The sequence below is a fragment of the Streptomyces sp. NPDC005485 genome (assembly GCF_040606085.1).
Classification (GTDB): Bacteria; Actinomycetota; Actinomycetes; order Streptomycetales; family Streptomycetaceae; genus Streptomyces.
Genome location: NZ_JBEXDZ010000039.1, coordinates 1 through 56268, shown reverse-complemented (window position 1 = coordinate 56268; position 56268 = coordinate 1). Strand labels below are relative to the sequence as shown.

Below are 56268 nucleotides of genomic sequence, written 5' to 3'. Positions count from 1 at the left end.
TCAGGCCGGTACGGGCCGCCAGCCTGGCGAGGCGTGCCTGTTCGACCTCGGCGGTCTCCGACATCGAACGGAAGTGGCGCAGCAGGAACGGCCCGACGCCGTGGACGCGGATCTCCGGGGCGGCGGCGGGCTCCGTGAGCAGCTGGCCGATGAGACGTCCGGCCCGGGCGTGCTGCACCCAGGCGTGGAAGGACTCGTAGCGGCGCCGGGCGATCGTCAGGGCGCTCCACGCGCTCGGCAGCGTCATCATCACCAGGAGCGGCAGCAGCGCGGGGTGCAGCACGGTCAGGACACCCGCCGCGGCGATCAGCGAGATCATCGCGTTCACCACCTGCGTGGCGATCGAGATCATGCGCCGGGCGGACGCGGCGCCGTACTGCGCGGAGTCCAGCAGCTTGTGGAAGGCGTCGTCCTCGATCGCGGACAGCTCGACGGCCGCCGCCCGCTCCAGATACAGCTCGGTCGCCACTCGCTCCACCTTCGGCTCCAGGCGTCCGGTGGCGTACGTCGACGCGGCCCGCAGCAGCGCGGCCAGCAGCATCACGGCGGCGACCGTGACCAGGGCCGGAACCGCGTCGCGCAGCCGGTCCTCGACCGTGCCGCCCGCCATCACCCGGCCCAACACGCTGTTGACCGCGAGCAGGCTCACCGCCTGGGCCGCGCCACGGGTCACCTCGGCGGCCAGCACGATACGGGCGGCGCGGCGGTCCGCCTTCCAGGCGAGCCGGAAGCTGGACGCGAGCAGGGACGGCAGCCTCGTCACCATGGCCCGGAAGCTCAGCTCCAGGAACGCGTCCGAATGCCGGTTCCAGCCCATGTCGTAACGGAGTGGACCGCCGAAGAGCAGTAACTCCGAGTCGGACGGCCCGGGTTGGGACCCGTCCCGCTTCTTCTGTCCCCTCTTGTGTCCCATCCTCGGCCTCCCCCGATCGTGCACGAACGGTGCATCCCCACGTACCGAGCTCTCCATCCGTCCCGGCAACGGGTTTTCCCCGGGCCCGTGTTGCTCGGACACTCCCGTCGGCACGGACGTCTCATGGCATGGTGGCAGTGATCGTCACGGGGAGAACCGGCGAGAACAGGGGAGAACTGCCATGAGCAGCAACGCAAGCAGCAAGCACGAGGGGTTCACGGCCGAGGAGCGGGCCGCGATGAAGGACCACGCCCAGGAGCTGAAGGCGGCAGCGCGCCGCAGCTCGGCCGCGGACAAGGCGGCACAGGCGGAGAAGGAGGTGCTCGCGAAGATCGCCGAAATGCAGGACTCGGACCGGATCATGGCCGAGCGCGTCCATGCCGTCGTCACGGCCAATGCCCCGGTCCTCGCGCCGAAGCTCTGGTACGGGATGCCCGCCTACGCGCTGGATGGCAAGGTCGTCTGCTTCTTCCAGAGCGCGGAGAAGTTCAAGGCGCGCTACGCGACCCTCGGGTTCAGCGATCTGGCGAAGCTGGACGAGGGCACGATGTGGGCGGCCGGGTTCGCCCTGACCGAGGTGACGGCCGAGGTGGAGGCGCGCATCGGTGCGCTCGTGAAGCAGGCGGTGAGCTGAGCCGCGGACGCGCCTGAGCGGTCGGGGGCCCTGCGTGCCTGTGCGTGCTCAACACACAGGCACGCGCTTCACGCACTGATCGGACGCGACCAGACGGGTGTCGTGTCCGTCACCCGGCACAGTGCCAGGTAGAGGGGGATCGGCGGGGTGTACGGAACGGTGCCGTTCGGTGTGTGGATGAGCGCGGGAACGCCGGGGCTGTCCGGGAGGAGTGCCCCCGTGGCGTAGTGCGTGGATTCCGGCCACTCCAGGGCGACGTCGGAGTCGGCGGGCACGATCCACCACCAGCGCGACCCGTCGGCGTAGACACAGCCGACGCGCGGCAGCCGGGCCAGCACGATCGGTCCGAGGTGCGCGGGCGTGGCCACCGCGTCGCAGCCGAGCGGCACCGTCATACCGTCGGGCAGGACGAGTCGTCTGAGCGCTCCGGACGACCGCTGCCCGCGCTTGAGGCGCACCAGCGTGTCCAGGGACAGGACCTGGGCAGTCGCGGACCCGGCCACGGATCTGGACCCCGATCGCGACCTTGACCCCGACCCTGACGCGCGCACCGACGTTTCCCTCACGCCCTTCCTCAATCCTCGCTCGGCTCGATCGGGGGGACCCCTGTGCTCCCCGTTCCCGAGGACGTTCCCGTTCCGTCGCCTCGGCCGTCGGCCGGCGGCTTCTTCGCGCTCCACCCCAGGTCGGAACGGGCGTCGGTGTTCTGGTTCCGGCCCTGAACGGACCGCTTTGCCTCGTCCTGCGAAGCCACCCGGGACCTGTCGCCGGAACACGACAGGTCCCGGGCGGGCGGCACCGCCCCGCCGACCGGTTCCCCGGAGGGAACGCGGTCCGCTGCGCGCGGCAGTTCCGCCCAGACCAGCAGTCCCGGCCCGGTGTCCTGGGCCCCCCATGCCCTGCACAGGGCCGAGACGAGGAGCAATCCCCTCCCGTGCTCCTCCTCGGGACGCTCCGGCGAGGGGTGCGGCTCGCCCGGAGCGCATCCCTCGTCCTGTACGGCGATCCGTACCAGGTCGTCCCCGTCGTGCAGCTCGCAGACGACATGCTCGCCGGCGCTGTGCACGATCGCGTTGGTGACCAGCTCGGAGACGACGAGGGCCGCCGTTTCGACGGTGTCGTCGCACACCGCCCACCCGGCCAGTCCGGAGCGCGTCAGCTGCCGGGCCCGGGCGACGGAGCCCGGATGGGCGGCCAGCTCGAAGCGGAACCGGCGCTCGGCGGCCGCGACGGGGCTGGGCCCTGAGGCGGCGCGGAGACCGGAGCGGTCTTCGGCGGCGGCTGTTCCTAACGGCGCGGACGGAGTCACGCTTGCCACTATCGCCCCGCCGTGAACACTTGGCAAGTGTCACTATGAAAAATGCAGAGTGCCATGTGACGCCGAGAGGACGCGTGGCACACTGCTCGCAACAACCCGTCGAGCGGCGCCAGTTGGGATCTGCGAAGAAGCAGGAAAAAGCATCCGAACGGCGCCGCCCGGGCTGTCCGGACACAGGGGAGGTGGGGCGTGAGCGAACCGCGGTCAGCGCCGACGGTCGGTCAGGTCGTCCTCGGCCGGCGCCTGCTGGACCTGCGGGAACGCGCGGGTCTCAAGCGGGAGGAGGCCGCCCGAATCCTGCGTGTCGCGCCCGCCACGGTCCGCCGCATGGAGATGGCCGAGGTCTCCCTCAAAATTCCGTACCTACAGCTCCTGCTGAGGTCGTACGGCATCTCCGACGACGAGGCCGAGGCCTTCGTCCAACTGGCCGAGGAGGCCAACAGGCCGGGCTGGTGGCAGCGGTTTCACGACATCCTGCCGGGCTGGTTCTCGATGCACGTCAGCCTGGAGGGTGCGGCCGCCCTCATCCGCTCGTACGAACCCCACTTCGTGCCAGGGCTGTTGCAGACCGAGGACTACGCGCTCGGTGTCCTGAAGTCGGGTGCCATCGGCCAGACCAGACCCGAGGACATCGAACGTCATGTGGCGCTGCGCATGCAACGCCAGGATCTGCTCACTCGGGAGGGCGCACCCCGGTTCTGGGTCGTCATGGACGAGACGGCCCTGCGCCGCCCCGTCGGCGGCCCGGCGGTGATGCGCGCCCAGATCGACAAACTGCTCGAAACCGCGAAGCTGCCCAACGTGACCCTGCAGGTCGCCCCGTTCGCCGCGGGGCCGCACCCGGGTACGTACGGGCCCTTCGTGCTGTTCCGCTTTGCCATGCCGGAACTCCCGGACATGGTCTACAGCGAGTACCTGACCGGCGCGGTCTATCTGGACTCGCGCTCAGAGGTGGCGACCCACCTCGAGGTCATGGACCGCATGGCGGCGCAGGCCGCCACGGCACATCGCACGAAGGAGATCCTGCTGGATCTCCGCAAGGAGCTGTGAATGGAACGCATCAAGGCGCGGATACGCAACGGGCGCACCGGAGCCGGCGGAGTCAACGGACTCGACGGACGCAACGGACGCGACGTGCGGATCTACAACGGGATGCCTGCCCGTGAGCTGGGCAGCGAGGGCTGGCACAAGCCGTGGAGCGGTGGCAACGGAGGCAACTGCCTGGAGGCGATGAAGCTCGCCGACGGACGCATCGCGGTCCGGCAGTCCGCGGACCCCGACGGCCCGGCACTGATCTACACACCGGGCGAGATGACCGCGTTCATCCAGGGGGCGAAGGCCGGAGAAGCGGACTTCCTGCTGTCCTGAACCACACCCTTGCGAGCCGCTGCTCTCTCCATGATCCGTTCAAACTTGTTCAAGTTGCCTAATCTTGCTGTGAGTTGATCGCCTTCTTGAAGTTCATGGGTTTCCCGAACCCATGAACTTCACGAGCCTACGGAGACTGTCATGACCGGGCAGGCGCCCATCGAGATCGATACGAGCAAGCCCCATCCCGCGCGGATGTACGACTGGTTCCTGGGCGGCAAGGACAACTACCCCGTCGACGAGGAGATGGGCAGACAACTGGTCGCCCTCGAACCGCGCATCCCGGCGATGGCGCAGATCAACCGCGCGTTCATGCACCGCGCCACCCGCTGGCTGGCCATGAACGGCGTACGGCAGTTCCTGGACATCGGCACCGGCATCCCGACCGAGCCCAACCTCCACCAGATCGCCCAGGAGATCGCGCCGGACGCCCGCGTCGTGTACTGCGACAACGACCCGATCGTGCTGGCCCACGCGGAGGCCCTGCTGCGCAGCACGGGCGAGGGCCTCACCGAGTACCTGCAGGCCGACGTGCGGGAACCCGGCACCATCATCGAACAGGCCAAGAAGGTCCTGGACTTCACCGAGCCCGTCGCGCTCTCGCTCGTCGCGCTGCTGCACTTCATCGCGGACGAGGACGGCGCGTACGAACTCGTGGAGAAGCTGCTGGCCGAACTGCCCTCCGGCAGCTACCTGATGCTCTCGCACGCCTCGGACGAGACCGACCCCGAGAAGGGGGCGGAGGCGACCGAGATCTACCGCAAGCGCGGCATGACCCTGGCGCTGCGTGACGGCGAGCGGATAGGCCGCTTCTTCAAGGGCCTTGAACTCGTCGACCCCGGCGTCGTGTTGGCCGTCGACTGGAAGCCGGAGCTCGGCGAGATCGTCGAGTACGGGGGAGAGGGGCCCGTACCGGGGTACGGGGCGGTGGGACGCAAGCCCTGAACCGGGCAGGCCCGGCCCGCCGCGGGCCGGGCCCTCACCCGGGCGGCAACACCCCGCACAGCGCCTCCAGCGCAGCCCCGTACGCATGCTCTGCAGGCGTCGCATAGCCCACGACCAGCCCGTCCGGTGCGGACGTCACCGCCTCCGGGTGCCGGAACTCGGCGAGCCCGTCGAGCGCGATCCCCTGCCAGGTCGCCGCCTTGACCGTGGACTGCTCGGTCCCCGGAGGCAGCCGCAGCACCGCGTGCAGCCCGGCCGCGATACCCGTCACCTCGATGTGCGGCGCGTGCGCGGCGAGGGCGGCGACAAGACGGTCACGACGGCCCCGGTACCGCTGCCGCATACGCCGCACATGACGGTCGTACGCCCCGGAGGTGATGAAGTCCGCGAACGCCAGCTGATCGAGGGCGCTCGCCCACGCCTCCCGTTCCCCCTTGGCCTCCAGAACCCCGTCGACGTACCGCTCCGGAAGGACCATCCAGCCGAGCCGCAGCGCGGGTGACAGGCTCTTGCTGACCGACCCGACGTGGATGACGTGCTCCGGGTCCAGCCCCTGCAACGCCCCGACGGGCTTGCGGTCGTAGCGGAACTCCCCGTCGTAGTCGTCCTCGACGATCACGCCGCCACGCGCGCGTGCCCAGTCGATCACGGCGGCGCGTCGTGCGGAGTGCAGGGGGCCGCCGGTGGGGAACTGGTGCGCCGGTGTGAGCAGTACGGCCCGCTCCCGGCCCAACGCACACACCTGGGCGCCGTCTTCGTCGAGCGGCAGCGCAACGGTCGTCACGGCCGCGGCGGCCAGCAGCGCCCGGTGGAAGTCGAGGCCGTACGACTCGACGGCCAGCGGGCCGCGCAACACCCCGCCGGGGCTGGTGAACAGCAGGCGCAGGGCGTGCGCGAAGCCCGAGCAGATCACGATCCGCTCCGGGCTCGTGCGCACGCCGCGCACGCGTGCCAGGTAGGCGGCCAGTGCATGACGCAGCTCCGCGCGGCCGGCTGGATCGCCGGGCCCGAAGGCCTCGTTGGGCGCCTGCTGAAGCGCCCGCCGGTACGACGCCGCCCAGGCGGCACGCGGGAACGACCCCGCGTCCGGGGTGCCCTGTCGCAGGTCGTGCCGAGGGCCACGCGCGCGTGGAGGTGCTTTGGGGCGTACGCGCGCGGCGGCGCCCGGCGGCTCCGCCCGCTCCGCGACCCGGGTACCCGAACCCTGCCGGGCGTTCAGCCACCCCTCGGCGACCAGCTCGGCGTACGCGTCGGCGACCGTGTTGCGGGCGACGCCGAGGTCGGCGGCGAGCGAGCGGTAGGGCGGGAGACGGGTGCCCGGCGCGAGCCGCCCCGAGCGCACGGCTTCGCGCAGCGCGCGGATCAGCGCGGCCCGCCGACCGCCCGCCCCGGACGTCTCCATCTCCAAGTGCAGATCGGCACCGATCCGCTCCGCGGAATTGACCCATGACTCAGCCATGGAAATGAACCATACAGGTGGTCTTTGTGGCCCGTAGATTCATGGTCATGACGACGAACACGACGACCACGACGACCACTGCGCAGGCAACGACCACGCACACGGCGCACGCGACGCACTCGGCGCACAGGATCGACGAGAGCCGGCCGCGTCTCGACTTCGCGAAGTCCGCCCCGAAGGCCTTCCGGGCCCTCATCGGCTTCGACGCCGCGGCCCGCCAGGGTCTGGACCCGGCCCTCGTCGAACTGATCCAGATCCGCGCCTCGCACCTCAACCACTGCGCGTACTGCCTTCACATGCACACCAACGACGCGCGCAAGGCGGGCGAGAGCGAGGACCGGCTGCACATGATCGCGGTGTGGCGCGAGGCCCGCCACTTCTTCACGGAGAAGGAGTGCGCCGCGCTCGCCCTCACCGAGGCGGTCACCCTGGTCGCGGACGGCGGTGTCCCGGACGACGTCTACGCGCAGGCCGCCGCCCACTTCGACGACGAGGAACTGGCCCAGGTGCTGGCCCTCGTGTTCGCGATCAACACCTGGAACCGGATCGCCCTGTCGACGGCGAAGGTCGCGGGCACGGATCAGCGCAGGTGACCGCCGGCCCAGGGGCTGAGTTCCATGGGGCCTTCGGTCCGGCTACGCCGTCATCGGCCCGTCGTACGGTCCGATCGGCGCCGGCAGCCGGGCGTCACCCGTGAGACGGCGGTCCACCGCTGCCGCCACCGCGCGGCCCTCGGCGATGGCCCAGACGACGAGGGACGCGCCGCGGGCCGCGTCCCCGGCGACGTACACGCCGGGGACGTTGGTCGCGAAGTCCGCGTCGCGGGCGATCATGCCGCGAGCGTCGAGGGTGAGGCCGAGCTGGTCGATCAGGCCGTCGTGGCGGTCGGGTCCGGAGAAGCCGAGGGCGAGCAGCACCAGGTCGGCCGGGAGCGTCCGCTCCGAGCCGGGCAGCGCGCTGCGCCGGTCGTCCACCTCGACGAGGTGCAGTGCGTTCACACGGCCTGTCCCGTCCCCGGTGAAACGGAGCGTGGACGCCGCGAAGAGCCGCGCGTCCGCGTCAGCCGCGGGGGCCGTCTCCAGATCGCGGGCCTCCTCGTGCGCGGCGGAGAGCCGGTAGACCTTCGGGTACGTCGGCCACGGCTCGGTGTCCTCGTCGCGCTCAGCCGCCGGGAGCGGATAGATGTCCAGCTGCGTCACCGACTTGGCGCCCTCGCGCACCGCCGTGCCCAGACAGTCCGCCCCGGTGTCGCCGCCGCCGACGATGACGACGTGCTTTCCTGCGGCCGAGAGCGGGGATTCCGCAAGATCCCCCTGACACACCCGGTCGGCGAGCGGCAGATACTCCATCGCCTGGTGAATGCCCGTCAGTTCCCGTCCCTCCAGCGGGAGTTCACGCCAGGCGGTGGCTCCCACGGCGAGCACGACAGCGTCGTAACGTGCTCGGAGCTCTCCGGCCCCGATGTCCCGGCCGACCGCCGTCGACGTCCTGAACTTCGTGCCCTCCGCCCGCATCTGCTCAAGTCGCCGGTCGAGGTGCCGTTTCTCCATCTTGAACGCGGGGATGCCGTAGCGCAGCAGCCCGCCGATCCGGTCGGCCCGCTCGTACACGGCGACGGTGTGCCCGGCCCGGGTCAACTGCTGCGCCGCGGCAAGGCCGGTGGGGCCCGATCCGATCACGGCGACGGTCCGCCCGGTGAGCCGGTCCGGCGGGCGGGGCGGGGTGAACCCGTCCGCCCAGGCGCGGTCGGCGATGGCCACCTCGACGTTCTTGATGGTGACCGCGGGCTGGTTGATCGCGAGCACACAGCCCGCCTCGCACGGCGCGGGACACAACCGACCCGTGAACTCGGGGAAGTTGTTGGTGGCGTGCAGCCGGTCGCTCGCCGCCCGCCAGTCCTCCCGCGAGACGAGGTCGTTCCACTCGGGGATCAGATTGCCCAGCGGGCAGGCATCGTGGCAGAACGGGATCCCGCAGTCCATGCAGCGATCGGCCTGCTTGCTGATGATCGGCAGCAGCGCCCCGGGGACGTACACCTCGTTCCAGTCCCGCACCCGTTCCTCGACGGGCCGACGCGGGTGCTCCTCGCGCGGTGTGGTGAGAAAACCCTTGGGATCGGCCATCGCCGTCTCCCTTGCGAACATGCGCGTGCGGGCCGCACCACCGGGGGACGGCATCGGCCCACGGCCTTTTCTGCGGCACTCCTTTCACGCCACGATACGACGCCCCCGCGCGCCCCGCCGCTCAGGTGAGGGCGGGCATGCCGCTCAGGTGAGGGCGAGCAGGTAGGACAGTGCCGCGGCGGCCGCCGCGATCGTGCGGATGTGGTTCCACATCGTCCACTCGCGCACGTACGAGCGCCAGTACGTGGCGGCTTCCGGGGTGCCCGGATCCAACTTGAGCAGCGCGTCGTTGCGCGGGACGTTCGCGACGACGGTCACCCCGAACGACCCGACCAGGTACAGCACACTGCCCAGCAGCAGTTCCACCGTCCCCTCGTCCGGCAGCAGCACGAACGTGACCACGCCGAGAACCGCGCACAGCCCGGCGGACCCGACGAACACGAGCATGAAAGCCGGACGTACGGCGGCGGTGTTGATCGAGTTCATGGCGGCGACGCCCTGCGCGGGCGGCAGGTCCGCGAGTCCTCTCATCACGAACGTCGAGAACCCGCAGAAGACCCCGGCCACCACCCCGCAGCCGAGCACCCCCAACACCGTCAGCACGAAGTACGGTCCACCGATCATGTCCACTCCCGCTTCGATCCCCCGAAGTCAAAGATCCTGCACGGCACACACCGTCACCACAAGTGAAATCCCGTACGAGGACAGTGACCATGGCCGAGATGCGCTGGGGCATACGCGAGCGTCTGCCGCCGTCACGCGAGCGCCGTGATCCCGTCGCCCCACCGGTACCCCTCTCCCCACTCCCGCAGCCGGTCCTCCACCATGGCCGCGATCCGGCGCCGGGCCTCGTATCGCGGCACACCGCTCATCAGCAGCTGGTCGTACGGCGTGTCCGTGTGCCGTACGGATGCCCGCACCGCCGAGGTCACCGCCGAAGCGGACAGGGCGCGGCCGGCGGCACTGCGCCCGACACGTCCGCTGCCGCGCAGCGAGGCATGAGTGGCGATCACCTGCGCGCGGTCGGCCGGACAGCCGGGAAACAGCCGCCGGATCTCCCGCGCGAACGCGTCCGTGAACCGCACGTCCTCATCGGCCCGCCGCCGCGCGTCCCGCGCCCGCCGTCGGCGCCGCGCCTCCGCGTCCGCCAGGCACCGCTCCTCGGCCCGGGCGAGCGCCGCCTCCTCGACGAGCACGCCCTGCCGCTCGTACCGACTCCGCCGCCGGTTGAACCGCACCACCACCGCCGACAGCGCACTGCCCTCCCGTGACCTCCGCGTCAGGGCGGTGTCGCCCCGCGGCAGGAACACCAGATGCCCGAGGTCGGCACAGTCGAGGCAGCGCGGCGACCCGCTCTCCAGCACCAGCAGTGCCAGCGGCCCACCACGGCACTCCAGACAGTGCCGCCGCTTGAGGGGCTGGAAGACGAGAAGCCCGCTGATGGGCGGGGGAGTTGGAAGTCGTGCCATGACAGGTTCATTCCCCGGTCCGCCCCTGGGTCCACGTCGACGCCCGGCGTGACGCCACTCGCCTCCTTCAGGACGCCTGGAGCGCCCCGCACCTCTCGCCGCTCCTCGCCAGGCTCAAGGGAACGCGTACTGATCGCGGCATCATGGGTCCTGTGCGACTCGAAGCGATCACCTGGGAACGGCTCGGCGACCAGCTCGCCGACCGGCTGCTCGACCTGAAGCCGGACGACGGCAGCCCCTGGCCGCGCGTCGCCTTCGACGGCGCCCCGGCCGCCCGCCCCGGCGACCTCGCGCACCGGGTGTCCGAGGCGCTGCGCATACGCGGCCGGTCCTCGCTCGTCGTCGGCGCGGAGGGCTTCCTGCGCCCCGCTTCGCTGCGGTTCGAGTACGGACACCGGGACGTGGAGGCGTATTACGACGGTTGGCTCGACACCGGTGCCCTCTGGCGCGAGGTCTTCGGCCCGCTCGAACCGGGCGGTGACGGCCGCGTCCTGCCCGACCTGTGGGACCCGGCCACCGACCGCGCCACCCGCAGTCCCTACGCTCAACTCCCGCCCAGCGGTGTCCTGTTGATGCACGGCCCCCTCCTCCTGCGTCACTGGTTTCCCTTCGATCTGAGCGTCCACCTCCTCCTCTCCCCGGGCGCCCTTCGCCGCCGCACCCCCGAGGCCGAGCACTGGACCCTCCCCGCCTTCGAGCGCTACGAGACGGAGGTGGACCCGGCCGCCACGGCCGACGTCCTGGTGCGGGCCGACGACCCCCGCCATCCCGCGTGGAAGCCCCTCTTCACCTGAACCCCTTTTATATGCACGCGCATATAGTTATGCTGCGAGGCATGACCATCTCCTTTGACGAATCGGTCCGTTCCCTCCTCGATGCCAAGAACTTCGCCAGCGTCGCCACTCTCGGCCCCACCGGCTCTCCCCAGAACTCGGTGGTCTGGATCAAACGCGAGGGCGACACCGTCCTCTTCTCCTCGACCGCCGGCCGTCAAAAAGTGCGCAACCTCCAGCGCGACCCCCGCATCAGCGTCTCCGTCTTCGACCTCGCCAACCCCTACACCTCGGTGGAGATCCGTGGCACCGCCGAGATCCTCCCCGACGACGCCAAGCGTCTGCCCCACGAGCTCTCGCACAAGTACCTCGGTATCGACCCCCCGGCGGAGAACGACGACGAGGTCCGCGTGATCATCCGCGTGGTCCCGCAGAAGATCGTCGGTTTCGCGGTCTGAGCCCTGCGGTGCGGGGTGTCCGCGCTCGGGTGGTGCCGGGTGCCCGGGCCCGGGCAGCGCCCGGCCTTCGGGCGCGGAAGGTGCTGGGCAATCGTCCGAAACCGTCGACTTCCGGGTGCGCATCCCCGGGTGCGCGCCGAGAATGTAGGGCGCCGGGACTAGCGGAGCGTTCCGCACCGCGCCGGCCGTCCGGCATCGGGAGGTACTTCATGACCACCGCCGGAGACATCATGCACCGCGGCGCCCAGTGGATCCCCGCCAGCGAGACCCTGGACCGCGCAGCGCAGCTGATGCGCGAGCTGAACGTGGGCGCCCTGCCCATCAGTGACGAGAACGAACGGCTCTGCGGCATCCTCACGGACCGCGACATCGTCGTCGGCTGCGTGGCCATGGGCCATGACCCGGCGCGTATCACCGCCGGCGAGATGGCTCAGGGCACACCGCGCTGGATCGAGTCGAACGCCGATGTCGGCGAGGTGCTTCAGGAGATGAAGGGGCACCAGATCCGCCGGCTTCCGGTGATCGAGAACAAGCGTCTGGTCGGCATGATCAGCGAGGCCGACCTGGCCCAGCACCTGACGGACGACCAGCTCGCCGCCTGGGTCGAGAGCGTCTACGCGAAGAGCGCGACACGCTGACCCGGACCCCGACAGCAGACCGCGGGCCCTCGCCCTGCCGGCATCACCGACCGTGCCGGGCGAGGGGTTGCGTCGTACCCCTCACAGCCAGCCGTTGCGCCGGAACCCCCGGTACAGGACGAGACAGGCGATGCTGATCACGCCGATGACTATGGGGTAGCCGAACCGCCAGTGCAGTTCCGGCATGTTGTCGAAGTTCATGCCGTACACCCCGCAGACCATCGTCGGTACGGCGATGACGGCGGCCCATGCCGTGATCTTCCGCATGTCCTCGTTCTGCGACACCGTCACCTGCGCGAGGTGCGCCTGCAGGATCGAGTTGAGCAGTTCGTCGAAGGCGGCGATCTGCTCGGTGACCCGCAGCAGGTGGTCGGAGACGTCCCGGAAGTACGCCTGTATCTCCGGGTCGACCACCCGGATCGGCCGGGTGGCGAGATCCAGGACCGGGCGGCCGAGCGGGACCACGGCCCGCTTGAGTTCCAGGAGTTCACGCTTGAGCTGGTAGATCCGGCCCGGGTCGGCGCGTGCGCCGTTCTCCGCGAACACATCGGTCTCGACCTGGTCGATGTCCTCCTGCACCGCGTCCGTGACGGTCAGGTAGTCGTCGACGACATGGTCCGCGATCGCGTGCAGCACCGCGGCCGGCCCCTTGGCGAGCTGGTTGGCGTCGGCTTCCAGCTCCTCGCGCAGCGGCCCCAGCGAACCGTGCATTCCGTGCCGCACCGTGATGACGAAGTCGCGGCCGACGAAGACCATGATCTCGCCGGTGTTGACCACCTCGCTGGTCGCCGTCAGTTCCTTGTGCTCTACGTAGCAGACCGTTTTGAACACCGCGAACAGCGTGTCGCCGTACCGCTCCACCTTCGGGCGCTGATGGGCGTCCACGGAGTCCTCGACGGCGAGCGGATGCAGATCGAAGAGCTCGGCGATACCGGCGAACTCCTTCTGCGTCGGTTCGTGCAGCCCGAGCCAGACGAACCCCTCATCGTGCTTGCGGATCCGCTCCACGGTGTCCACGAGATCGCGGCCGCCGGGGACTCTGGCCCCGTCCTGGTACGCCACGCAGTTGACCACCGCGGAGCCCAGCGGGGAGCGGGCGGGGTGGCTGAGGTCCACGCGGTCGCGCCGCCGGGTCAGCCGTGCCACCTTGCGCAGGCCACCGACCCTCCCGAGACCGGTGACCTTCCGCAGATTCCCTGCCATGGACATCTGGATCTCCTCGCGTGGATCTCCTTGCGCCGCACGTTGCGCCTTGGCGAGCCAGTCTGCCAGTCCGAAACGATCCCCGGAAAAGCCTGTGGGAACGGAGCGTTCCGGTCCGGTTCGTGGTTGTCGTTTCCTTCCGTCCGCGGGAGCGGGCCACCCGGCGGGTTGTGAGGGGAGCCACGGAGCGTCGACGATTCGCGACAAGGCGGTCAACTGGGATGATCTCGGCATGACGCGAAGCGACGGGTATCTCCTCGACAACCGACAGACCGAGGCGGGAAGGCGTTTCGACGCCTTCGCCACTCTCTTCGACCCCACGACGTTCCGTCACCTGGAGCGCTTCGGTATCGGGTCCGGCTGGCGCTGCTGGGAGGTCGGCGCGGGCGGGACGTCCGTGGTGTCCTGGCTCGCCAAGAAGGTCGGCCCGACCGGACGGGTCATCGCCACCGACATCGACACCTCGTGGGCGGCCTCCGCGGCGCGGCCACCGGTCGAGGTGCGCGTCCACGACGTGGGCGCCGAGGAACCGCCGGGGGAGGGCTTCGACCTCGTCCATGCCCGGCTCGTCCTGGTGCACGTCCCGGACCGGGAGCGGGCGTTGCGGTCGATGGTCAAGGCCCTGCGGCCCGGCGGACGACTGCTCGTCGAGGACGCCGACCCCGCCCTGCAACCGCTGCTCTGCCCCGACGAGTACGGTCCCGAGCAACAGCTCGCGAACCGGCTGCGCCAGGGCTTCCGCAGCCTGCTCGCGGAGCGCGGCGCCGACCTCTCCTACGGGCGCAAACTCCCGCGTCTGCTGCGTGAGGCCGGTCTGAGCGGAGTGGAGGCCGACGCGTACTTCCCCGTCGCCTCGCCCGCCTGCACCGCCCTGGAATCCGCGACGATCCGTCAGATCCGCGACCAGCTCGTCAGCGCGGGCCTCGCCACGGACCAGGACATCGACCGCCACCTGGCCAACGTGGCCTCCGGCTCCATGGACCTGGCCACCGCCCCGATGATCTCGGTGTGGGGTCGCAAGAGGTAAGCGTGGGGCCTGTGAAGGGGCCGAGGGAGAGGGTCAGCCCGCCCCGGGCCGGTCACGCGCCGGAGGCCGCCCGCCCACCTTCTCCACCGCCCGCGCCCCGGCCCGGCACCCCTCCGCGGCCGCCCGTTCCGGCTCCGCGCCTGCGAGGAGGGCCGCGAGGAACGCTCCGGTGAAGGCGTCGCCGGCGCCGGTGGTGTCGTGCGGTGTCGCGGGCGCCGCCGGGACGTGGGCCCGCACGGACCCGCCGCGTGCCACCAGGGCTCCCTCGCCGCCCAGCTTGGTGACGACCAGCGGGACCTGGCGGCTCAACTTGGCCGCCGCGTCCGCCGGGTCGGGCAGCCCGGTCAGCAGGATGGCCTCGTCGCAGCTGGGCAGCAGGACGTCGACGCCCTCCGCGAGCTCCAGGAAACGGTCCACGCCCAGCTCGGCGAGGAACCCCGCGGACGCCGGATCCAGACTCACCGGGATGCCACGCGTGCGTGCCGCCTCCAGAGCCACCGTCACCAGCGCCCTGCCCGGATCGGAGAAGAACAGGTAGCCCGACAGATGCAGCCGCGCCACGCCGTCGAGCAGCGTCGGCGACCAGTCACCGGGGTCCAGCCGAAGCGACGCGCCCCTGTCCGTGAGGAACGTGCGCTCGGCAAAGGCGCCCGTGTCCACCAGACAGATCACCGTCCCCGTCGGCGCCTCGGGATCGACGACGAGGATCGGACGTACACCGCAGTCCGTCAGCTCCCGCTCGTGCCAGGCGACCGCGTCCGCGCCCACCCGCCCGAGCATCCGCACGTCCGCGCAGCCCCCGTACGCCGCCCAGCACGCGACGTTGGCGCCCGCCCCGCCCGGCAGGGTCCGGACAGCGGCAACCGTGTCGGTGCCCGTTGCGAGCGGGCCGCGGTGCCGGGCGACGATGTCCGTGACCACGTCACCGACGACGAGCAGTGCCCCGCCGGGCGCGCTCGCACCAGGGACCGCGGTCCCGGGATCCGGCCCGGTCACGCCCCGGCCCAGGCCGCCGCGATCCGCCCCGCCAGCCGTACGTTGCCGCGTACGGCCGCCAGATTGGCGCTCAGTGAGGCCCCGTCGGTGTGCCGCACCAGGTAGTCGAGCAGGAACGGCGTCACGGCCTGCCCGGTCACCCCCTCCGCCTCGCACGCCTGCAGCGCGTCGGCGAGCACGCGCGCGTGGAGATCGGGGTCGAGCTGTTCCTCCTCGGGCACGGGGTTGGCGACGATGAGCGCCGACTCCGGTCCGCCCAGTGCGTCCTGGGCGCGCATGACCTCCGCCACCTGCCCGGGGGAGTCCAGCGTCCAGTCCACGGGATGGCCCGAGTCGGACAGATAGAAGCCGGGGAAGCGCCCCGTGCCGTATCCGGCGACCGCCACGCCCAGCGTCTCCAGGCGCTGCAGGGTCGCGGGCACGTCCAGGATCGACTTGACGCCCGCGCACACCACCGTGATCCGGGTGCGTGCGAGCAGGCCCAGGTCGGCCGACTCGTCCTGGGTCGCCGTCCACTCCCGGTGCACCCCGCCGAGCCCGCCCGTCGCGAACACGCGTACGCCCGCGTGGGCTGCCAGCAGTGCCGTCGCGGACACGGTCGTCGCCCCGCTCGCGCCCGCCGCCACCGCGAGAGGCAGATCGCGATGCCCGAGCTTGCGGATCCCGTCCTCGTTCGCGACCCTCTCCAACTGCTCCTTGTCCAGCCCGACATGGGGGTGCCCGTCGAGCACGGCGATCGTCGCCGGTACGGCGCCCTCCTGCCGTACGGCATCCTCCAGCTCCAGCGCGACCTGGAGATTGCGCGGGCGCGGCAGGCCGTGCGCGATGATCGTCGACTCCAGGGCCACCACGGGTCGACGCGCGTCGAGCGCCTGCCGCACCTCTTCGGACACCACGAACACGCGCCTGCCTCCTGTCGTCGGGTCTTCCCTCATCTCTGGCGGGCGGCGCGCCCCGTCAAACCCTTGCGGCCCGCGACGTACGACACCAGCCTGGGGACATGACGGACAACAGCGCACGTCTCGACCACGTCGTCCTCTGGGTGCGCGACCCGGTCGCCGCAGCCGACTTCTATGAGAAGGCGGTCGGCCTGGAGCCCATGCGGGTGACCGAATTCGCCGCGGGGAAGGCGTCGTTCCCTTCCGTGCGCCTCAACGAGGAGACCATCTTCGACCTCGCGCCCCTCCCGATGGCGGAGCGCATGACCATGGTTCCAGGGGCCGCCGACAGCGCGGGCCACCCGGTCAACCACGTGTGCCTCTCCTTGCGGGAAGACGACTTTGACGCCCTGCGCGCCCGCCTGGAGGAACGGGACATCCCCGTCTCGGACTTCAGCCACGACTCCTTCGGCGCCCGCGGAAAGGCCAAGCGCAGCTTTTACTTCCGAGACCCGGACGGGAACGTCTTCGAAGCCCGGCACTATGAATGACTCTTCGGTGTGAGAAAAGGGTGTCCCGCGCGCGGGACACCCTTTTCCCTCCTCCTCAGGCCGTCAGACCCGGCCGTACGCCGTTCAGTGCCCCGTGCGGGTCGAGGACGTACTCGCGGCCGGCGACTTGGTCGAACTCGGCGTGGCTCCGTGATGCGGATGCCAGTGACTGTGCGCAGGGCGGAGTCTGCTGCCGCCCGTGTTTTCCGGCCACCCTCCGCGCGAGGACGCGTTGCCGGCGCCGCTGCCCCCGCTGCCGGGCAGGCCCCGACGCCCCGGCCCCGGCAGGCTGCCCACGTCCGGCTAGGGTGACCGCCCATGACGACGAACGCCCAGGCCACCCCGTCCTTCGCCGTGCACATCCCCGATGCCGAGCTGGAACCGGAGCCGCTGGACCCGGCCCAGATCGTCTCCGGCGACCCGGTCGTGACGGGCAAGGTGCTGTGGGAGTCCGCCGACGGAAAGCAGCTGCGCGGCATCTGGCAGATCACGCCGGGCGTGGTGACCGACACGGAGGCCAACGAGCTCTTCGTGGTCGTCAGCGGGCGCGCCACGGTCGACGTCGTGGACGGTGACACGCTGGAGCTGGGCCCCGGCGACGTGGCGATCCTGCGTGAGGGCGACCGTACGACCTGGACCGTGCACGAGACGCTCCGCAAGGCGTACCACATCAGCCTCTGAGGACCTGGCAGCCTCTGAGGACTCGTCGCCTTCTTGGGTCTTGTCGGCTTCTTGGGTCTTGCCGGTCTCTGCGGCTGCTCAAGTCTTCGTGAGCCGAGTGAACAGCGCCAGGCCGCCCAGCGGCACCAGCAGGCACGCGGCGACGAGGTTCAGCCAGCCGTAGCTTGCCTGCGCGACGACGAGACCGGCGGTCGCTCCACCGAGACCGGCCGCCGTGTTCATCGTCAGGTCGGCCAGCCCTTGCGCGGCGGCCCGCGCGGGCCGGGGCACGGAGTCCGTGAGCAGCGCGGAGCCCGACACCAGCCCGGACGACCAGCCCAGGCCGAGGACGAAGAGCCCCGCAGCCGTCTGCCCGTGGCTGCCCTGCGCCGTGCCGGCGAGCAGCGCGGCGCAGGCCAGCAGCCCCACCGCGAGGCCGATCCCGGAAAGCCGGCCGAGCCGGTCCGAGAGGCGGCCCATGAGCGGCGAGAACGCGTACATGCCCGCGATGTGCACGCTGATGACCAGTCCGATCAGGTCGATGCTCGCCCCGTGGTGCCCGAGATCGACCGGCGTCATCGACATGATCGAGACCATGGCCGTGTGCGAGACGGCCACCGTCACCAGAGCCAGCCGGGCCCGCGGCGAGGCGGCGACGGCGGCGAAACCGGCCCGGATGGAGCGCGCCTCGGCGGACTGCTCCTCGGCCGGCGCGAGGGCGCGGGCGGTCAGCAGGGGATCGGGGCGCAGCAGTACGGCGACCAGGAGCGCCGAGAGGAGAAACACCCCGGCCGCCCACAGGAACGGGCCCGCCGCCTCGGGTATGCCGAGGCCGGAGACGCTGCGCCCCGCGGGCGCGGCGATGTTGGGTCCCAGCACCGCCCCGATGGTGGTGGCCCACACCACGTTCGAGATGGCCCGGGCCCGCCGCTCCGGCTCGGCCAGATCGGCGGCCGCGAAGCGCGACTGCAGGTTCGCCGAGGAGGCCGCGCCGAATCCGGCCAGGCCGAGCAGCATCAGCGGAAAGTTCCCGATGCTCGCGGCGAGCACGACGACACCCGCCCCCGCCGCGCCGATGAGATACGCCAGCACGAGCCCGGGCCGACGGCCCCGCGCCGTCATCAGCGCGGCCAGCGGTACCGAGAGCACCGCCGTACCGGTGACGGTCGCCGTGGGCGCGAGCCCGGACAGCGACTCGGTGCCGCTGACCTGCTTGGCCAGGACGGTGGCGAGCGCGATCCCGGTGGCGACACCGAGCCCGCCAAGGATCTGGCCGGCGATCAGCACGGCGGTGATACGGCGGCGCAGCGCGGGTATCCCCTCCGCGTCGACAGGCATGCCGGTCTGCCGCTCGACGGCGGTCACACCGAGGACCCGGGAACGCACGGAGCTGGACACTCGGGCACGAGCCAACAGTCAGGCACAGGCGCTCCCCGCAGAGGCGACGCGAACAGAACAGGATCGGATCACCCGCGGGCCTCGATCAACCCGCTACGACCGCAGGACTCCGGAACAAGCCGGAACAAGCCAGAACAAGACGGAAAAGGGCCGCAGGAGCTCAGAACAACGGCTCCGGAAGCACCCCTTCCAGAGCGAGCAGCTTCCGTTTGGTCTCCAGTCCGCCCCCGAACCCGCCGATGCCACCGTCGCTCTCGACGACCCGGTGGCACGGCACAACGACCGGCAGCGGGTTCGAGCCCATGGCCACGCCCACCGCCTGCGCCGCACCCGGCTGGCCCACCCGCCCGGCCAGCTCCCCGTAGCCCACGACCGCGCCGAACGGGACGCCGGCGGCCAGCTCACGCAGCACCTGGCGGTTGAACCCGGAGATCAGCGACCAGTCAAGCGGCAGTTCGAAGCCGCGCCGCTCGCCGGCGAAGTACGCCGTGACCTGCCGTATCGCCTCGGCCAGCAGTGGAGAGCCGGGGGCCTCGACGGGCTCGGTGCCGAGGCGGGAGGCGAGCCGGTCCAGTGCCTTGTCGCGCACGGAGTCGGTGGCGTGGAACACGACGTTCACCAGGCCCTCGTGCGTCGCCGCAAGCAGGAGTGGACCGATGTCCGTGCCGACGACGGCCCACACGACCTGCTGCTCGTTCTGCGCATGGCTGCTCATGCGAACCACGGTACGGCGCGCCACTGACAACGCCTGGGGCGCACGCCGCACCCCGTGCGCGCCACGGCCGTTGCACGAGCTCCACGCCGTAGGCGCGGCCCGGCGCCTCTTCACCGGCCTCGCAGCGCCTCGCGGACCACGTCGGGCTTGTTCGTGATGACACCGTCGACGCCGTAGTGGGCGACGCGCCGCGCGCTGTCAGCGTCGTTCACCGTCCATGTGAAGATCTCCAGCGGCTTGCCGTGCGGGCCGTCGAAGGCCTGGAGCGCGGCGACGTAGCCGGCCGAGATGGTGGTGTAGGACGAGTTGATCTGGTCGGTGAACTGTGCGTACTCGGGCAGCTGTGCCATTGGGGGTGTGCCCAGGAAGGCCGTCTTGATGCCGGGGCGCAGGTCGTGGACCGTCCGTACGCTGTCCGCGCTGAAGCTCTGGACGACCAGCCTCTTCTTGAGGTGCGGGGGGTCGAGCCAGCCGTCATTGTTCAGCAGCTTCAGGGTCTGGCGCTCGATGCCCGGATACAGCTCGGGGTTCTTGATCTCCAGGACGAGCTTCTGGTGGTTGTGCGACACCCGGTTCATGTACTGCTCCAGTGTCGGCACGCGCGTGCCCGCGTACCGGGAGGCGAACCAGCTCCCCGCGTCCAGCCGTGCGATCTCCGCGGACGTGAAGTCCTTGACGTTCCAGGGGGCCCGGCCGGGATAGACCTGCTCGACGTCGGTCGTGCGCGCCAGCGTGGCGTCGTGCAGGACGACGAGCTTGCCGTCCTTGGTGCGCTGGACGTCGTTCTCGACCCAGCTGAACCCCATGGCCGCCGCCTTGTCGATGGCGGCCAGCGTGTTCTCGGGCGCGTACGCGGAGGCACCCCGGTGGGAGACGATCACCGGGGTGCCGCCCTCGGTCTTGGCCCGGGCGCCGGAGGCGGGGAGGACCAGGAGAGTCCCGCCAAGAAGCGCGGCGGTGGTAGCGGCGGCAACGCGCGCGTGCATAGGTACTCCTCACGTCGAGCTCACGTCGAGAGATCACCGACAGCACCAGAGTGACAGCAGGGAGTCGACGAAGGAGGGGTGCAGAATGGCCACGGATTGCATGGACTTGCCCAAGTCCGCTCACGGGTAGCGCACAACTGCGGCGAGGCCGTGATTCTTTGCCGGAAAATCGTTCGACCATTCCGGTGCGGGTCATACTCTCTGCCTCAACCCTGGGCGCTCACGCGGCCCTGAGGGTGGGGGACATTTCAGGGATTTCCAGGAGTAACAGGGCGGGAAGGGCAGCCGCGCATGCAGGGCACGGTCGACGGATTCAGTTACGGACTCGTCACGCCGCTTGTGGCGTACCTCATGGCCTGCCTGGGCGGAGCGCTGGGCCTGCGCTGCACCACCAGATCGATGCTCGTGGCCCGCTCCTGGCGGGCCGGCTGGCTGGCTCTGGGCTCGGCGGCGATCGGCTCCGGCATATGGACCATGCACTTCATCGCGATGATGGGGTTCACGGTCCAGGAGACGCCGGTCCACTACGACAAACCGACGACGTTCGCGAGTCTGGGCGTGGCGATCGTGATGGTCGGCATCGGGATCTTCATCGTCGGCTACCGGGGCGCCACGGGAACAGCGCTCTTCACCGGGGGCACCATCACCGGTCTGGGCGTTGCCTCCATGCACTACCTGGGCATGGCGGGCATGCGTCTCAACGGGAAGCTCGAATACAACACCTTCACCGTCTCCGCCTCCGTGGTGATAGCCGTGGTCGCCGCCACCGCCGCGCTGTGGGCCGCGGGTCAGGTACGCGGGTTCCTGTGGAGCGTGGGCGCCAGTCTTGTCATGGGGCTCGCGGTCACCGGCATGCACTACACGGGCATGGCCGCGCTCAGCGTCCATCTGCACGGCTCCGGCACCACCCCGTCCGGCGACTCGCCCGCCGCCCTGCTCGCGCCCATGATGATCGGCCCGCTGGCCTTCCTGTGCCTGGCGGGCGTCGTCGTGATGTTCGACCCGCTGATGGTCATGGGCAAGCCCGACTGGACCCCCTCGGAGATCAGGCCCGGTATCCCGGCCCACTCCACCGCCCACCGCCCCGGCCGCCGTCCCCTTCCGGGGGCCGGCCGGCGCACTGGACACCGCAGTTCCCGCACTCCCCAGAGCCGGTGATCCGACCCCGTTGTCAGTGCGGGGTCGTACGGTGGATTCCATGCGGCCCGTATCCAAGATCGAACGTTCGGTGGCGCCTTTCGAGGTCGTCAGCCCCTACCAGCCGAGCGGTGACCAGCCGGCGGCCATCGCTGACCTGGAGAAGCGCATCCGCGCAGGTGAGAGGGATGTCGTCCTGCTGGGCGCGACCGGCACCGGCAAGTCCGCCACCACGGCGTGGATGATCGAGAAGCTCCAGCGTCCCACCCTCGTGATGGCACCGAACAAGACCCTGGCCGCCCAGCTGGCCAACGAGTTCCGCGAGCTGCTGCCGAACAACGCCGTCGAGTACTTCGTCTCGTACTACGACTACTACCAGCCCGAGGCATACGTCCCGCAGTCGGACACCTACATCGAGAAGGACTCCTCGATCAACGAGGAGGTCGAGCGGCTGCGCCACTCCGCGACCAACTCGCTGCTCACCCGCCGCGACGTCGTCGTGGTCGCCTCGGTCTCCTGCATCTACGGCCTCGGTACGCCGCAGGAGTACGTGGACCGGATGGTCGCGCTGAAGGTCGGCGACGAGATCGACCGCGACGATCTGCTGCGCCGCTTCGTCGACATCCAGTACACGCGCAACGACGTGGCCTTCGCACGTGGCACCTTCCGGGTGCGCGGCGACACCATCGAGATCTTCCCGGTCTACGAGGAGCTGGCCGTCCGCATCGAGATGTTCGGCGACGAGATCGAGGCCCTCTCCACGCTCCACCCGCTCACCGGTGAGGTCATCAGCGACGACCAGCAGGTCTATGTGTTCCCGGCCTCCCACTACGTGGCGGGCCCCGAGCGCATGGAGCGGGCGGTCAACGACATCGAGAAGGAGCTCGGCGAGCGCCTCGCCGAGCTGGAGAAGCAGAGCAAACTGCTGGAGGCCCAGCGGTTGCGGATGCGCACGACGTACGACATCGAGATGCTCCGCCAGATCGGCTCCTGCTCCGGCGTGGAGAACTACTCGATGCACTTCGACGGCCGCGAGCCCGGCTCCCCGCCGAACACGCTGATCGACTACTTCCCGGACGACTTCCTGCTCGTCATCGACGAGTCGCACAACACGGTCCCGCAGATCGGCGCCATGTACGAGGGTGACGCCTCCCGCAAGCGCACCCTGGTGGACCACGGCTTCCGCCTGCCCTCCGCGCTGGACAACCGCCCCCTGAAGTGGGAGGAGTTCCAAAAGCGCATCGGCCAGACCGTCTATCTGTCGGCGACCCCGGGCAAGTACGAACTCTCCCGCGCGGACGGCTTCGTCGAGCAGATCATCCGCCCCACCGGCCTCATCGACCCCGAGGTCGTCGTCAAGCCCACCGAGGGGCAGATCGACGACCTGGTGCACGAGATCCGTAAGCGCACCGAGAAGGACGAGCGCGTCCTTGTCACCACGCTCACCAAGAAGATGGCCGAGGACCTCACCGACTACTTCCTGGAACTCGGCATCCAGGTGCGCTACCTCCACAGCGACGTCGACACGCTGCGCCGAGTCGAGCTGCTGCGCGAGCTGCGTGCGGGCGAGTTCGACGTCCTGGTCGGCATCAACCTCCTCCGGGAGGGCCTCGACCTGCCCGAGGTCTCCCTGGTGTCGATCCTCGACGCCGACAAGGAGGGCTTCCTGCGCTCGGGCACCTCCCTGATCCAGACCATCGGCCGCGCGGCGCGCAACGTGTCCGGCCAGGTCCACATGTACGCCGACAGGATCACCCCGGCGATGGAGAAGGCCATCGAGGAGACGAACCGCCGCCGGGAGAAGCAGGTCGCGTACAACACGGAACGGGGCATCGATCCGCAGCCCCTCCGCAAGAAGATCAACGACATCGTGGCGCAGATCGCCCGCGAGGACGTGGACACGGAGCAGCTGCTCGGCTCGGGCTACCGCAGGACCAAGGACGGCAAGGGTGCCAAAGCCCCGGTCCCCGCGCTGGGCGGCAAGGCGGCCAAGTCCGCCAAGGGCAAGGGCAAGCAGACGGTGCCGACCGACCGTCCCGCCGCCGAACTCGCCGAGCAGATCGAGGAGCTGACCGAGCGGATGCGCGCCGCTGCCGCGGACCTGCAGTTCGAGATCGCCGCCCGGCTGCGCGACGAGGTCTCCGAGATGAAGAAGGAACTTCGTCAGATGAAGGAGGCGGGACAGGCCTGACCTGCCCCCGGGATTCGGTCGTGCGCCGAATCCCCGGCGTCTGCGCGCTGTGTTGCAAGACCGACACAAAGTACGGCCCGGGGTTCGGCACTGTCAGTGCCGCTGCGTAGGGTTCTCGTCATCCGCGGATTCCGCGGCAACAGGGGACAGTTCGAGAGGGGAACAGCGCGTGACGGTCAACATGACCAAGGGTCAGGCCATCAGTCTGCAGAAGAACGACGGGGGCACCCTGACCGCGGTGCGGATGGGGCTCGGCTGGCAGGCGGCCCCCCGGCGAGGGCTGTTCGGCTCGCGCACCCGGGAGATCGACCTCGACGCCTCCGCCGTGCTCTTCGCGGACAAGCAGCCCATCGACGTCGTGTTCTTCCGCCACCTCGTCAGCGACGACGGCTCGGTGCGGCACACCGGTGACAACCTCGTCGGCGGGGTCGGCCAGGGCGGCGACGACGAGGCGATCCTCGTCGACCTGCAGCGCATTCCGGTCCACATCGACCAGATCGTCTTCACCGTGAACTCCTTCACGGGGCAGACGTTCCAGGAGGTGCAGAACGCGTTCTGCCGCCTGGTCGACGAGACCAACGGCCAGGAACTCGCCCGCTACACGCTGGCGGGTGGCGGCCAGTACACGGCACAGATCATGGCGAAGGTCCACCGGGCGGGCACGGGCTGGCAGATGACGGCCCTCGGCACCCCGGCCAACGGCCGCACCTTCCAGGACCTGATGCCGGCGATCCTGCCGCACCTGTAGGCAGCGGGCACGCAGCACACGAAGCGACGTAGGGGGACAAGGCGATGACGGCCGAGCTGGTCCGGGGGCAGAACCATCCGCTCTCCCAGGCCCGACTTGAGGTCCGCGTGTCGGCGGGGAAGCCGATCGTGGCCGGGGCCACGCTCAGCGACGAGCAGGGCAAGGTCCGCGGCGTCGAATGGGTCGCCCATCCGGGCGCGCCCACGCTGCCCGGACTGGAGGTGTCCAAGCAGGCGGCGGCCGACCATCGCCTCGCCTTCGACCTGGACGCCATGCCCGCGAGCGTGCACCGCGTCACGGTGCTGCTCGCACTGCCGTCCGGCGTCGGCGGCCCGGTCCGGTTCGGTGCCGTCGCCGCCCCCTTCGTCGCGGTCACCGGCCTCGACGGTTCCGAGGTCGCCAGTTACACCATCACCGGGCTGGACGCCGAGTCGGCGGTCGTCGCCCTGGAGCTCTACCGCCGCCAGGGCGCCTGGAAGGTCCGCGCGGTCGGCCAGGGATACGCGGGCGGCCTCGCCGAACTCCTCACCGACCAGGGCCTGCCCGAGGCCCGCCGGCTCGCGGGCACCATCAACGAAGCCGTGGCCCAGGGCCTGGCGCGCAGCGTCGCGGCGCCCCCGCCCCGCACGTCCGACGGGGACCGCTCACGCACGGCGGCCGCCTCCGCCGCGGGCCCGGACCAGCCGTACGCCGCTCCCCAGAACACCGCCGGGAACGGCACGCCCGCGCAGCCGAGCCACTCCGGCGGGCACCCGCAACCGGACCCGTCCGCGGTCACCCAGCCGTCCGCGCCGACCGCCGGCGGCCCCGTCAACTACAGCCACCCCCGCCGACAGAACGTGGCGCCGCCTCCGCCCCCGCCGACGGCACCCCCGGCGCAGCCCGGGCAGCCCGCACAGCCCGTCGCGGGCGACGCGACCGGCTGGTCCATGGAGGAGCGGCTCTACAACCAGGTGTGGGGCATGTTCGAGGACCTGGCCCGCGCCACCGCCGCGTACCGCAGCGCCGTGGACTTCGCCGACTCGCGCCTGGAGCAGGAGCTCGACAGGGTGCTGTCCGACCCGCGCAGCCGTATCGGCGGACAGGGGGACGCCGCGCGCGAGGCGGCCCGGGCCAAGCACGCCGACCTGGTCGACCAGGCCAGGGCTGCCCTCGACCGGGACCTCGCCCAGCTCACCGCCGAGTCCGAGGTGGTCGAGCCCGCGCTGCCCGCGGCGTACGCGGGCTGGGACAACCCGGTCTGGCAGGGCTATCGGGTGCCGATGGAGGTCCCCATGGCCGTGCGCCTCGGCGGCCTCAGCCTGCCCGAGAGCGAACGGCTGAGCATCCCGATGCTGGTCCGGCTCCCGCTGGAGCGCGGCCTGTGGATCGACAGCGGCCGCACCTCCCGCGACGATTCGCTCGCCGACTCCGACCAGTTGCGCCGCCTGGCCATGGACACGGCGGTGGCGCAGGCCGCGCGGCTGCTCGCCGTCTATCCGGCCGGCGACTTCACGGTGCATGTGATCGACCCGGCCGGTTCCGGAGCGTCCTCCCTCGCGCCGCTGGTGCACTCCGGTGTGCTTGCCGGTCCGCCGGCCGCCGGTGCCGCGGGTGTGGCCGACGTCCTTGCCCGGCTCACCCAGCGCGTCGACCTGGTGCAGATGGCGGTGCGCGGCGGCGCGGCCGACTCGCTGCCGCCCGGCTTCGACACCGCCGAGCAACTGCTGATCGTCAACGACTTCCCGCACGGCTTCGACGACCGGGCGGTGACCCAGCTGCGCTACCTCGCGGACGAGGGACCGGCCGTCGGCGTCCACCTGATGATGGTCGCCGACCGGGAGGACACCGCTGCCTACGGGCCGCTGCTCGACCCGCTGTGGCGTGCGCTGATGCGCCTCACGCCGGTGCCCGACGACCACCTGGCCGACCCGTGGGTCGGGCACGCGTGGACGTACGAGCCCTCCCTCGTCCCGCCCGGCAGCCAGGTGCTCCAGCACGTGCTCACCCAGGTGTCGGCAGCCCGTCGTTCATGGGGCCGCTGACGCCAAGCCAGCCTGCGTCAAGGATCGGCAAAGCGCCCTGACCAGGCACTTTGGTTGTTCATTTACTTTTCACTTTACCTTTCCTTGGTAATTCAGGTACTCTTTTCCACACGGAGGGGAGTACTCCCTATCTACTGCGGCGTACCCGTCAATACGGATCAGGCCAGATCCCGGGGCGTCGGCCCGCAGGCACCGGACGCATCACGCGCCCCGGCGCCTCGGGTGGAAGAGACCTCCGGCAGCGACGACGCTGACATCTGCCGTTACGTACTGCCGGAGGCGCAGTGAATGTTTCCGTGACCCTGTGGGTCCTGACCATCGTGGGCCTTGCCGCCCTCATCGCGGTCGACTTCTTCATCGGCCGCAAACCCCATGACGTATCCATCAAGGAAGCCGGAATCTGGACGGTCGTCTGGATCGCCCTGGCCGCACTGTTCGGGCTCGGCCTGCTCATCTTCTCCGGGGGAGAGCCTGCCGGGGAGTTCTTCGCCGGCTTCATCACCGAGAAGTCGCTGAGCGTCGACAACCTCTTCGTCTTCGTCCTGATCATGGCGAAGTTCTCGGTGCCCTCGCAGTACCAGCAGCGAGTGCTCCTCGTCGGCGTCCTCATAGCGCTCGTCCTGCGCGCGATCTTCATCGCCGCGGGCGCCGCCATCCTCGCGAGCTTCGCCTGGGTCTTCTACATCTTCGGCGCGTTCCTCATCTACACCGCCTGGAAGCTCATCCAGGAAGCCCGGGCCGACGAGGAGGACGAGGAGTTCGAGGAGAACCGGCTGCTCAAGGCCGCCGAGCGACGCTTCGGTGTGGCCGACCGCTACCACGGCACCAAGCTGTGGATCCAGCAGAACGGCAAGCGCGTCATGACGCCCATGCTGGTCGTGATGCTCGCGATCGGCACCACGGACGTCCTGTTCGCACTCGACTCCATCCCCGCGATCTTCGGTCTGACCCAGGACCCGTACATCGTCTTCACGGCCAACGCGTTCGCGCTGATGGGGCTGCGCCAGCTGTACTTCCTCATCGGCGGCCTGCTCAGGAAGCTGGTCCACCTCAGCTACGGCCTGTCGGTCATCCTCGGCTTCATCGGCGTCAAGCTCGTGCTGCACGCGCTGCACGAGTCCGGCGTCCACGTTCCCGAGATCTCCATCCCGGTCTCGCTCGGCGTGATCTGCGCGGTCCTGGTGGTCACCACGATCACCAGCCTGATGGCCTCCAAGAAGGAGGCGGCGCGCGAGGCGGCCAAGAGCGCCCCGAAGGACAGCATCGACGTCTGACCACGTCAGACGTAGGAACAACCACCCCCGGGAGCGGTGCGCGGCGAATTGCCGGGTCCCGCTCCCGGTGCTTGCTTGGTCTTGAGCGTTCTTCGGCCGGAGAACGCCGACCGAGCGGAGGCAGCCATGAAGTTCGTACAGATCATCGACTTCGAGACCGAGCGCATCGACGAGATGCGGCAGCTCGTCGAGGAGGCGGACCAGCGCTCCGCGGGTGGCAGCGGCGGCCCCACCCACCGCATGGTCCTGCACGACCGCGGCAACCCCAACCACTACGTGGTGGTGATCGAGTTCCCGTCGTACGAGGACGCCATGCGCAACAGCAACGACCCCGAGACGAGCAAGATGGCGCAGCAGATCGCCGCACTGTGCACCAGGCCGCCGTCCTTCACCGACTGCGACCTCCAGGAGATGACGGAGATGAAGTAGTGCCACGAATCGGCGACGGGCCCCGCGACACCGCAGTGCGGGGCCCGAGCGTGCCTGGGACGATCACTGCATGATCGTCAGGATCCGATCGCTCATGGCCCGGTGGACGACCGTCGTGCCCGCAGCCGCGGTGGTCCTGCTGGCCTTCACCTGGGGCCGCGAGCTGCCCGGCGCGGCCGTCGCCCTGGTGACCCTGGTCCTCGCCGGCGCCGTGCTGGCCGCCGTCCACCACGCCGAGGTCGTCGCGCACCGCGTCGGCGAACCGTTCGGCTCACTCGTCCTCGCCGTCGCCGTCACGATCATCGAGGTCGCGCTCATCGTCACCCTGATGGCGGACGGCGGCGACAAGAGCTCGACCCTGGCCCGTGACACGGTGTTCGCAGCCGTGATGATCACCTGCAACGGAATCGTCGGGATCTGTCTGCTCGTCGCCTCGCTGCGGCACGGACTCGCGGTCTTCAACGCGGAGGGCACCGGAGCCGCTCTCGCGACCGTCGCGACGCTGGCCACGCTCAGCCTGGTCTTTCCGACCTTCACCACCAGTAAGCCGGGCCCCGAGTTCTCCACCGCCCAGCTCACCTTCGCCGCACTCGCCTCGCTGGTCCTGTACGGGCTGTTCGTGGCGACCCAGACCGTTCGCCACCGTGACTACTTCCTGCCGATCACCCGACAGGGCAAGGTGATCGACGTCGACGAGCATGCCGACGCCCCCTCCGGCCGCACCGCCGGGGTCAGCCTGGGACTGCTCGGCCTGGCCCTCGTCGGCGTCGTCGGCCTCGCCAAAGGCGTGTCGCCCACCATCGAGTCCGGCGTCGAGGCGGCCGGTATGCCGCACTCCGTGGTCGGCGTGATCATCGCCTTGCTCGTGCTGCTCCCCGAGACCATCGCCGCGCTGCGCTCGGCCCGCCGTGACCGGGTGCAGACCAGCCTCAACCTTGCTCTCGGCTCCGCCATGGCCAGCATCGGCCTGACGATCCCCGCAGTCGCCCTCGCCACGATCTGGCTCTCCGGACCGCTCGTCCTCGGTCTGAGCTCCACCCACATGGTGCTGCTCGTGCTGACCGTGGTGGTGAGTTCGCTGACCGTGGTCCCCGGACGGGCCACGCCACTGCAGGGCGGCGTCCATCTGGTCGTCTTCGCCGCATACCTGGAGCTGGCGATCAACCCCTAGCGCGCGCAAGGGCGCAGTCCGCGCTGCCGTCCCGAACGCGATGCCTCGCGCGCACCGACGGCCACGGCGGTCAGTCCGCAGCCGGTGCCACCGCCAGCCGCCGCATGGGAAGCGTCTCCGGCAGCAGCGCGAAGCATCCCAGACTGAGCAGCGCGATCCCCGTCAGATACGCCGCCACACCCCAGGGGACCCGTTCCCCGTTCGCCACCGCCGTCGCCACGATCGGCGTGAGCGCGCCCCCGAGCACCCCGCCCAGGTTGTAGCCCACCGCGGCACCGGTGCAGCGCACCCGGGGCTCGTACAACTCCGGCAGATAGGCGGCGATCACGGCGAACATCGTGACGAACGCGATCAGTGCCACCACGAAGCCGAGGAACATCAGCAGCGGCTCCCCGGTCGACAGCAGCGCGATCATCGGGAACATCCACAGCGCGGTGGCCGCGCAGCCCGCCAGACACAGCGGCCGCCGCCCGTAGCGGTCGCCGAGGACCGCCACCAGCGGTGTCAGGGACCCCTTCACCACGACCGCGGACATGATGCAGGCCAGCATCACGGTACGGCTCACACCGAGTTGCTCGACGCCGTAGGCGAGCGCCCAGGTCGTCACGGCGTAGAACACCGCGTACCCGACGGCGAGTCCACCGGCCGTCAGCAGCACCAGCCGCCAGTGGTCGCGCACCACCTCGGCGAGCGGCACGCGCGCGTGCTCCCGCATTTCGAGAAACCGCGGACTCTCCACGAGCGAACTGCGCAGCCACAGCCCCGCCGCGGCGAGCACCCCCGCCGCCCAGAACGGCACCCGCCACCCCCACGCCGCGAACTGCGCGTCGGACAGCCCCGCGGACAGCGCCAGCATCACGCCGTTGGCCAGCACGAACCCCAGCGACGGCCCGATCTGCGGAAAGCTCGACCACAGCCCTCGCCGCCCGGCGGGCGCGTGCTCCGCCGTCAGCAGCACCGCGCCGCCCCACTCCCCGCCGAGCCCGAGCCCCTGCAGAAAACGCAGCACAAGAAGGAGTACGGGAGCGGCCGTACCGATCGTGTCGTACGTCGGCACGCAGCCGACCGCGACCGTCGCCGTGCCGGTCAGCAGCAGCGAGGCGACGAGCACCGGCCGCCGCCCGTGCCGGTCCCCGATGTGCCCGAACAGCACCGAACCGAGGGGGCGCGCGACGAACCCGACGCCGAACGTCCCGAAGGCCGCCAGGGTCCCCGCCAGTGGTGAGAACGTCGGGAAGAACAGCGGCCCCAGGACCAGTGCGGCCGCCGTTCCGTAGACGAAGAAGTCGTAGAACTCGATGGCCGTCCCGGCGAGCGAGGCCGCCGCGAGCCGGAGCATGGAAGGCGCCCTTACGGAGCGTACGTCGTGCATGCCGCGTCAACTACCCACGGTGACCGGCGGTTACGGGGGCGTGCGGAGGCGGGTGCCGCTCAGTACGTGACCGTGATGCGCCGGGCAGGACCGTCGACGCGAATCGTGCCGCCGTAGGGGATGACGAGTTGCGGATCGGTATGACCGAAGTCCACATCGAAGACGACCATCATGTCTTGCGCATACACACCGACCGCCTTGAGGACGGCCTCGCGCTGCTCACGCGCGTAACGCGCCCTCGCCTCGGCGTCATTGGGGTGCTCGAAGGACCAGGTCTTGGGGCGGCCCATCAGCAGCGCGGGGAAACGCCCCAGCAGTCCGCGCTCACCCATGCTGCGCAGGATCCAGAAGACGTCGTTGGCGCTCGGCATGTCCTCCGAGGTCTCCAGGAACAGCACATGGCCGTCGTACACGGAAGGGTCGTGCGCGATCTCGCGGTCCGCCATGAGCAGCCACGACAGGATCTCGATGTTGCCGCCCCAGGAGCGGGCCTCGACGACTCGGTCGGGCCGGTGCCAGGTCCAGCCGCCGCCCGGTTCCGTCTCGGGCTCGGAGCCGAAGGTCGCGGGGTCCTCCCAGGGGCGGTTGACGACCCCGAAGCGCTCGGCGGGCAGGAGTTCGTACGGTTCGGACGTGAAGAGTGCCGCCCGCAGCGACGCGGTCGTCAGCGGATCCATGGCACCGGGACGGCCCAGCTCACACATCACGCTCGCGCCGTGGTACCCGACGATTCCGGTGTTCCACAGATACGCCAGCAGGTTCGTGTTGTCGCTCGTCCCGAAGAACGGCTTGGGATGCGCGCGGAGCAACTCCCGGTCCAGCAGCGGCAGTACGGTGATCTGGTCGTCGCCGCCGATCGAGGCGATCACCGCCGTGACCGTCGGGTCGGCGAACGCCGCGTGGATGTCGTCGGCCCGTTCCCGCGGCGTCGAACCCATCTTCCGGGTCGCCGGATACTCGACCGGTTCGAGGCCGAACTCCTTGCGCAGCCGCTCCAGGCCCAGTTCGTGGGGGAGCGGGAAGAGTCCCGGGAGTCCCGAGGAGGGCGAGATCACGGCTATGCGGTCGCCGGGCGAGGGCTTGGGGGGATACGACGGAGGGTGCGGCGGTGTGGTCATGGCGGGAGGGTACGGGCCGTGGCAGCGTCGGCGCACCGTGATAAACCGGGTCTGAGCAGCGGTCCTCAGACGGGCCGGCCGACCAGAAGGACCGGAGGAACCGTGCCCCGCACCCTCGCCAACGCCCCGATCATGATTCTCAACGGGCCCAACCTCAATCTGCTCGGGCAGCGTCAGCCGGAGATCTACGGCTCCGACACGCTCGCCGACGTCGAGGCGCTCTGTGCCAAGGCGGCGGCCGCGCACGGCGGCACGGTGGACTTCCGCCAGTCCAACCACGAGGGCGAGTTGGTGGACTGGATTCACGAGGCCCGTCTGAACCACGCCGGAATCGTCATCAACCCGGCCGCCTACTCGCACACCTCCGTCGCGATCCTGGATGCGCTCAACACCTGTGACGGCCTTCCAGTGGTGGAGGTCCACATCTCCAACATCCACCAGCGCGAGGAGTTCCGGCACCACTCGTACGTCTCGCAGCGCGCCGACGGCGTCATCGCGGGGTGCGGCGTGCAGGGGTACGCGTTCGCGGTGGAGCGGGTGGCCGCGCTGGCGGGGCCGGGGCAGGCGGACGCCTGACGGCGTGACGGGCTGCCCCGGGTCGGCCGGCCCCGGTTCAGAGCCGTCCCGCCTCCACGATGCGCCGCAGGAACTGCCGGGTGCGCTCCTCGCGCGGGTCCCCGAAGATCTCCTCGGCCGTGCCGTGCTCCAGCACCGTGCCGCCGTCCAGGAAACAGACCTGGTCCGCGACGTCGCGGGCGAAGCCCATCTCGTGCGTGGCCAGCACCATGGTCATGCCGTCGTCCTTCAGGTCCCGCACGACGGTGAGCACCTCGCCCACGAGTTCCGGGTCTAGGGCAGCGGTGATCTCGTCCAGGAGCAGCAGTCGGGGGCGTACGGCAAGGGCGCGGACGATCGCCGCCCGCTGCTGTTGGCCGCCGCTCAGCCGGTCCGGGTACTCGTCCGCCTTCGCGCCGAGCCCGAGCCTGTCGAGCAGCTCACGGGCGTGCGACTCCGCGTCCGCCCGGTCCACGCCGTGCACACGGCGCGGCGCGAGCGTGATGTTCTCCAGCACGGTCATGTGCGGAAAGAGGTTGTAGGCCTGGAAGACCACACCGATCCGGCGGCGTACCGCGTCCTGGTCGGCCCGCGGGTCGGTGATCTCCTCGCCGTCCAGCCAGATCGCGCCGTCGTCGATCTCCTCCAGGAGGTTCGTGCACCGCAGCAGCGTCGACTTGCCGGATCCGGACGCGCCGATCAGCGCGGTCACCGTGTGCGGGGCGACCTCCAGATCGACGTCCCGCAGCACGACGGAGCTGCCGAAGGCCTTGCGGACGGAGTCCATCCGCAGGACGGGGGAGGCGTCGGGGGTGGCGGTCATATGGTCCCTCCCTGAGCCCGCCGGCGGTCCATACGGGCCGTGACCCAGTCCGTGAAGCGGGTCATCGGGATGGTCAGCGCCACGAAGAGCAGGCCCGCGACGATGTACGGCGTGAAGTTGAGGCTGCGGCCCTCGATGATGTCGGCCGCGCGAACGGCGTCGATCGCGCCGCCGATCGACACGAGCCCGGTGTCCTTCTGGAGCGACACCAGGTCGTTGAGCAGGGGCGGCACCTGGCGCCGTACCGCCTGGGGCAGCACTACGTAGCGCAGCGCCTGCCGGTTACTGAGGCCGAGTGAGCGGGCCGCCGCACGTTGCGAGGGATGGACGGACTCGATGCCGGCGCGGAACACCTCGGCGACGTACGCCGAGTACGTCAGGGTCAGCGCGGTGCCGCCGAGCAGCACCGGGTCGACGGTCACGCCCTGCAGACGCAGTGCGGGAACTCCCAGGACCACGATGATCAGGTTGATGATCAGCGGGAGCCCGCGGAAGAAGTCGGTGTACGCGGCCGCCAGCACCCGCAGCGGAAAGAACACCGGGCCGCGCAGCGTGCGGGCGACGGCGATCAGCATGCCGAGGACGATGACGGCGGCGCCGCACACCAGCAGCAGCCGGACGTTCAGCCACAGCCCTTCGAGGACCTTGGGGAACGCCTCGCGCGCGTACTGGCCGCTGAAGAACGTCTCCTTGGTCACCTGCCAGCCGGGCGCGCTGACCACGACGAGGTAGAGGACGACACCCGTGACGAGGGTCGACAGTGCCGCGATCGCCGTGGCACGTCGGGCGCGGGCGGTCTTGTAGCGCTCGCGTTCGAGCCGCCGCGGTGACGGGACATAGCCGTCGCCCGCGCCGGGCATGTCACCCCCCTTGTCGTCCGCGCCCTCCTGGCCGGACTCCTCCTCGGTGACCGTCACTTCAGCACCGGGGCGTCGACCGCGTCCGAGAGCCACTGCTTCTCGATCTCCGCGAGCGTGCCGTCCTTGCGCAGGGCGTCCACGGCGCCGGTCACGCAGGAGGTGAGCGCGCTGCCCTTGTCGAGAACGAGCCCGAACTGCTCGGGTGTACCGCCCTGGTTCTCGAACTGCCCGACGATCCTCGCGTTCGTCACCTCGGCCGCCGTGATGTAGAACGCGGTCGGCAGGTCGGTGACGATGGCGTCGACCTGACCGTTCTTCAGCGCGGCCTTGGCCTGGTCGTTCTTGGCGTACGCGGCGGCCTCCCGGGTCGGCTTCACCACGTCGCTGAGGTAGTCGAGGCTGGTGGTGCCCACCTGGGCGCCCAGCTTCAGGCCCTTGAGGTCCGCGATGCTCCTCGCCTTCGCCGCCTTGGAGCCCTTCAGCGCGATGACGGCCTGCCGGACGTCGTAGTAGCCGGACGAGAAGTCCACGGCCTTCTTGCGCTCGGCGCTGATCGACACCTGGTTGATATCGAAGTCGAACGTCTTCTCGCCGGGCGCGAAAGCCTTGTTGAAGGGGATGCTCTGCCAGACGACATCGCCCTTGGCGTAGCCCAGCTGCTTCGCCACGGCGTACGCGACCGCCGACTCGAACCCCTCGCCGTTGGCGGGCTTGTCGTCCTTGAACCACGGCTCGTAGGCGGGCTCGTCGGTCGCGATCGTCAGCTTGCCGGACGCCTGCGTGCCCAACTTGCCCTTCGCGCAGGTCTGCTTGCCGGAAGCGGAGGCCTTGTCGGACGCCGTCGTCGACGGCTGCGGAGCACAGCCGACCGCGGTGGCGAGCAGACCGACGACGGCGGCGGAGACGGTGCGGCGCAGGGCGCTTCGGGCTATGTACATGGCGGGAGAGTGGCAGTGCACCCTCCTGTTTGTCGAGGTCACGGCGGCAACTGTCCGCATAGTGGGAACGGGTGTTGCGTTCCTGTGAACACGACCGGGACGGCATGCCGGGGCCGCCGGCCGAGGGCGGGGATCGGAAGGCCGGCGGCCCGTTCCGCGCAGGAGCCGTCTTCCTGTGCGGGGCTGCTTTCAGTGGACTGCGCCAATGCGAGCGCCGGGAGCGCGCTCATGGCACCGGCGCGTGCGCTCGGTTCACACGGGGCGCGCGTGACCGCGCGCTCCGCGCCGGTCGCCCGACGCCTCATCAGCATCCCGCGCGTCGCCCCGACACCTGCGCTCCGGGCGGGGCGGGACTCACCAGCCTCGCGCGTGCCACTCCGGCAGATGCGGCCGCTCCGCGCCCAGTGTCGTGTCGTTGCCGTGGCCCGGGTAGACCCAGCTCTCGTCCGGCAGCACGTCGAAGATCTTCGTCTCGACGTCGCGGATCAGACTGGCGAACGCCTTCGGATCCTTACGTGTGTTGCCCACACCACCCGGGAACAGACAGTCCCCCGTGAACACATGAGGGTGCCCGTGCGGGTCGTCGTAGACCAGGGCGATGGCACCCGGTGTGTGGCCCACCAGGTGGCGCGCGGTCAGTTCGACGCGCCCCACCCGGATCGTGTCGCCGTCCTGGACCGGTACGTCGGTCGGCACCGGGATGCCCTCGGCGTCCTCCCGGCCCGCGTAGGTACGCGCGCCGGTGGCCGCGACGACCTCCGCGAGCGCCTGCCAGTGGTCGCCGTGCTGATGCGTGGTGACGACGGACGCGATGCCGTCGTCACCGATCAGCGCGAGCAGGGTCGAGGCGTCGTTGGCCGCGTCGATCAGCAGCTGCTCGTCGGTGGCCCGGCAGCGCAGCACATAGGCGTTGTTGTCCATCGGGCCGACCGCGACCTTGGAGATCATCAGGTCCTGCAGTTCATGCACATCGGCAGGACCGCCGACCTTCACCGCTCCGCTGTACGTCATGGCGGCAAGCCTATAGCGGAGGAAGCGCGGGCAGCGGTCCGCCGGCGGTGCTCAGCGCCGAACCGTCGCGGCGGCCCGAGAGCCAGCCGAGCAGCGCGGGCGCGGGGCCGGTCACGGTGACGTCGAAGCCGCCGTCGGTGTCGCGGCCCGTGCTCCACGCGCGCGTGCCGTCCGTGATCCTGGTGGGCGGCACATCGGGGTGCCCGGCGAAGCGCTCGGCGAGGAACGCGATCTCCCGCTCCACGAACTCCTCCGGAAGATCCTCGAGCTCGTACCCGATCCCGAGGTCCACATGATGCAGATCCACCTCGACCCACCGCCGGAACGGCACCCGGGACGCGGAGTCCGTGACCCCGTTGCGCAGCGCCACGGTCCGCGACCAGTCCGCGGGCTCGGCCCCCGTCTCCTGGAAGCGGGCGGCACTCTCGCGCACGTCCGTGAGTTGTACGTCCAGGGGGCGCGGCGCGTCCCGCTCGATCTCGGCGTCCCGCGTCTCGGCGGAGGCGTACATGGGACGCCCGGCGAGCACGTTCACGAGCGCGTCCGCGTTGCGTGCCAGGTGGGCGAGCACATGGCCGCGGCTCCAGCCCGGAAGCCGTGACGGCTCGGTCACGGAAGCGTTGTCCAGTTTGGCGGCTGCGGTGAGCAGCCGTTCGGTCGCGTCACGTACAGACGCCAGGTCGCGCACATGATCAATCATGCGGCCGACCCTAGTCCCACCACACGTTTGGGTGAAGGTGGCTGACGAGCGCCGTAATTCGAATGTGCGTGCTATAGGCTCGGGTGCGGCGTCGGGCATGCTGGAGGTCCCGGGATTGTTGTGAACCAGGGAATCCAACCGGCGTTGTCAGTGGCTCCCCCTAGTCTGAAAAAGGACGGGGGCCTCGCCCCTGTCACTTCTCTCAAGAAAGGTGCGGACCGGCGTGGCCGACCGTCTCATCGTCCGTGGAGCGCGCGAGCACAATCTGAAGAATGTCTCGCTCGACCTCCCGCGCGACTCGCTCATCGTCTTCACGGGCCTGTCGGGGTCGGGCAAGTCCTCGCTGGCCTTCGACACGATCTTCGCCGAGGGGCAGCGGCGCTACGTCGAGTCGCTCTCGTCGTACGCCCGGCAGTTCCTCGGCCAGATGGACAAGCCGGACGTCGACTTCATCGAGGGCCTCTCCCCGGCGGTCTCCATCGACCAGAAGTCGACCTCGCGCAACCCGCGCTCGACGGTCGGCACCATCACCGAGGTCTACGACTACCTGCGCCTGCTCTTCGCGCGCATCGGCAAGCCGCACTGCCCCGAGTGCGGCCGCCCCATCACACGCCAGTCTCCGCAGGCCATCGTCGACAAGGTCCTGGAGCTGCCGGAGGGCAGCCGCTTCCAGGTCCTCTCGCCGCTGGTGCGCGAGCGCAAGGGCGAGTTCGTCGACCTCTTCGCCGACCTCCAGACCAAGGGGTACAGCAGGGCCCGCGTCGACGGCGAGACGATCCAGCTCACCGAGCCGCCCACGCTGAAGAAGCAGGAGAAGCACACCATCGAGGTGGTCGTCGACCGCCTCACCGTGAAGGACGGCGCCAAGCGCCGCCTCACCGACTCCGTGGAGACCGCCCTCGGGCTCTCCGGTGGCATGGTCGTCCTCGACTTCGTCGATCTGCCCGCCGACGACCCCGAGCGCGAGCGCATGTACTCGGAGCACCTGTACTGCCCGTACGACGACCTGTCCTTCGAGGAGCTGGAGCCCCGCTCCTTCTCCTTCAACTCGCCCTTCGGCGCCTGCCCCGAGTGCACCGGTATCGGTACGCGCATGGAGGTCGACCCCGAGCTGATCATCCCGGACGAGGACAAGTCCCTCGACGAGGGCGCCATCCACCCCTGGTCGCACGGGCACACCAAGGACTACTTCGGGCGGCTCATCGGCGCCCTCGCCGACGCGTTGGGATTCCGGACCGACATTCCCTTCGCCGGCCTTCCCCAGCGCGCCAAGAAGGCCCTCCTTTACGGCCACAAGACGCAGATCGAGGTCCGGTACCGCAACAGGTACGGGCGCGAGCGCGTCTACACCACGGGATTCGAAGGGGCCGTCCCCTTCGTCAAGAGGCGGCACGGCGAGGCCGAGAGCGACGCCAGCCGTGAGCGCTTCGAGGGCTACATGCGCGAGGTGCCCTGCCCCACCTGTGAGGGCACACGTCTGAAGCCGCTCGTCCTCGCGGTCACCGTCATGGAGAAGTCGATCGCCGAGGTCTCGGCGATGTCGATCAGCGACTGCGCCGACTTCCTGGGCGAGCTGAAGCTCAACGCCCGCGACAAGAAGATCGCCGAGCGGGTGCTCAAGGAGGTCAACGAACGGCTGCGGTTCCTGGTCGACGTCGGCCTGGACTACCTCTCGCTGAACCGCGCGGCCGGCACGCTCTCCGGCGGCGAGGCCCAGCGCATCCGCCTGGCCACCCAGATCGGCTCCGGACTCGTCGGCGTCCTGTACGTCCTCGACGAGCCCTCCATCGGTCTGCACCAGCGGGACAACCACCGGCTGATCGAGACCCTGGTGCGGCTGCGGGACATGGGCAACACGCTCATCGTCGTCGAGCATGACGAGGACACCATCAAGGTCGCCGACTGGGTCGTCGACATCGGTCCCGGCGCCGGTGAGCACGGCGGCAAGGTCGTGCACAGCGGATCCTTGAAGGAACTGCTGGCCAACGACGAGTCGATCACCGGGCAGTACCTGTCCGGCAAAAGGGAGATCCCCACTCCCGACGTCCGCCGCCCCGCCGACCCGAGCCGCAGGCTCACGGTGCACGGAGCCCGGGAGAACAACCTCCAGGACATCGACGTGTCGTTCCCGCTGGGCGTCCTCACTGCCGTCACAGGCGTGTCCGGCTCCGGCAAGTCGACGCTGGTCAACGACATCCTGTACACACACCTGGCCCGCGAGCTGAACGGTGCGCGCAACGTGCCCGGACGGCACACGCGCGTGGAGGGCGACGACCTCGTCGACAAGGTCGTGCACGTCGACCAGTCGCCCATCGGCCGTACGCCCCGGTCCAACCCGGCGACGTACACCGGAGTCTTCGACCACGTCCGCAGACTGTTCGCCGAGACGACCGAGGCGAAGGTGCGGGGCTATCTGCCCGGCCGCTTCTCCTTCAACGTCAAGGGCGGCCGCTGCGAGAACTGCTCCGGCGACGGCACGATCAAGATCGAGATGAACTTCCTGCCGGACGTGTACGTCCCCTGCGAGGTCTGTCACGGGGCGCGCTACAACCGGGAGACCCTGGAGGTCCACTACAAGGGCAAGTCGATCTCCGAGGTCCTCGACATGCCCATCGAGGAGGCGCTCGACTTCTTCGAGGCCGTGCCCGCCATCGCCCGCCACCTCAGGACGCTCAACGACGTCGGCCTCGGATACGTCCGGCTCGGCCAGTCGGCACCGACCCTCTCCGGCGGCGAGGCCCAGCGCGTCAAGCTGGCGAGCGAACTGCAGAAGCGTTCCACGGGACGCACGGTGTACGTCCTCGACGAGCCGACCACCGGTCTGCACTTCGAGGACATCAGCAAGCTGATCACGGTGCTGTCCGGCCTGGTCGACAAGGGCAACACCGTCATCGTCATCGAGCACAACCTCGACGTCATCAAGACGGCGGACTGGGTCGTCGACATGGGCCCCGAAGGGGGCAACGGCGGCGGACTCGTCATCGCGGAGGGCACGCCCGAGGAGGTCGCCGGGGTTCCGGCCAGCCACACGGGCAAGTTCCTGCGCGAGATCCTGGGCGCCGACCGCATCAGCGACGCCGCCCCGGTGAGGGCCGTACGCAAGACGGCCGCCAAGAAGACCGTGGCGGCCAAGTCGACGGCGACGGCGAAGAAGACGGCGACGGCCAAGACCACCGCCGCCAAGACCACCGCCGCAAAGAAGGCGGCCGGAGCCACCAAGAAGACGGCCCCGGCGAAGAAGGCGACTCGGGCCGCCCGCAAGGCCTGAACCTGACCGAAGCCAGGCAGGTCAGGTGGTCGCCCAGGCGACACAACGACACTGCGGCGCGCCCCGCGGGAACTTCCCGTGGAGCGCGCCGCGTTGTCGTATCAGCCGGTCAGGGATCCGATCAGCCGGCGTCGGGCTCCAGGAACTCCATGTCCAACTGGATCTTCACCACGTCGCCGAGCATGCCGCCCCCGAAGTCCAGGCCGAAGTCACTGCGCCGGATCTCGCCCGTCGCCTCGAACCCGGCGTGCTTCCTTCCGTCCACGGGGGAGTCGCCGACCCCGCCGAACTCGACGGCCAGCGTCACCGGACGGGTCACGTCCCCGATGGTCAGCTCGCCCGCCATCGACCAGTCGTCGCCCGCACCGGTCACCCGCGTCGAGCGGAACGTCATCGTCGGTCGCTTCTCGACGTCGAGCAGATCGGCCGAGCGCGTGTGCGCGTCGCGATCCGGGTTCCCGGTGTCGAGGGAGGCGAGCGCGATCTCGGCGCTCACCCTGACGTCGTCGGCCGCCTCACCGACGTACAGCGTGGCCGTCAGCTCGCGGAAGCGGCCCCGCACCTTGGCGATCCCGAGGTGGCGGATGGTGAAGTTCACGGCCGAGTGGAGCGGGTCGAAGCCCCAGTCGCCGGGCGAGAGCGGCAGCGTGGTGACGGAAGCCGCGGCGGTGGTGTTCGGGGAGTTGTCCTGTGTCATGGCTCCACCCTGGGCGGGCCGCCGGGCGGGAGGGAGGCCGCGCTGAGAGTGGTAGTGAGAGGGACACGATCCGACGGCGTCCGCGAGGTACGTTGCGAGGGTGAGCGACAACGAGTTGGGCGCCTTTCTGCGAAGCCGCCGCGAGGCCGTCAGCCCCGTCGAGGCCGGGCTGCCCGCAGGACCGCGGCGCCGCACCCCCGGCCTGCGCCGCTCCGAACTGGCCATCCTCGCGGGCGTCAGCGTCGAGTACGTCACCCGCCTCGAACAGGGCCGCGACCGCAACCCCTCGCCCCAGGTCCTCGGCGCCCTCGCCGACGCGCTCCACCTGTCCGTCCAGGACCGCATCCTGCTGCGCCGCCTCGCCAAGGAGGCCGGCGGCGACCTGGTCTTCTGCGCGCAGGCGGTGCCGCCCACCCGCACCGTGCGCGCGGGTCTGCGCGCCATGCTCGACCGCCTGGAACCCACACCCGCCGTGCTGCTCAACTGGATCGGCGACGTCCTCGCGTACACCGCGGGCTACGAGCGGCTCGCGGGACCGCTCGGCCTGCTCGACGCCGGGCAGCCGAACATGCTCCGCTACGTCTTCACCGACGAGCGGGCCCGCACCGTCTTTCCCGGCTGGGACCGGCTGGCGGACGAGCAGGTCGCCCATCTGCGACACGAGGCCGCGCTGCAGGATCCGTACGTCGCCGCGCTGGCCGACGAGCTGACGGTCACCGCGGGCGCCCCCTTCAGTGACCGGCTGGCCGCGGTCCCGGCAATGCCCCGGCGCACCGGATCCGATGTCGTGGTCCACCCCGAAGCGGGCACCCTGCGCCTCGCCTACGAGACACTCGCGCTCCCCGACGACGGTCAGCGCATGGTCGTCCATCTGCCCGCCGACGATGCCACCGCGAGCGCGCTCGACCGGCTCAACGGACGGCAGCCCGGGGCGTTGCGGGCGGTCAGGGGCTGACGGCCGTTCGTCAGCGGGGGTCCGGCCGGCCTCAGCGGGTATCAGGCCGGCTCTCAGATCGGCATTCAGACCAGTTCGCGGGCGTACGGCGGTTCTGCGCCCGCTCGCGAGCAGGTGATCGCCGCCGCGCGGGCGGCGAACCGAAGCAGCTCGGTCCAGCCCTCGGCGCCCAGCTCCGCAACCGCCGTGGGGGAGAGCGCGTCGCGGGCGGCCAGGCCGTGCAGCAGGGCCGCGTTCACCGTGTCACCTGCCCCGATGGTGTCCACCACGTCGACCGGTTCGCCCGGCACCGCGTACTCGGCGCCGTCCGGGGTGAATACGGTCAGCCCGTCGCCGCCCCGGGTGACCACCACCGCGGAAGGACCGGACGCCAGCCACTCGTGCGGGGAGCCGCCCAGCCACCGCGCGTCCTCCTCGGAGAGTTTGAGCAGCGACACCGACGGCAGCCAGCTCTTGAACCGGGCCCGATAGGCGTCCGCGTCGGGGATCAGCCCCGCCCGGATGTTCGGGTCGAGTGCCGTGAACACGCCTTGCGCGGCCGCGCTCCGCATCAGTTCCTCGTACGCGCTCGCGCCGGGCTCCAGGACCAGCGAGCAGGTGCCGAAGGACACCGCCCTCGTGCCGTCCGGGAGGCGGTCCGGTGTCCTGAAGAGGCGGTCCGCCGTGCCGTCGACGTAGAAGGAGTACGCGGCGGAGCCGCCCGTGCCGATCGTGGCGACCGCCAGGGTGGTGGGCTCGCCGCCGCGCTGCACCGACGACACGTCGACGCCGGCCTCGCGCAGCCCGCTCACGAGGGCGTCACCGAAGGCGTCGTACGAGATCCGGGAGCAGAAGGCCGTGGGGGAGCCGAGCCGTCCCAGCGCCACCGCCGTGTTGTAGGGGCCGCCGCCGCGTGCCGGCAGCAGGCCCGCGAGTGCGCCCGCGCCCTGCGGTACCAGGTCGATCAGGGCCTCACCGGCGACGACGATCACGACATGGGTCCTTTCTCACGGCTCTCACGACGTCCACCGCTTCTGCGGCTTTGAGGTGTCTCCGGGCTTTCGGAGTTTTCGGAATCCTGGTGGTCGGCCCCGGTACTCGCCGGGCAGCCGCACGAGGTGCGGTGGACGAACGTGCACGGGAGCCGGACCGTACGGCCCGGGCGGCCCGGCGACGCCAGCCGGTCCAACAGCAGCCGTACGGCCTCGGCGCCGATCTCCTTGCTGGGCTGGGAGATCGCGGTCAGCCGGGGCGCGAACAGGTCCGCCCAGGCGAAGTCGTCGAAGCAGCACAACGCCATGTCGTCCGGCACGGACAGGCCCCGCGCCTGCAGGGCACGCAGCGCGCCGATGGTCATCGTGTTGTTGGCGGTGACCAGGGCGGTTGGCGGCGCGGCGAGCGACAGCAGGCCACCGGCGACGCGCTCGGCGGTCTCCGCCGTCGAGTCGCCGGGCACCAGGAGCCGTTCGTCGTACGGCAGTCCGGCGTGCGCCAGGCCGATCCGGTAGCCGGAGATCCGCTCGGTCGTGGTGCTGAGCCCGGGCAGGCCCGCGACCAGGCCGATGCGTTTGTGCCCGAGGCCGGCGAGATGGGTGACCAGACGGGTGACGGGCTGGGCGTTCTCGGTGCAGACCTGATCGAAGCGGAAGGAGCCGACGACGGGGGTCGCGGACTGTACGTCGCCGTTGCCATCGCTGTCTCGGTCCCCATCCCCGACCCCGTCGGCAGCGGCATCGGCAGGAGCTTTGACCAGTCGGTCCAGGAAGACCGTCGGTACGCCGTGCTGCGCGAGATAGCCGACCAGCGCGTCCGGCTCCGCCGAGGGCGCGACGATCATGCCGTCGACGCGCCGCTCGTGCAGCAGCTGGACCACCTTCCGCTCATGCGCGGGATCGTCGTGCGGATCGGCGATCAGCAGGCTGTAGCCGTGCTCCAGGGCCCCGGCCTCGACGCCCTGGAGGATCTCCGTGAAGTACGGGTTGCTGATCGCCGATACCGCGAGCCCGATCGACCGCGTGCGCGAGGTCACGAGCGAGCGGGCCAGGGTGTTGTGCGAGTAGCCCAGCTCGTCGATGGCGTCCAGCACCGCCTGCCGTGTGTGAGGGCGTACCGGACGCGTGTCGTTGAGCACGTGCGAGACGGTGGCGACGGACACCCCCGCACTGCGCGCCACGTCGGCCATCGTTGCCATCGCGTCCCCTCCCTGGGCCCTGTGGTCGGGAACGTACCGCATTCGGCGGCAGACGTAAACGCTTACGCAAGCGTTTACGTCCGTTCTGGCCGACTCGGTCCGACTCGGTCCGACTGCGGCTGACTACGTCCGACCCGGCACGACGCAGCCCCACCCAGGTCGATTCAAAGCGCACTGATCCCTGCCGTTATCGTCAAGGTGCAAGGTGCATTGATCCCTGAGCAGTGGAGACCTCATGTCCGGCCGTTTCTCCGCGAGTCGTCGCACCGTCCTTCGAGGAGCGGCGCTCACCCCGGTCGCCGGGTTCGCCCTCACCGCGTGCTCCAACAACGCTGCCGCCACGTCCGCGGCGCTGACCGAGCCGACCGAGCTGGGTGCGGAGAGCGAGGTCCCCAAGGGGGCGCCACGCTGTACCGGGATCAGAACGTGGTGGTCAGCCGGGCGGAGGACGGCTCCCTGAAGGCGTTCAGCACGATCTGCACGCACGCCGGGTGCCCCATCAACAAGCTGGAGGGGACGAAGCTCACCTGCCCGTGTCACGGCAGTGAGTTCGACGCCATGACGGGCAAGGTGCTGCACGCACCGGCCACCACTTCGCTCGACGAACTGTCCGTGGAGGCGAAGGGCGGCACGATCGTCGCGAGCCCGGCCGGCTGACGGGCAGGACGCCGCCGGCGCTCACCCCCAGTCCCACCCGATCCCCACGATCCCCGACCGCACCCGTGGCTCGACCAGGTGCACCGAGCGGTGCCGTCCGCTCAGTTCGAGCTCCTGTCGGCCGCTGCGCGGGGCCGCCGCCGAATGCTGGGTGAAGCGGTGGCAGCGCGCGGGCACGGCCTCCTCGGCGAACCGCACCTGGAGCGCGTACTGCCCGCCCGGGAAGCCGAACCGGCGGACGTACTCGCCGGACGTGCCGGCGGTGCCGTCCTCGAAGCCATAACGGAAGAGGAACGTATCGCCTGCGCGCAGTCGCGTGTCGAAGAGCAGCTCGGCCACCAGGATCCCGGTCTCGTGGTGCCGGCGTACCTGCCCTGTGCGGCAGTTCTCCAGCGCGCGCACCGTCATGCGCTCCGGCGCGCACCCGGGGTCGCCATGGTGGATGGCCACATAGCGGTCCACTCCATCCCGGTGGGCGCGCACTATGTGGTGCGATTCGCGGCCCAGCAGCTCGCGGTGCCCGCCGATGCGTACGAGCTCGTGGTGGCCGATGGTGTGCAGCCCGCCGTCGACCGGTGCCTCCAACTCGGCGAGCAGTCGCTCCAGTACGCCGGACGCCTCCACCAAAGAGCGGTACGAGCGACCCCCCGGTCGTTCCGGGCCGGAGTGCTCGTCGGCCTCGGAAAGCAGCCGGATCAGTGACTCGTCCGGGAGCTGGAGGATCTCCTCCAGGGCGCGCACGGCCCGCAGCGACTCGGGCCGCTGTGGGCGCCTTGCGCCCTGCTGCCAGTAACTCAGGCTCGTCACCCCGACCTTGACCCCGTACCGCGACAGGTGGTGCTGCACACGCTGGAGGGGCAGCCCGCGGGCGGTTATCGCAGCGCGCAACGCGACATGGAAGGGCCCGCCTTGCAGGGCTGTCTCCAGTTCCGCCGTGGCGACGTCCGCGTGCTGTGTGCCGTGCCGCATGCAGGGGCCTTTCTGTGAATGTTCGCAACGGCTGGTCAGGCCGCTGAGGCGGATCATCGGGGCCGCCGGGTCGGCGCGCGGGAAGCGGTCACGCACGTACGTCGCCGTGCACGGCCCCAAGTTCCACCGCATTGAAGCGTGTTGACCAAGTCCCGACAACACCTGTTGCCGCAATGGCTCGTCTCCGGCGAATTCCAGGTGCTCGGGGTGTCAGGGTGCGGCGCCCAGCAGTTCCCGTATCGCCCGTGCCGACAGCAGGGACTTGTGCAGGAAGCCGCGGGCCGGGCTGGCGGCGACGAGTTCGTGAAGGTCGTCCTGGGGGTGTGTGGAGATGAGGATGACATTGGCCGAGACGCTCCGCGTGAGCCGCTCCGCGACTTCGAAGCCGCTCTCCCCGTCGGAGAGTTCGATGTCCAGCAGAACCACGTCCGGTGCCAGTTCCGCCGCTCGCGCGAGTGCCTCCGCGCCCGTCGAGGCGACGCCGACGACCTCTACCCCGTCACGCTCCAGCAGAGTACGCGCGGCTTCCAGGAAGCGGGCGCTGTCATCGACGAGGAGACAGCGCATGGACATGAACACAGGGTGCCAACAGTTGCCCGAATGCGCTTTCCGGCTAGCCGGAAACCGCCGGGCCCGTCGCTACCGGCTACCTGGTGTGTGTCCTTACCGGCTAGCCGGAATGTGCTCAAGTCCCTTGCGCGTTCCGCAGGTTCCTGCTTACTCAGCGCAGTGGTGCGTCACGGGCGGTAGCATGGCGGTGCCCTGGGAAGGCCGTGTCGTTCGGTCGAGTGGGGGTGCGCGATGAAGGCGCCGTACAGGAGTCCGAGGAAACGCCCGGTGCACCGTGCCCTGATCGTCGGGGTGTTGGGCGCCGCCCTCGTGCTGGCCGGCTGTGGCGGTGGGGGGCACGGCGAGGACAGGGGCAGGACGGCACGGGGCGACACGACCTGCGACGGAAGGATCGAGGGCACCGCTCACATCACGGTGTGGTACCACACCGGACAGAGCAGCGAGTTCGGCACACTGCGCAGCCAGGCCGAGGAGTTCAACAGGGCGCAGAAAGAGGTGCGGGTCGAACTGGTCCCCCTTCCGAGGGCCCGCTCGTACACCGATCTGGTGCTCTCCGCCGCGGCCAGCGGCGATCTGCCCGACCTGCTCGACTTCAACGGCCCGAACCTCTACAGCTATGCGTGGTCCGGCAAGTTGAAGCCGATCGATTCCTGTGTGCCAAAGAGCGTGCGGTCCGATCTGCTGCCCTCGATCCGTGCGCAGGGCACCTACGCCGGACGGCTTTGGGGCATCAGCACCTTCGACTCCGGCATGGGTCTTTTCGTCCGCCCGTCGGTCCTGAAGAAGGCCGGTGTGCGCATCCCGAAGGGCATCGGCGACGCGTGGACGGCCACCGAACTGACCGGCATCCTGCACACATTGCGCGCCCGTGGCGTCCGCAGACCGCTCGACCTGCGGCTCAGCCACGTGGCGCCCGGCGAGGAGTGGAACACCTACGGTTTCGCGCCCGCCGTGGAGTCCGCGGGCGGCGCCCTCGTCGACCCCGTCCACTACCGCACGGCCGACGGCTACCTCAACAGCCCGGAGTCGGTCACAGCGCTCACCGTCCTGCAGAGTTGGCAGAAGGACGGGCTCGTCGACCCCGACAAGGACGGCAGGGCGTTCGCCGCCGGCCGCAGCGTCATCTCCTGGGTGGGGAACTGGAAGTACGGCGAATTCACCAAGGCGTTCCCCGGCGACGTCGCCCTCGTACCGCTCCCCGACTTCGGCAGAGGGACCGTCACCGGGATGGGCTCCTGGCAGTGGGGCATCACGTCGAACGCCGGTGACGGCGACGCCGTCTGGCGCTTCCTCGCCCATCTGCTGAAGCCCGAGCAGGTGTACCGGATGAGCGTGGCCAACGGCGCGATCCCGGCGACGAACAGCGCGGTGCGGCTGTCGCCGCGGTTCGGGACGAAGGGCCCCGAGCGGCTGTTCATCGAGCAGTTGAGGAACGGGGTCGCGGTGCCGCGGCCGCGGACGCCCGCGTATCCGGCGATCACCGACGCCTTCTCCCGGGCCTTCGCGAGGATCATGCTCGACGGGGCTCCCGTCCGGCAGGCGCTGGACCAGGCGGTCGCGGCCATCGACAAGGACCTGGCCGCCCACGACGGCTACCCGCAGGGCGAGTCATGAGCCGCCCTGCCGCAAGCCGACAACATGCCGACCCCACCTCGGGCCCACCGGACGGCGGGACCCGGTCATGAAGCGCCCCCCACTCCTCGCGCGCCTGCGCGTCGGCCGCAAGCTCATGCTCCTCGTGCTGCTGCCGGTGACCGCGCTACTGGCCTTCACCGCCCTCGGAGCCCTGGCCCAGCAGGAGGAGGCGCGCAGCCTGCGCGAGTTCCGCGACGCGACGCAGGTGTCCTTGGCGACCACCGATGTCTCCGACGGCGTGGCCCGGGAACGGATCGCCGCCGTGCTCGCCCGGCTGCGCCCCGGGCCGGACACCCTCGAAGAACGGGCCGCCGCGGAGCGGGCCACCGACCGTGCGCTGGAGCGGGCCACCGGCCGCGCCGGCTCCTGGCACGGCATCGACGTCGCGGGCACGCTCGACGCCGTACGCCGCCAACTGCACGCGCTGCGCCCTCAGACGGGCACCGCCTCGCTCGCCCCGCGGGCCGTGATGAGCGCGTACCAGAGCACCGAGGACAGCCTGCTCGACACGGTCACGACACTGGAGTCCGGTCGCCCCTCCAGGGCGCTGGGGCGCGCCGCCGACGCCCACATCGCACTCCTGGAGGCCATCGAGGCCGCCGAACGCGACCGGGCCGAACTGGCCGTCCTGCTGGACGAACCCGCCGCCCGGCACCCCGCCACCGCGGGCCGCTGGCCCGCTCTCGAAGAGGCCCAGCTCGACGCCTTCCGGCAGACCACCTCGGCCGAGCTGAAGTCCGCGCTGTACCGCACCCTCTTCCAAGCCCCCGGCCGAGCCGTCCGCGCGGTCCGCGACGCCCTCGCCGCGCCCGACCCGAAGGCCTTCCAACGGGTCTCGTACGCACGCTGGCTGACCGTCTCCGAGGCCCGCATCGACTCCCTGCGCGGCATCCAGGACCGGGCCGCGCGTGAACTCGCCGACACGGCGGACCACGAACTGGGCGCCGCGTGGACGCGGGAAGGGCGCGACCTCACCGGTTCCCTGCTCGTACTGGTCGTCGTCACGCTCCTCGCGCTGGCCCTGCGCCGCTCCATCACCCGCCCCCTCGGCGAGGTCTCCGCGGGCGCGCGGGCACTCCTGAACGGCGATCTGTCGTACGACATCCACTACAGAGGGCACGACGAGCTCGGCGCCGTCGCCGACACCTTCCGCGAACTGCGGGTGACCACCGAGCGGCTCGCCGGCGAGATCCGCTCCATGAACACGGCGATCGACGACAACCGGCTCGAACACCGTGCCGACGTCGACGCGTTCGACGGCACCTGGGCGGGTCTGCTGGACGGCATGAACGACACCATGGCGTCCTTCGCGGCGGCGCAAGGGCGGCGCGACAAAGCCGAACAGGAACTGGAGAGCATCTTCAACCTCTCCCTCGACCTGCTGTGCATCTGCGGACTCGACGGCTACTTCAAGCGCGTCAACCCGGCCTTCGAGCGCACCCTCGGTCACACGAGCGAGACGCTCCTGTCCAAGCCCTTCATGGAGTTCATCCACAAGGACGACCGGGCACGCACGCGTGCCGTCCTGCGGCAATTCGAGAGCGGCCTGGAACTCGGCGAGTTCGAGAACCGCTGCATACGCGACGACGGCAGTGAGTGCTGGCTCCAGTGGAGCGTCCGCCCCGTCCCCGAGCAGGGCCTCCTGTACGCCGCCGCGCGCGATGTCACCGAGAGCCGCCGGGCCGCCCGCGAACAGGCCGCCCTGCGCCGGGTCGCCACCCTGGTGGCGAGCGGCGTCCCGCCCACCGACGTGTTCGCGACGGTCGCGGAGGAAGTGGGGCGCGTGCTGGGCACCGCGGGCGCGGACGTGCTGCGGTACGAGTCCGACGGCGCCCTGACCGTCCTCGGGCCCGCACACGCGATCGTGGCCGAGGGGGAGGCGGTGGCGCGCGAGGTGGCACGGGTACGGCGCGCGGCCCGTGTCGAGCGCTCTGTGGGGACGCCTGTAGTGGTCGACGACCGGCTGTGGGGGGTCGTCGTCGTCTCCTCGCTGCGCGGACCGCTCCCCGAGGGGACCGAATCGCGGCTGGCCGACTTCACCGAACTGATCGCCACCGCGGTCGCCAACGCCGACGGCCGCGCCCAGCTGAGGGCTTCACGCGCGCGTGTCGTCGTCGCCGGGGACGCCTCCCGCCGCCGTATCGAGCGCGATCTGCACGACGGCGTCCAGCAGCGCCTCGTATCGCTCCAACTCGACCTGCGGACGGCCGAGTCGATGCTGGAGGACCACTCGTCCGAACTCGCCCTCCAGCTCGACCATGTGAGCAAGGGCCTCGACGACGCCTTCCAGGACCTGCTCCGGGTGTCCCGCGGCATCCACCCGGCCATCCTCTCCACCGGCGGACTGGGCCCCGCGCTGCGCGCCCTGGCCCGCCGCTCCGCCGTACCCGTGGAACTCGCCCTGCGGCTGCCGGAGCGCCGTCTCCCCGAGCCGCTGGAGGTTGCCGCCTACTACGTGGCCTCGGAGTGCCTCAACAACGCCGCCAAGCACGCGCGCGCCACCGTGGTGCACGTCGCGGCCGAGGTCGTCGACGGCGTCCTGGAGCTGACCGTCCACGACGACGGTGTCGGGGGAGCGGAGCCCGGCGGCGGTTCGGGCCTCATCGGACTCACCGACCGTGTCGAGGCGATCGGCGGCCGCCTGACCGTCACCAGCCCGCCGGGCCGGGGCACGACCCTGGACGTACGGCTGCCGCTGCGGGAGCCGGGGACACAGGCATGACCCGGGAAGAGCGGCACCAGAAAGGGCGGCACTTAGGAACTAGGAACGGCGGCCGTTCCCGTCGTGAGATGCGTCCGGGTGGCGCTTGGCGCGCACGATCGCCGGGTCCCTCGGGTCCAGGAGGGCACGGAGGGAGAGCGTGTCGTCCGTTTCACGGCGGACACGGGTCGATCGCCGTGGCTTCTCGATCCGTGTCCGCCGCATCTCCCGCAGCCTTTCGCCCGATGACCCTCGCCCCTCGCCCCGAGGCGACGGGTCCACATGTACCGCACTGCTTCCAGCATGGCTGTGAAACGTCCCGGTGTCGTCACGGCCAGCCCCCAACTAGGCTTCCGGCTAGCCGTAAGTTCCCCGTCCGGAAGGCCGCCAGTGGCAGGCCTCGCAGGGGCGGGCACAGCGGACAGGGGGAGCCATGGACGCAGCGCAGCGGTCCGATCGGGGGCGGGTTGTCCTCGCCGACGACGACGTACTGCTGAGAGAGGGCCTGGCCAGCCTGTGCGAACGCGTCGGCTACGAGGTCGCGGGCCAGGCAGGCGACGCCGCGGGCCTCCTGGAGCTGGTCACCGGCGAACGCCCGGACCTCGCGATCATCGACATAAGAATGCCGCCGAACCACTCGACCGAGGGCCTGAAGGCGGCCCGCACCATCCGCGAGCGCCATCCCGGCACCGGGATCCTCGTCCTGTCGGCGTTCATCGAGGTCGAGGACGCCCTGGAGCTGCTCTCCGGCGGCAGCGGGGTCGGCTATCTCCTCAAGAGCCGGATCACCGTCGTGGACGAGTTCATCGAGACGCTCGACCGGATCCGCCGGGGCAGCTCGGTCATCGACCCCTCACTCGTCGCGGAGCTCGTCTCGGCACGGCGCCGCGACGACCCGCTGTCCTTCCTCAGCTCCCGGGAGCGCGAGGTCATGGCGCTGATGGCCGAGGGACGCTCCAACGCCGGCATCGGCCGCCGGCTGTGGGTCACCGAGGGCACCGTCGAGAAGCACGTCCGCAGCATCCTCGGGAAGCTGCACCTCCAGGAGGAGCCGGACGACCACCGCCGGGTCCTCGCCGTACTGAAGTTCCTGGAGTCCCGCTAGGCCACGGCCAGGCACCTTCGCAGGTCGGTTCGCAGGTCCGTACGGCGCTGTCCACAGGGCGGGCCGGGAGGCCGACGCGGTGTCAGCCCTCGCCAGTAGGGTGTGTGACATGGCCGATCCCTCCAGCTACCGCCCCAGGCCGGGACAGATCCCGGACTCTCCCGGGGTCTACAAATTCCGCGACGACCACCGCCGGGTGATCTACGTCGGGAAGGCGAAGAGCCTGCGCCAGCGCCTGGCCAACTACTTCCAGGACCTGGCGAACCTCCACCCGCGCACCCGCACGATGGTCACCACGGCGGCGTCGGTGGAGTGGACCGTCGTGTCCACGGAGGTCGAGGCACTTCAGCTGGAGTACTCCTGGATCAAGGAGTACGACCCCCGGTTCAACGTCAAGTACCGCGACGACAAGAGCTATCCGTACCTCGCGGTGACGATGAACGAGGAGTTCCCGCGCGTCCAGGTGATGCGCGGCCACAAACGCAAGGGCGTGCGCTACTTCGGCCCGTACGGCCACGCCTGGGCCATCCGCGACACCGTCGACCTGCTGCTGCGCGTCTTCCCCGTCCGCACCTGTTCCGCCGGTGTGTTCAAGAACGCCGCCCGCACCGGCCGCCCCTGCCTGCTCGGCTACATCGGCAAGTGCTCGGCCCCCTGCGTCGAGCGCGTCTCCGCCGACGAACACCGGGATCTGGCCGAGGACTTCTGCGACTTCATGGCCGGGCGGACGGGCACGTACATCCGCCGTCTGGAGAAGCAGATGACGGACGCGGCCGAGGAGATGGAGTACGAGCGGGCGGCTCGGCTGCGCGACGACATCGAGGCCCTGAAGAAGGCCATGGAGAAGAGCGCGGTCGTCCTCGCCGACGCGACCGACGCCGACCTGATCGCCCTTGCCGAGGACGAGCTGGAAGCCGCCGTGCAGATCTTCCACGTACGCGGCGGACGGGTGCGCGGCCAGCGCGGCTGGGTCACCGACAAGGTGGAGGCCGTCACCACCGGCGACCTCGTCGAGCACGCGCTGCAGCAGCTCTACGGAGAGGAGACGGGCGACTCCGTACCGAAGGAGGTGCTCGTCCCGGCGCTGCCCGACCCCGTCGAGCCGGTCCAGGAGTGGCTGACCGGGCGCCGCGGATCCAACGTGTCCCTTCGCATCCCGCAGCGCGGCGACAAGAAGGCGCTCATGGAGACCGTGCGGCGCAACGCGCTCCAGTCGCTCGCCCTGCACAAGACCAAGCGCGCCTCCGACCTGACCACCCGCTCGCGCGCCCTGGAGGAGATCGCCGAGGCCCTCGACCTGGACAGCGCCCCCCTCAGGATCGAGTGCTACGACATCTCGCACCTCCAGGGCGACGACGTCGTGGCCTCGATGGTGGTCTTCGAGGACGGGCTGCAGCGCAAGGGCGAGTACCGGCGCTTCCAGATCAAGGGCTTCGAGGGGCAGGACGACGTCCGCTCGATGCACGAGGTGATCACCCGCCGCTTCCGGCGCTATCTCGCCGACAAGGAGAAGACCGGCGAGTGGACGGACGGGGAGGTGGACGAGCTGAAGGACGACGAAGGCCGCCCCAAGCGGTTCGCCTACCCGCCGCAGCTCGTCGTCGTCGACGGCGGTCAGCCGCAGGTCGCGGCCGCCAAGAAGGCCCTCGACGAGCTCGGCATCGACGACATCGCCGTCTGCGGCCTCGCCAAGCGCCTGGAGGAGGTCTGGCTGCCCGAGGAGGGCGATCCGGTGGTCCTGCCGCGCACCAGCGAGGGCCTGTACCTCCTGCAGCGCGTCCGCGACGAGGCCCACCGCTTCGCGATCACCTACCAGCGCGCCAAGCGGGCCAAGCGTTTCCGGGCGAGCCCCCTGGATGACGTACCGGGACTCGGTGAGACTCGCAAACAGGCGCTGATCAAGCACTTCGGTTCGGTGAAAAAGCTGCGATCCGCGACAATCGACCAGATCTGCGAGGTCCCCGGCATAGGCCGTAAGACGGCCGAGACCATCGCCGTGGCCCTCGCCCAGGCGGCCCCGGCCGCGCCCGCCGTGAACACGGCGACTGGAGAGATCATGGAAGACGACGAACCCGAGACGACGGCGGGTTCCGAGGGGGCACCCGTGACCGCGGGTGCCCCGGACGAGCGACGGGGGCAGGAGACATGAACGAGAACGAACGCCAGGAACAAGAACCACAGCAACAGGAAGCGCAGGCCGACGACGGCACGCAGGAAGCACAGGAGAGCACGACAGTGGAGACGGCCGGCGTGCCGGAGGCGGCGATCCCCGAGCTGGTGATCATCTCCGGGATGTCCGGAGCGGGCAGGTCGACGGCCGCCAAGTGCCTGGAGGACCTTGGCTGGTTCGTCGTCGACAACCTGCCGCCCGCGCTGATCCCCACCATGGTGGAGCTCGGCGCCCGCTCCCAGGGCAACGTGGCGAGGATCGCCGTCGTCGTCGACGTCCGCGGCCGCCGCTTCTTCGACAACCTCCGCGACTCGCTCGCCGACCTGGCGTCCAAGCACGTCACCCGGCGGATCGTCTTCCTGGAGTCCTCCGACGAGGCCTTGGTGCGCCGCTTCGAGTCCGTGCGACGCCCGCATCCGCTCCAGGGCGACGGCCGCATCGTCGACGGCATCGACGCCGAGCGCGAGCTGCTGCGCGAGCTGCGCGGCGACGCCGACCTGGTCATCGACACCTCCAGCCTCAACGTGCACGAGCTGCGCGCCAAGATGGACGCGCAGTTCGCCGGCGAGGAGGAGCCCGAGCTGCGGGCCACCGTCATGTCCTTCGGCTTCAAGTACGGCCTGCCGGTCGACGCCGACCTGGTCGTGGACATGCGCTTCCTGCCCAACCCGCACTGGGTCCCGGAGCTGCGCCCCTTCACCGGCCTCAACGAGGAGGTCGCGGCGTACGTCTTCAACCAGCCCGGGGCCAAGGAGTTCCTCGACCGCTACGCCGAGCTGCTCCAGCTCATCGCCGCCGGGTACCGCCGCGAGGGCAAGCGCTATGTGACCATCGCGGTCGGCTGCACCGGCGGCAAGCACCGCTCGGTGGCCACCTCCGAGAAGCTCGCCGCCCGTCTCGCCTCCCAGGGCGTGGAGACCGTGGTCGTCCACAGGGACATGGGTCGCGAATGACCGGACGTGCCGCTCTGCGGCTGAGCAGGCTGCGCCGCGTGACCCCCGAGGGGACTGCGGGCAGGACCTCCGCGGCGCGCGGCGGGAAACCGCGCCGCCGCGGCGCCCAGCCCAAGGTCGTCGCCCTCGGCGGCGGCATGGGGCTGTCCGCCTCGCTCGCCGCGCTGCGCCGGATCACCGGCGACCTCACCGCCGTCGTCACCGTGGCCGACGACGGGGGCTCCAGCGGGCGCCTGCGCGACGAGCTGGGCGTGCTGCCGCCCGGCGATCTGCGCAAGGCCCTGGCCGCGCTGTGCGGCGACGACGACTGGGGCCAGACCTGGGCCCGCGTCATCCAGCACCGCTTCCAGTCCCAGGGCGACCTGCACGAGCACGCGGTCGGCAACCTGCTGATCGTCGCCCTGTGGGAGCAGCTCGGCGACCACGTCCAGGCCCTGGACCTGGTCGGCAGGCTGCTGGGCGCCCACGGCCGGGTCCTGCCCATGTCAGCCGTACCCCTGGAGCTCCAGGCGCTGGTCAAGGGCCACGACCCGGAGCGGCCGGACGACGTGGACACCGTGCGCGGCCAGGCCACCGTCGCCCTCACACCGGGCGAGGTGCAGTCCGTGCACGTCGTACCGCACGACCCGCCCGCCGTGCCGGAGGCCGTCGCGGCGGTCCTCGACGCGGACTGGGTGGTGCTCGGCCCCGGCTCCTGGTTCTCCTCGGTGATCCCGCATCTGCTGGTGCCCGAACTGCTCGACGCCCTCACCCAGACGAAGGCGCGCCGGGTGCTCTCGCTGAACCTCGCCCCGCAGCCCGGAGAAACCGATGGCTTCTCCCCGCAGCGTCATTTGGAGGTTTTGGGACGACACGCCCCTAAACTCGCCCTGGACGTGGTGCTGGCCGACGAGGCCGCCGTGCCCGATCAGGAGTCGCTCACGGATGCCGCCAAGCGGTTCGGAGCGGCGGTCGAGCTGGCGCCGGTGGCCCGGACCGACGGATCTCCGCGGCACGACCCGGAGCTGTTGGCCGCCGCGTACGACCGTATTTTTCGGATGCATGGAAGGATCGGCCCATGGCGATGACGGCAGCGGTGAAGGACGAGATCTCCCGGCTCCCCGTCACCCGGACCTGCTGCAGAAAAGCGGAGGTCTCCGCCATTCTGCGGTTCGCGGGCGGCCTTCACCTGGTGAGCGGGCGCATTGTGATCGAGGCGGAGCTGGACACGGCGATGGCGGCCCGTCGGCTCAAGCGGGACATCCTGGAGATCTTCGGCCACAGCTCGGAACTGATCGTGATGGCGCCCGGCGGACTGCGCCGCGGCTCCCGCTACGTCGTCCGCGTGGTCGCGGGCGGTGACCAGCTGGCCCGCCAGACCGGGCTCGTCGACGGCCGCGGCCGTCCGATCCGCGGGCTGCCCCCGCAGGTGGTCTCGGGGGCCACCTGCGATGCCGAGGCCGCCTGGCGCGGGGCGTTCCTGGCGCACGGCTCGCTGACCGAGCCGGGCCGCTCCTCCTCTTTGGAGGTGACCTGCCCGGGCCCGGAGGCCGCGCTCGCGCTGGTCGGCGCCGCC

General features: G+C 70.5%; 53 protein-coding genes and 1 pseudogene (1 of these 54 only partly in view). 29 read left to right on the top strand and 25 right to left on the bottom strand.

Features of this window, described 5'->3' with window-relative positions; translation table 11 throughout:
• Window positions 1–913 carry the beginning of an ABC transporter ATP-binding protein gene (locus ABZS97_RS16085; protein WP_356138032.1) on the bottom strand. The gene continues 1058 nt to the left of window position 1, outside the view, so only the first 913 of its 1971 coding nucleotides appear in the window; it begins with the start codon at window positions 911–913; its stop codon lies off the left edge, out of view.
• A gap of 181 nt (window positions 914–1094) precedes the next feature.
• On the opposite strand from ABZS97_RS16085, the gene ABZS97_RS16080 reads away from it, so the two are divergent.
• Window positions 1095–1547: a hypothetical protein gene (locus ABZS97_RS16080; protein WP_356138027.1), complete on the top strand. Its 453-nt coding sequence runs from the start codon at window positions 1095–1097 to the stop codon at window positions 1545–1547.
• Window positions 1548–1615: 68 nt separating this feature from the next.
• Here ABZS97_RS16080 and ABZS97_RS16075 read toward each other — a convergent pair whose 3' ends face one another.
• Together ABZS97_RS16075 and ABZS97_RS16070 are read right to left on the bottom strand one after the other, a co-directional pair.
• Complete coding sequence (locus ABZS97_RS16075) at window positions 1616–2050, bottom strand: hypothetical protein (RefSeq protein WP_356138024.1); 435 nt, start codon at window positions 2048–2050, stop codon at window positions 1616–1618.
• A 71-nt stretch (window positions 2051–2121) separates the two neighbouring features.
• Window positions 2122–2865 (bottom strand): ATP-binding protein, encoded by a 744-nt coding sequence (locus ABZS97_RS16070; protein WP_356138022.1) that lies wholly within the window; start codon window positions 2863–2865, stop codon window positions 2122–2124.
• A 189-nt stretch (window positions 2866–3054) separates the two neighbouring features.
• Between ABZS97_RS16070 and ABZS97_RS16065 the strand changes: the two genes are divergently transcribed.
• The 3 genes from ABZS97_RS16065 (at window position 3055) to ABZS97_RS16055 (ending at window position 5178) form a co-directional block, all read left to right on the top strand.
• Entirely contained in the window at window positions 3055–3915 is an 861-nt protein-coding gene (locus tag ABZS97_RS16065; RefSeq protein ID WP_356138020.1) for a helix-turn-helix transcriptional regulator, read from the top strand.
• Window positions 3916–4017: 102 nt separating this feature from the next.
• Window positions 4018–4233, top strand: coding sequence for a DUF397 domain-containing protein (locus ABZS97_RS16060; RefSeq protein ID WP_356138050.1), 216 nt, complete (start codon window positions 4018–4020; stop codon window positions 4231–4233).
• A 141-nt stretch (window positions 4234–4374) separates the two neighbouring features.
• On the top strand, window positions 4375–5178 hold the full coding sequence (locus ABZS97_RS16055; protein ID WP_356138018.1) for an SAM-dependent methyltransferase: 804 nt from the start codon (window positions 4375–4377) through the stop codon (window positions 5176–5178).
• Window positions 5179–5212: 34 nt separating this feature from the next.
• Here the strand turns inward: ABZS97_RS16055 and ABZS97_RS16050 are convergent, their stop codons facing one another.
• The gene (locus tag ABZS97_RS16050) at window positions 5213–6637 is read right to left on the bottom strand and encodes a PLP-dependent aminotransferase family protein (RefSeq protein ID WP_356138016.1); all 1425 of its coding nucleotides are present in this window, start codon (window positions 6635–6637) and stop codon (window positions 5213–5215) included.
• Between the two features lie 47 nt (window positions 6638–6684).
• Here ABZS97_RS16050 and ABZS97_RS16045 point away from each other — a divergent pair, with 47 nt between their 5' ends.
• A complete protein-coding gene (locus ABZS97_RS16045) occupies window positions 6685–7230 on the top strand; it encodes a carboxymuconolactone decarboxylase family protein (protein ID WP_356138014.1) in 546 nt (181 codons plus the stop codon).
• Between the two features lie 42 nt (window positions 7231–7272).
• On the opposite strand, the gene ABZS97_RS16040 is transcribed toward ABZS97_RS16045, so the two are convergent.
• The 3 genes from ABZS97_RS16040 to ABZS97_RS16030 all read right to left on the bottom strand — a co-directional run bounded on the left by ABZS97_RS16040 (window position 7273) and on the right by ABZS97_RS16030 (window position 10229).
• Complete coding sequence (locus ABZS97_RS16040; RefSeq protein ID WP_356138012.1) at window positions 7273–8760, bottom strand: glutamate synthase subunit beta; 1488 nt, start codon at window positions 8758–8760, stop codon at window positions 7273–7275.
• A gap of 144 nt (window positions 8761–8904) precedes the next feature.
• Window positions 8905–9384, bottom strand: a complete 480-nt coding sequence (locus ABZS97_RS16035) for an anthrone oxygenase family protein (protein ID WP_356138010.1) — start codon at window positions 9382–9384, stop codon at window positions 8905–8907.
• Between the two features lie 131 nt (window positions 9385–9515).
• Window positions 9516–10229: a DUF2293 domain-containing protein gene (locus ABZS97_RS16030; RefSeq protein ID WP_356138008.1), complete on the bottom strand. Its 714-nt coding sequence runs from the start codon at window positions 10227–10229 to the stop codon at window positions 9516–9518.
• Window positions 10230–10372: 143 nt separating this feature from the next.
• On the opposite strand from ABZS97_RS16030, the gene ABZS97_RS16025 reads away from it, so the two are divergent.
• The 3 genes from ABZS97_RS16025 to ABZS97_RS16015 all read left to right on the top strand — a co-directional run bounded on the left by ABZS97_RS16025 (window position 10373) and on the right by ABZS97_RS16015 (window position 12098).
• Window positions 10373–11023 (top strand): uridine kinase, encoded by a 651-nt coding sequence (locus tag ABZS97_RS16025; protein ID WP_356138006.1) that lies wholly within the window; start codon window positions 10373–10375, stop codon window positions 11021–11023.
• A 41-nt stretch (window positions 11024–11064) separates the two neighbouring features.
• Window positions 11065–11460 (top strand): PPOX class F420-dependent oxidoreductase, encoded by a 396-nt coding sequence (locus ABZS97_RS16020; RefSeq protein ID WP_356138004.1) that lies wholly within the window; start codon window positions 11065–11067, stop codon window positions 11458–11460.
• 209 nt (window positions 11461–11669) lie between these two features.
• Window positions 11670–12098: a CBS domain-containing protein gene (locus tag ABZS97_RS16015; RefSeq protein ID WP_356138002.1), complete on the top strand. Its 429-nt coding sequence runs from the start codon at window positions 11670–11672 to the stop codon at window positions 12096–12098.
• A gap of 81 nt (window positions 12099–12179) precedes the next feature.
• On the opposite strand, the gene corA is transcribed toward ABZS97_RS16015, so the two are convergent.
• Window positions 12180–13307: a magnesium/cobalt transporter CorA gene (gene corA, locus ABZS97_RS16010; RefSeq protein ID WP_356137999.1), complete on the bottom strand. Its 1128-nt coding sequence runs from the start codon at window positions 13305–13307 to the stop codon at window positions 12180–12182.
• 226 nt (window positions 13308–13533) lie between these two features.
• Between corA and ABZS97_RS16005 the strand changes: the two genes are divergently transcribed.
• Entirely contained in the window at window positions 13534–14328 is a 795-nt protein-coding gene (locus tag ABZS97_RS16005) for a methyltransferase domain-containing protein (RefSeq protein WP_356137997.1), read from the top strand.
• A gap of 33 nt (window positions 14329–14361) precedes the next feature.
• Here ABZS97_RS16005 and ABZS97_RS16000 read toward each other — a convergent pair whose 3' ends face one another.
• Window positions 14362–15324 (bottom strand): sugar kinase, encoded by a 963-nt coding sequence (locus ABZS97_RS16000; protein WP_356137995.1) that lies wholly within the window; start codon window positions 15322–15324, stop codon window positions 14362–14364.
• Window positions 15321–16259: a pseudouridine-5'-phosphate glycosidase gene (locus ABZS97_RS15995; protein ID WP_356137993.1), complete on the bottom strand. Its 939-nt coding sequence runs from the start codon at window positions 16257–16259 to the stop codon at window positions 15321–15323. Before ABZS97_RS15995 ends, ABZS97_RS16000 begins: the two co-directional genes overlap by 4 nt.
• A 65-nt stretch (window positions 16260–16324) precedes the next feature.
• On the opposite strand from ABZS97_RS15995, the gene ABZS97_RS15990 reads away from it, so the two are divergent.
• Window positions 16325–16753, top strand: a complete 429-nt coding sequence (locus ABZS97_RS15990; protein ID WP_356137991.1) for a VOC family protein — start codon at window positions 16325–16327, stop codon at window positions 16751–16753.
• Window positions 16754–17071: 318 nt separating this feature from the next.
• A complete protein-coding gene (locus ABZS97_RS15985) occupies window positions 17072–17434 on the top strand; it encodes a cupin domain-containing protein (protein WP_356137989.1) in 363 nt (120 codons plus the stop codon).
• Window positions 17435–17512: 78 nt separating this feature from the next.
• Here the strand turns inward: ABZS97_RS15985 and ABZS97_RS15980 are convergent, their stop codons facing one another.
• From ABZS97_RS15980 to ABZS97_RS15970, 3 genes are all read right to left on the bottom strand, one after another.
• A complete protein-coding gene (locus tag ABZS97_RS15980) occupies window positions 17513–18751 on the bottom strand; it encodes an MFS transporter (protein WP_356138048.1) in 1239 nt (412 codons plus the stop codon).
• Window positions 18752–18971: 220 nt separating this feature from the next.
• Entirely contained in the window at window positions 18972–19526 is a 555-nt protein-coding gene (locus tag ABZS97_RS15975; RefSeq protein WP_356137987.1) for a methylated-DNA--[protein]-cysteine S-methyltransferase, read from the bottom strand.
• Window positions 19527–19636: 110 nt separating this feature from the next.
• Window positions 19637–20512, bottom strand: coding sequence for a glycerophosphodiester phosphodiesterase family protein (locus tag ABZS97_RS15970; RefSeq protein WP_356137985.1), 876 nt, complete (start codon window positions 20510–20512; stop codon window positions 19637–19639).
• Window positions 20513–20803: 291 nt separating this feature from the next.
• Here ABZS97_RS15970 and ABZS97_RS15965 point away from each other — a divergent pair, with 291 nt between their 5' ends.
• The 7 genes from ABZS97_RS15965 (at window position 20804) to ABZS97_RS15935 (ending at window position 29486) form a co-directional block, all read left to right on the top strand.
• Entirely contained in the window at window positions 20804–21670 is an 867-nt protein-coding gene (locus tag ABZS97_RS15965) for an MHYT domain-containing protein (RefSeq protein WP_356137983.1), read from the top strand.
• Between the two features lie 40 nt (window positions 21671–21710).
• Window positions 21711–23840, top strand: a complete 2130-nt coding sequence (gene uvrB / locus ABZS97_RS15960; RefSeq protein ID WP_356137981.1) for an excinuclease ABC subunit UvrB — start codon at window positions 21711–21713, stop codon at window positions 23838–23840.
• Between the two features lie 169 nt (window positions 23841–24009).
• Window positions 24010–24588 carry a TerD family protein gene (locus tag ABZS97_RS15955; protein ID WP_356137979.1) on the top strand — a complete coding sequence of 193 codons (579 nt, stop codon included), beginning with the start codon at window positions 24010–24012 and terminating at the stop codon, window positions 24586–24588.
• A gap of 44 nt (window positions 24589–24632) precedes the next feature.
• Window positions 24633–26612, top strand: a complete 1980-nt coding sequence (locus ABZS97_RS15950; RefSeq protein WP_356137977.1) for a TerD family protein — start codon at window positions 24633–24635, stop codon at window positions 26610–26612.
• 284 nt (window positions 26613–26896) lie between these two features.
• A complete protein-coding gene (locus ABZS97_RS15945; protein WP_356137975.1) occupies window positions 26897–27886 on the top strand; it encodes a TerC/Alx family metal homeostasis membrane protein in 990 nt (329 codons plus the stop codon).
• Window positions 27887–28012: 126 nt separating this feature from the next.
• Window positions 28013–28315 carry a hypothetical protein gene (locus ABZS97_RS15940; protein ID WP_356137973.1) on the top strand — a complete coding sequence of 101 codons (303 nt, stop codon included), beginning with the start codon at window positions 28013–28015 and terminating at the stop codon, window positions 28313–28315.
• Window positions 28316–28385: 70 nt separating this feature from the next.
• Window positions 28386–29486, top strand: coding sequence for an ionic transporter y4hA (locus ABZS97_RS15935; protein WP_356137971.1), 1101 nt, complete (start codon window positions 28386–28388; stop codon window positions 29484–29486).
• 70 nt (window positions 29487–29556) lie between these two features.
• Here the strand turns inward: ABZS97_RS15935 and ABZS97_RS15930 are convergent, their stop codons facing one another.
• Together ABZS97_RS15930 and ABZS97_RS15925 are read right to left on the bottom strand one after the other, a co-directional pair.
• Entirely contained in the window at window positions 29557–30825 is a 1269-nt protein-coding gene (locus ABZS97_RS15930; RefSeq protein WP_356137968.1) for an MFS transporter, read from the bottom strand.
• Window positions 30826–30917: 92 nt separating this feature from the next.
• On the bottom strand, window positions 30918–31976 hold the full coding sequence (locus ABZS97_RS15925; RefSeq protein ID WP_356137966.1) for a S66 peptidase family protein: 1059 nt from the start codon (window positions 31974–31976) through the stop codon (window positions 30918–30920).
• Window positions 31977–32078: 102 nt separating this feature from the next.
• On the opposite strand from ABZS97_RS15925, the gene aroQ reads away from it, so the two are divergent.
• Entirely contained in the window at window positions 32079–32552 is a 474-nt protein-coding gene (aroQ, locus tag ABZS97_RS15920) for a type II 3-dehydroquinate dehydratase (RefSeq protein ID WP_356137964.1), read from the top strand.
• A 37-nt stretch (window positions 32553–32589) separates the two neighbouring features.
• Here aroQ and ABZS97_RS15915 read toward each other — a convergent pair whose 3' ends face one another.
• The 5 genes from ABZS97_RS15915 to ABZS97_RS15895 form a co-directional block, all read right to left on the bottom strand.
• The gene (locus ABZS97_RS15915; protein WP_356137962.1) at window positions 32590–33354 is read right to left on the bottom strand and encodes an amino acid ABC transporter ATP-binding protein; all 765 of its coding nucleotides are present in this window, start codon (window positions 33352–33354) and stop codon (window positions 32590–32592) included.
• A complete protein-coding gene (locus tag ABZS97_RS15910) occupies window positions 33351–34271 on the bottom strand; it encodes an amino acid ABC transporter permease (protein WP_356137959.1) in 921 nt (306 codons plus the stop codon). The genes ABZS97_RS15915 and ABZS97_RS15910 overlap by 4 nt, the downstream gene beginning before the upstream one ends.
• Window positions 34268–35152, bottom strand: coding sequence for an ABC transporter substrate-binding protein (locus ABZS97_RS15905; RefSeq protein WP_356137957.1), 885 nt, complete (start codon window positions 35150–35152; stop codon window positions 34268–34270). The genes ABZS97_RS15910 and ABZS97_RS15905 overlap by 4 nt, the downstream gene beginning before the upstream one ends.
• Before the next feature lie 354 nt (window positions 35153–35506).
• Entirely contained in the window at window positions 35507–36163 is a 657-nt protein-coding gene (locus tag ABZS97_RS15900) for an MBL fold metallo-hydrolase (protein ID WP_356137954.1), read from the bottom strand.
• Window positions 36164–36173: 10 nt separating this feature from the next.
• Window positions 36174–36863 (bottom strand): maleylpyruvate isomerase family mycothiol-dependent enzyme, encoded by a 690-nt coding sequence (locus ABZS97_RS15895; protein WP_356137952.1) that lies wholly within the window; start codon window positions 36861–36863, stop codon window positions 36174–36176.
• Window positions 36864–37086: 223 nt separating this feature from the next.
• Here ABZS97_RS15895 and uvrA point away from each other — a divergent pair, with 223 nt between their 5' ends.
• A complete protein-coding gene (uvrA, locus tag ABZS97_RS15890) occupies window positions 37087–40131 on the top strand; it encodes an excinuclease ABC subunit UvrA (protein ID WP_356137950.1) in 3045 nt (1014 codons plus the stop codon).
• A 121-nt stretch (window positions 40132–40252) separates the two neighbouring features.
• Here the strand turns inward: uvrA and ABZS97_RS15885 are convergent, their stop codons facing one another.
• Entirely contained in the window at window positions 40253–40828 is a 576-nt protein-coding gene (locus ABZS97_RS15885) for a YceI family protein (RefSeq protein ID WP_356137948.1), read from the bottom strand.
• A 100-nt stretch (window positions 40829–40928) separates the two neighbouring features.
• Here ABZS97_RS15885 and ABZS97_RS15880 point away from each other — a divergent pair, with 100 nt between their 5' ends.
• Window positions 40929–41783: a helix-turn-helix domain-containing protein gene (locus tag ABZS97_RS15880; RefSeq protein WP_356137946.1), complete on the top strand. Its 855-nt coding sequence runs from the start codon at window positions 40929–40931 to the stop codon at window positions 41781–41783.
• 65 nt (window positions 41784–41848) lie between these two features.
• Here the strand turns inward: ABZS97_RS15880 and ABZS97_RS15875 are convergent, their stop codons facing one another.
• The gene (locus ABZS97_RS15875) at window positions 41849–42754 is read right to left on the bottom strand and encodes a carbohydrate kinase (protein WP_356137944.1); all 906 of its coding nucleotides are present in this window, start codon (window positions 42752–42754) and stop codon (window positions 41849–41851) included.
• Window positions 42751–43953, bottom strand: coding sequence for a LacI family DNA-binding transcriptional regulator (locus tag ABZS97_RS15870; protein WP_356137942.1), 1203 nt, complete (start codon window positions 43951–43953; stop codon window positions 42751–42753). The genes ABZS97_RS15875 and ABZS97_RS15870 overlap by 4 nt, the downstream gene beginning before the upstream one ends.
• A gap of 235 nt (window positions 43954–44188) precedes the next feature.
• Between ABZS97_RS15870 and ABZS97_RS15865 the strand changes: the two are divergent.
• Window positions 44189–44610 (top strand): annotated as a pseudogene (locus ABZS97_RS15865) (Rieske (2Fe-2S) protein).
• Between the two features lie 21 nt (window positions 44611–44631).
• Here ABZS97_RS15865 and ABZS97_RS15860 read toward each other — a convergent pair.
• Together ABZS97_RS15860 and ABZS97_RS15855 are read right to left on the bottom strand one after the other, a co-directional pair.
• Window positions 44632–45579 (bottom strand): hypothetical protein, encoded by a 948-nt coding sequence (locus tag ABZS97_RS15860; RefSeq protein ID WP_356137940.1) that lies wholly within the window; start codon window positions 45577–45579, stop codon window positions 44632–44634.
• A gap of 210 nt (window positions 45580–45789) precedes the next feature.
• Complete coding sequence (locus ABZS97_RS15855) at window positions 45790–46152, bottom strand: response regulator (protein ID WP_356137938.1); 363 nt, start codon at window positions 46150–46152, stop codon at window positions 45790–45792.
• A 264-nt stretch (window positions 46153–46416) separates the two neighbouring features.
• Between ABZS97_RS15855 and ABZS97_RS15850 the strand changes: the two genes are divergently transcribed.
• The 7 genes from ABZS97_RS15850 to whiA all read left to right on the top strand — a co-directional run.
• Window positions 46417–47763: an extracellular solute-binding protein gene (locus tag ABZS97_RS15850; RefSeq protein WP_356137936.1), complete on the top strand. Its 1347-nt coding sequence runs from the start codon at window positions 46417–46419 to the stop codon at window positions 47761–47763.
• Between the two features lie 67 nt (window positions 47764–47830).
• The gene (locus ABZS97_RS15845) at window positions 47831–50506 is read left to right on the top strand and encodes a nitrate- and nitrite sensing domain-containing protein (protein ID WP_356137934.1); all 2676 of its coding nucleotides are present in this window, start codon (window positions 47831–47833) and stop codon (window positions 50504–50506) included.
• Window positions 50507–50918: 412 nt separating this feature from the next.
• Complete coding sequence (locus ABZS97_RS15840; RefSeq protein ID WP_356137932.1) at window positions 50919–51590, top strand: response regulator transcription factor; 672 nt, start codon at window positions 50919–50921, stop codon at window positions 51588–51590.
• Between the two features lie 109 nt (window positions 51591–51699).
• Entirely contained in the window at window positions 51700–53739 is a 2040-nt protein-coding gene (uvrC, locus tag ABZS97_RS15835; RefSeq protein WP_356137930.1) for an excinuclease ABC subunit UvrC, read from the top strand.
• On the top strand, window positions 53736–54713 hold the full coding sequence (rapZ, locus tag ABZS97_RS15830) for an RNase adapter RapZ (RefSeq protein ID WP_356137928.1): 978 nt from the start codon (window positions 53736–53738) through the stop codon (window positions 54711–54713). The genes uvrC and rapZ overlap by 4 nt, the downstream gene beginning before the upstream one ends.
• Window positions 54710–55780, top strand: coding sequence for a uridine diphosphate-N-acetylglucosamine-binding protein YvcK (gene yvcK / locus ABZS97_RS15825; RefSeq protein WP_356137926.1), 1071 nt, complete (start codon window positions 54710–54712; stop codon window positions 55778–55780). Before rapZ ends, yvcK begins: the two co-directional genes overlap by 4 nt.
• The coding region (gene whiA / locus ABZS97_RS15820) for a DNA-binding protein WhiA (RefSeq protein ID WP_356137924.1) at window positions 55771–56268 on the top strand (498 nt) is incomplete at its 3' end. The genes yvcK and whiA, both read left to right, overlap by 10 nt.

Excerpts from the sequence above, each read along its gene's own strand:
- ABZS97_RS15985 (WP_356137989.1), top strand. The coding sequence starts at position 17,072 with ATGACGACGAACGCCCAGGCCACCCCGTCCTTCGCCGTGCACATCCCC.
- ABZS97_RS15930 (WP_356137968.1), bottom strand. The coding sequence starts at position 30,825 with ATGCTCCGGCTCGCGGCGGCCTCGCTCGCCGGGACGGCCATCGAGTTC.
- ABZS97_RS15885 (WP_356137948.1), bottom strand. The coding sequence starts at position 40,828 with ATGACACAGGACAACTCCCCGAACACCACCGCCGCGGCTTCCGTCACC.
- ABZS97_RS15975 (WP_356137987.1), bottom strand. The coding sequence starts at position 19,526 with ATGAGCAGCCATGCGCAGAACGAGCAGCAGGTCGTGTGGGCCGTCGTC.
- ABZS97_RS15845 (WP_356137934.1), top strand. The coding sequence starts at position 47,831 with ATGAAGCGCCCCCCACTCCTCGCGCGCCTGCGCGTCGGCCGCAAGCTC.
- ABZS97_RS15915 (WP_356137962.1), bottom strand. The coding sequence starts at position 33,354 with ATGACCGCCACCCCCGACGCCTCCCCCGTCCTGCGGATGGACTCCGTC.
- rapZ (WP_356137928.1), top strand. The coding sequence starts at position 53,736 with ATGAACGAGAACGAACGCCAGGAACAAGAACCACAGCAACAGGAAGCG.
- ABZS97_RS15870 (WP_356137942.1), bottom strand. The coding sequence starts at position 43,953 with ATGGCAACGATGGCCGACGTGGCGCGCAGTGCGGGGGTGTCCGTCGCC.
- ABZS97_RS15950 (WP_356137977.1), top strand. The coding sequence starts at position 24,633 with ATGACGGCCGAGCTGGTCCGGGGGCAGAACCATCCGCTCTCCCAGGCC.
- ABZS97_RS15900 (WP_356137954.1), bottom strand. The coding sequence starts at position 36,163 with ATGACGTACAGCGGAGCGGTGAAGGTCGGCGGTCCTGCCGATGTGCAT.
- ABZS97_RS16040 (WP_356138012.1), bottom strand. The coding sequence starts at position 8,760 with ATGGCCGATCCCAAGGGTTTTCTCACCACACCGCGCGAGGAGCACCCG.
- ABZS97_RS15840 (WP_356137932.1), top strand. The coding sequence starts at position 50,919 with ATGGACGCAGCGCAGCGGTCCGATCGGGGGCGGGTTGTCCTCGCCGAC.
- ABZS97_RS15990 (WP_356137991.1), top strand. The coding sequence starts at position 16,325 with ATGACGGACAACAGCGCACGTCTCGACCACGTCGTCCTCTGGGTGCGC.
- ABZS97_RS15995 (WP_356137993.1), bottom strand. The coding sequence starts at position 16,259 with ATGAGGGAAGACCCGACGACAGGAGGCAGGCGCGTGTTCGTGGTGTCC.
- ABZS97_RS16050 (WP_356138016.1), bottom strand. The coding sequence starts at position 6,637 with ATGGCTGAGTCATGGGTCAATTCCGCGGAGCGGATCGGTGCCGATCTG.
- yvcK (WP_356137926.1), top strand. The coding sequence starts at position 54,710 with ATGACCGGACGTGCCGCTCTGCGGCTGAGCAGGCTGCGCCGCGTGACC.
- ABZS97_RS16005 (WP_356137997.1), top strand. The coding sequence starts at position 13,534 with ATGACGCGAAGCGACGGGTATCTCCTCGACAACCGACAGACCGAGGCG.
- ABZS97_RS16030 (WP_356138008.1), bottom strand. The coding sequence starts at position 10,229 with ATGGCACGACTTCCAACTCCCCCGCCCATCAGCGGGCTTCTCGTCTTC.
- ABZS97_RS16080 (WP_356138027.1), top strand. The coding sequence starts at position 1,095 with ATGAGCAGCAACGCAAGCAGCAAGCACGAGGGGTTCACGGCCGAGGAG.
- ABZS97_RS15860 (WP_356137940.1), bottom strand. The coding sequence starts at position 45,579 with ATGCGGCACGGCACACAGCACGCGGACGTCGCCACGGCGGAACTGGAG.
- ABZS97_RS16015 (WP_356138002.1), top strand. The coding sequence starts at position 11,670 with ATGACCACCGCCGGAGACATCATGCACCGCGGCGCCCAGTGGATCCCC.
- corA (WP_356137999.1), bottom strand. The coding sequence starts at position 13,307 with ATGTCCATGGCAGGGAATCTGCGGAAGGTCACCGGTCTCGGGAGGGTC.
- ABZS97_RS15965 (WP_356137983.1), top strand. The coding sequence starts at position 20,804 with ATGCAGGGCACGGTCGACGGATTCAGTTACGGACTCGTCACGCCGCTT.
- ABZS97_RS15935 (WP_356137971.1), top strand. The coding sequence starts at position 28,386 with ATGATCGTCAGGATCCGATCGCTCATGGCCCGGTGGACGACCGTCGTG.
- ABZS97_RS16035 (WP_356138010.1), bottom strand. The coding sequence starts at position 9,384 with ATGATCGGTGGACCGTACTTCGTGCTGACGGTGTTGGGGGTGCTCGGC.
- ABZS97_RS16045 (WP_356138014.1), top strand. The coding sequence starts at position 6,685 with ATGACGACGAACACGACGACCACGACGACCACTGCGCAGGCAACGACC.
- ABZS97_RS16060 (WP_356138050.1), top strand. The coding sequence starts at position 4,018 with ATGCCTGCCCGTGAGCTGGGCAGCGAGGGCTGGCACAAGCCGTGGAGC.
- ABZS97_RS15905 (WP_356137957.1), bottom strand. The coding sequence starts at position 35,152 with ATGTACATAGCCCGAAGCGCCCTGCGCCGCACCGTCTCCGCCGCCGTC.
- ABZS97_RS16025 (WP_356138006.1), top strand. The coding sequence starts at position 10,373 with ATGGGTCCTGTGCGACTCGAAGCGATCACCTGGGAACGGCTCGGCGAC.
- ABZS97_RS15895 (WP_356137952.1), bottom strand. The coding sequence starts at position 36,863 with ATGATTGATCATGTGCGCGACCTGGCGTCTGTACGTGACGCGACCGAA.
- uvrB (WP_356137981.1), top strand. The coding sequence starts at position 21,711 with ATGCGGCCCGTATCCAAGATCGAACGTTCGGTGGCGCCTTTCGAGGTC.
- ABZS97_RS16020 (WP_356138004.1), top strand. The coding sequence starts at position 11,065 with ATGACCATCTCCTTTGACGAATCGGTCCGTTCCCTCCTCGATGCCAAG.
- ABZS97_RS15940 (WP_356137973.1), top strand. The coding sequence starts at position 28,013 with ATGAAGTTCGTACAGATCATCGACTTCGAGACCGAGCGCATCGACGAG.
- ABZS97_RS16055 (WP_356138018.1), top strand. The coding sequence starts at position 4,375 with ATGACCGGGCAGGCGCCCATCGAGATCGATACGAGCAAGCCCCATCCC.
- ABZS97_RS15925 (WP_356137966.1), bottom strand. The coding sequence starts at position 31,976 with ATGACCACACCGCCGCACCCTCCGTCGTATCCCCCCAAGCCCTCGCCC.
- ABZS97_RS15980 (WP_356138048.1), bottom strand. The coding sequence starts at position 18,751 with ATGCCTGTCGACGCGGAGGGGATACCCGCGCTGCGCCGCCGTATCACC.
- ABZS97_RS15970 (WP_356137985.1), bottom strand. The coding sequence starts at position 20,512 with ATGCACGCGCGCGTTGCCGCCGCTACCACCGCCGCGCTTCTTGGCGGG.
- ABZS97_RS15855 (WP_356137938.1), bottom strand. The coding sequence starts at position 46,152 with ATGTCCATGCGCTGTCTCCTCGTCGATGACAGCGCCCGCTTCCTGGAA.
- uvrC (WP_356137930.1), top strand. The coding sequence starts at position 51,700 with ATGGCCGATCCCTCCAGCTACCGCCCCAGGCCGGGACAGATCCCGGAC.